This is a genomic window from Parvibaculum sp. (assembly GCF_039973015.1).
In the GTDB taxonomy this organism is placed as follows: Bacteria; Pseudomonadota; Alphaproteobacteria; order Parvibaculales; family Parvibaculaceae; genus Parvibaculum.
In genome coordinates this window covers 280,907-322,500 of sequence record NZ_JBDWLT010000009.1, presented here as the reverse complement: position 1 = coordinate 322,500, position 41,594 = coordinate 280,907, and the positions used below count along the sequence as shown (strand labels likewise).

Annotated in this window: 33 protein-coding genes (1 of these 33 cut by a window edge); 8 read left to right on the top strand and 25 right to left on the bottom strand. The window is 62.8% G+C overall.

All coding sequences use genetic code 11. The annotated features are described in order from the left end of the window. Window positions 1–246 precede the first annotated feature (246 nt). Window positions 247–1,965 carry a peptidoglycan DD-metalloendopeptidase family protein gene (locus ABJO61_RS11175; protein ID WP_348323801.1) on the top strand — a complete coding sequence of 573 codons (1,719 nt, stop codon included), beginning with the start codon at window positions 247–249 and terminating at the stop codon, window positions 1,963–1,965. A 467-nt stretch (window positions 1,966–2,432) separates the two neighbouring features. Continuing rightward, window positions 2,433–4,352, top strand: a complete 1,920-nt coding sequence (locus ABJO61_RS11170; protein WP_348323799.1) for a PQQ-binding-like beta-propeller repeat protein — start codon at window positions 2,433–2,435, stop codon at window positions 4,350–4,352. A 129-nt stretch (window positions 4,353–4,481) separates the two neighbouring features. Here the strand turns inward: ABJO61_RS11170 and ABJO61_RS11165 are convergent, their stop codons facing one another. The 10 genes from ABJO61_RS11165 to clpB all read right to left on the bottom strand — a co-directional run bounded on the left by ABJO61_RS11165 (window position 4,482) and on the right by clpB (window position 19,659). Beyond that, window positions 4,482–5,219, bottom strand: coding sequence for a GntR family transcriptional regulator (locus ABJO61_RS11165; protein WP_348328575.1), 738 nt, complete (start codon window positions 5,217–5,219; stop codon window positions 4,482–4,484). A gap of 192 nt (window positions 5,220–5,411) precedes the next feature. Beyond that, a complete protein-coding gene (locus tag ABJO61_RS11160) occupies window positions 5,412–6,764 on the bottom strand; it encodes a DUF1329 domain-containing protein (RefSeq protein ID WP_348328572.1) in 1,353 nt (450 codons plus the stop codon). Between the two features lie 45 nt (window positions 6,765–6,809). Beyond that, the gene (locus tag ABJO61_RS11155; protein ID WP_348328569.1) at window positions 6,810–8,480 is read right to left on the bottom strand and encodes a DUF1302 domain-containing protein; all 1,671 of its coding nucleotides are present in this window, start codon (window positions 8,478–8,480) and stop codon (window positions 6,810–6,812) included. A 232-nt stretch (window positions 8,481–8,712) separates the two neighbouring features. Continuing rightward, window positions 8,713–9,243, bottom strand: a complete 531-nt coding sequence (locus tag ABJO61_RS11150) for a DUF1254 domain-containing protein (protein ID WP_348328566.1) — start codon at window positions 9,241–9,243, stop codon at window positions 8,713–8,715. Beyond that, entirely contained in the window at window positions 9,240–9,857 is a 618-nt protein-coding gene (locus ABJO61_RS11145; RefSeq protein WP_348328563.1) for a DUF1214 domain-containing protein, read from the bottom strand. The genes ABJO61_RS11150 and ABJO61_RS11145 overlap by 4 nt, the downstream gene beginning before the upstream one ends. A 143-nt stretch (window positions 9,858–10,000) precedes the next feature. Continuing rightward, the gene (locus tag ABJO61_RS11140; RefSeq protein WP_348328560.1) at window positions 10,001–11,911 is read right to left on the bottom strand and encodes an autotransporter domain-containing protein; all 1,911 of its coding nucleotides are present in this window, start codon (window positions 11,909–11,911) and stop codon (window positions 10,001–10,003) included. Between the two features lie 105 nt (window positions 11,912–12,016). Further along, window positions 12,017–12,868 carry an alpha/beta hydrolase gene (locus ABJO61_RS11135; RefSeq protein ID WP_348328557.1) on the bottom strand — a complete coding sequence of 284 codons (852 nt, stop codon included), beginning with the start codon at window positions 12,866–12,868 and terminating at the stop codon, window positions 12,017–12,019. 125 nt (window positions 12,869–12,993) lie between these two features. Next, on the bottom strand, window positions 12,994–13,173 hold the full coding sequence (locus ABJO61_RS11130; RefSeq protein WP_348328554.1) for a hypothetical protein: 180 nt from the start codon (window positions 13,171–13,173) through the stop codon (window positions 12,994–12,996). Window positions 13,174–13,286: 113 nt separating this feature from the next. Next, window positions 13,287–16,775, bottom strand: coding sequence for a DNA methyltransferase (locus ABJO61_RS11125; protein WP_348328551.1), 3,489 nt, complete (start codon window positions 16,773–16,775; stop codon window positions 13,287–13,289). Between the two features lie 235 nt (window positions 16,776–17,010). After that, complete coding sequence (gene clpB / locus ABJO61_RS11120) at window positions 17,011–19,659, bottom strand: ATP-dependent chaperone ClpB (protein WP_348328548.1); 2,649 nt, start codon at window positions 19,657–19,659, stop codon at window positions 17,011–17,013. Window positions 19,660–19,858: 199 nt separating this feature from the next. On the opposite strand from clpB, the gene ABJO61_RS11115 reads away from it, so the two are divergent. After that, on the top strand, window positions 19,859–20,623 hold the full coding sequence (locus ABJO61_RS11115; protein ID WP_348328545.1) for an MOSC domain-containing protein: 765 nt from the start codon (window positions 19,859–19,861) through the stop codon (window positions 20,621–20,623). 25 nt (window positions 20,624–20,648) lie between these two features. On the opposite strand, the gene ABJO61_RS11110 is transcribed toward ABJO61_RS11115, so the two are convergent. From ABJO61_RS11110 to ABJO61_RS11080, 7 genes are all read right to left on the bottom strand, one after another. Next, complete coding sequence (locus tag ABJO61_RS11110; RefSeq protein WP_348328542.1) at window positions 20,649–21,344, bottom strand: DUF4167 domain-containing protein; 696 nt, start codon at window positions 21,342–21,344, stop codon at window positions 20,649–20,651. Window positions 21,345–21,848: 504 nt separating this feature from the next. Further along, on the bottom strand, window positions 21,849–22,700 hold the full coding sequence (gene prmC, locus ABJO61_RS11105; protein ID WP_348328539.1) for a peptide chain release factor N(5)-glutamine methyltransferase: 852 nt from the start codon (window positions 22,698–22,700) through the stop codon (window positions 21,849–21,851). Next, window positions 22,697–23,764, bottom strand: coding sequence for a peptide chain release factor 1 (prfA, locus tag ABJO61_RS11100; protein WP_348328536.1), 1,068 nt, complete (start codon window positions 23,762–23,764; stop codon window positions 22,697–22,699). The genes prmC and prfA overlap by 4 nt, the downstream gene beginning before the upstream one ends. Window positions 23,765–23,840: 76 nt before the next feature. Beyond that, complete coding sequence (ispG, locus tag ABJO61_RS11095; protein WP_348328533.1) at window positions 23,841–24,998, bottom strand: flavodoxin-dependent (E)-4-hydroxy-3-methylbut-2-enyl-diphosphate synthase; 1,158 nt, start codon at window positions 24,996–24,998, stop codon at window positions 23,841–23,843. 146 nt (window positions 24,999–25,144) lie between these two features. Further along, the gene (locus ABJO61_RS11090) at window positions 25,145–26,269 is read right to left on the bottom strand and encodes a RodZ domain-containing protein (protein ID WP_348328530.1); all 1,125 of its coding nucleotides are present in this window, start codon (window positions 26,267–26,269) and stop codon (window positions 25,145–25,147) included. Between the two features lie 288 nt (window positions 26,270–26,557). After that, complete coding sequence (ptsP, locus tag ABJO61_RS11085) at window positions 26,558–28,825, bottom strand: phosphoenolpyruvate--protein phosphotransferase (protein WP_348328527.1); 2,268 nt, start codon at window positions 28,823–28,825, stop codon at window positions 26,558–26,560. A 59-nt stretch (window positions 28,826–28,884) separates the two neighbouring features. Beyond that, on the bottom strand, window positions 28,885–30,144 hold the full coding sequence (locus ABJO61_RS11080) for an aspartate kinase (protein WP_348328524.1): 1,260 nt from the start codon (window positions 30,142–30,144) through the stop codon (window positions 28,885–28,887). A 221-nt stretch (window positions 30,145–30,365) separates the two neighbouring features. Between ABJO61_RS11080 and ubiG the strand changes: the two genes are divergently transcribed. Genes ubiG through ABJO61_RS11065 form a run of 3 tightly spaced genes read left to right on the top strand, consistent with a single transcriptional unit; the run spans window position 30,366 to window position 32,958 of the window. Next, window positions 30,366–31,157, top strand: coding sequence for a bifunctional 2-polyprenyl-6-hydroxyphenol methylase/3-demethylubiquinol 3-O-methyltransferase UbiG (ubiG, locus tag ABJO61_RS11075; protein WP_348328522.1), 792 nt, complete (start codon window positions 30,366–30,368; stop codon window positions 31,155–31,157). A gap of 29 nt (window positions 31,158–31,186) precedes the next feature. Beyond that, the gene (locus tag ABJO61_RS11070) at window positions 31,187–31,564 is read left to right on the top strand and encodes a c-type cytochrome (RefSeq protein ID WP_348328519.1); all 378 of its coding nucleotides are present in this window, start codon (window positions 31,187–31,189) and stop codon (window positions 31,562–31,564) included. Further along, a complete protein-coding gene (locus ABJO61_RS11065) occupies window positions 31,564–32,958 on the top strand; it encodes a D-arabinono-1,4-lactone oxidase (RefSeq protein WP_348328516.1) in 1,395 nt (464 codons plus the stop codon). The genes ABJO61_RS11070 and ABJO61_RS11065 overlap by 1 nt, the downstream gene beginning before the upstream one ends. On the opposite strand, the gene ABJO61_RS11060 is transcribed toward ABJO61_RS11065, so the two are convergent. Genes ABJO61_RS11060 through ABJO61_RS11045 form a run of 4 tightly spaced genes read right to left on the bottom strand, consistent with a single transcriptional unit; the run spans window position 32,955 to window position 35,330 of the window. After that, entirely contained in the window at window positions 32,955–33,398 is a 444-nt protein-coding gene (locus tag ABJO61_RS11060) for a DUF1178 family protein (protein ID WP_348328513.1), read from the bottom strand. The genes ABJO61_RS11065 and ABJO61_RS11060 overlap by 4 nt on opposite strands. After that, window positions 33,395–34,258, bottom strand: coding sequence for a carbon-nitrogen hydrolase family protein (locus ABJO61_RS11055; protein ID WP_348328510.1), 864 nt, complete (start codon window positions 34,256–34,258; stop codon window positions 33,395–33,397). Before ABJO61_RS11055 ends, ABJO61_RS11060 begins: the two co-directional genes overlap by 4 nt. 3 nt (window positions 34,259–34,261) lie before the next feature. Then, entirely contained in the window at window positions 34,262–34,519 is a 258-nt protein-coding gene (gene grxC, locus ABJO61_RS11050; RefSeq protein ID WP_348328507.1) for a glutaredoxin 3, read from the bottom strand. A gap of 31 nt (window positions 34,520–34,550) precedes the next feature. After that, window positions 34,551–35,330 (bottom strand): ComF family protein, encoded by a 780-nt coding sequence (locus tag ABJO61_RS11045; RefSeq protein ID WP_348328504.1) that lies wholly within the window; start codon window positions 35,328–35,330, stop codon window positions 34,551–34,553. Window positions 35,331–35,452: 122 nt separating this feature from the next. On the opposite strand from ABJO61_RS11045, the gene ABJO61_RS11040 reads away from it, so the two are divergent. Then, complete coding sequence (locus ABJO61_RS11040) at window positions 35,453–36,358, top strand: methyltransferase domain-containing protein (RefSeq protein WP_348328501.1); 906 nt, start codon at window positions 35,453–35,455, stop codon at window positions 36,356–36,358. Window positions 36,359–36,360: 2 nt separating this feature from the next. Here the strand turns inward: ABJO61_RS11040 and ABJO61_RS11035 are convergent, their stop codons facing one another. The 4 genes from ABJO61_RS11035 to ABJO61_RS11020 all read right to left on the bottom strand — a co-directional run bounded on the left by ABJO61_RS11035 (window position 36,361) and on the right by ABJO61_RS11020 (window position 39,457). Next, entirely contained in the window at window positions 36,361–36,543 is a 183-nt protein-coding gene (locus ABJO61_RS11035; RefSeq protein ID WP_348328498.1) for a Flp family type IVb pilin, read from the bottom strand. A 21-nt stretch (window positions 36,544–36,564) separates the two neighbouring features. Continuing rightward, window positions 36,565–36,999 (bottom strand): 8-oxo-dGTP diphosphatase MutT, encoded by a 435-nt coding sequence (gene mutT / locus ABJO61_RS11030; RefSeq protein ID WP_348328495.1) that lies wholly within the window; start codon window positions 36,997–36,999, stop codon window positions 36,565–36,567. A gap of 86 nt (window positions 37,000–37,085) precedes the next feature. Then, window positions 37,086–38,534, bottom strand: a complete 1,449-nt coding sequence (argJ, locus tag ABJO61_RS11025) for a bifunctional glutamate N-acetyltransferase/amino-acid acetyltransferase ArgJ (RefSeq protein WP_348328492.1) — start codon at window positions 38,532–38,534, stop codon at window positions 37,086–37,088. Between the two features lie 38 nt (window positions 38,535–38,572). Then, window positions 38,573–39,457 (bottom strand): peptidylprolyl isomerase, encoded by an 885-nt coding sequence (locus ABJO61_RS11020; RefSeq protein ID WP_348328490.1) that lies wholly within the window; start codon window positions 39,455–39,457, stop codon window positions 38,573–38,575. Window positions 39,458–39,734: 277 nt separating this feature from the next. Here ABJO61_RS11020 and secA point away from each other — a divergent pair, with 277 nt between their 5' ends. After that, on the top strand, window positions 39,735–41,594 hold the 5' portion of the coding sequence (gene secA, locus ABJO61_RS11015) for a preprotein translocase subunit SecA (protein ID WP_348328487.1). The gene runs 867 nt beyond the window's last position; the window shows 1,860 of its 2,727 coding nt (coding positions 1–1,860); the start codon lies at window positions 39,735–39,737; its stop codon lies off the right edge, out of view.

Genomic DNA, 41,594 nt, shown 5'->3' with positions numbered 1-41,594 from the left:
AAAGAGGCGTACTAAACCTTCATAACTGGTGAATATACTGGCTTTGGAACAGTCTCCACGTTGACAGGGAAGGTGCCCTCGGGGCATCGTCTTTTCACACTGAATTACAGTTTGTTTCGGCGGTGGGGCAATCCGCCAGTAACGCAGCTAAACGAGACTGATATCTTAGGTTTTTCGGGTAAGTGCCGGAAAAGGTTATCTGGAATCGTGCCGGGGGGCAGCGAGTTGTACGACACGGGGACCCACGTGAAAGACGAAAAGACCAACGGTACCGATAGCGGGGATGCGTCGGGCGCCGAGACCTTCTGGCAGCGCGCGCAGCGCAACGCCCAGCAATCCTTGAAACTCTATTCGTCCGCGAGCCGGCTTGCGCTCGGGCAGTCGCGCTGGATTGCGGCATCTGCCGTACTCGGAACGATGTCGCTCGCGCTGGTCGGCGCCGGCGTTGCCTCTCTTGTTGCGCCTTATGAAGGTGTTGCATCGGCCTCGCTGACGGCGGACCGCGCACCGCGCGTGATCGCCTGGAACGCGAACGGCACACCCGAAAGCGACAGCTCCGCGATGATGGCGGCCGCAATGACCGCGACCCCGGCCGCAACCGGCGAGACGGAAAACAATCCGGCCACTGAAAAGGCGGCGACATTTGCCGCGGCGGATGCGGTCGATGCGAGCGGCGCCACACAAGACCTCCAGACCGCATCGCTCGCCGATCCCGGTCTGTTCGATCCGCTTACGGAAGAGACCCTGGCCGCAGAAGCCGCAAGCATTCCCGCCGCACCGCAGCCCGTCGAGACGACGGTCGAACTCGCAAGCGGCGAAACGCTGATGGAAGTACTGCAGGACGCAGGCGTCGACCGGATCGATGCCTATCATGCGGTTGCCGCCATGACCTCCTATTACAGCCCGCGCAAGCTGCGCGCCGGACAGGCGATCTCCCTCACCTTCATGGAAGCGCCGGACGGCGCCATAGCTGAAGGCGAAAGCGGCACATCTGCGAAATACCTCACCACGCTTGCACTCGAGCCCGACATCGAGCGCACGATCGAAGTGAAGCGCAATGAAGATGGCAGTTTCGACAGCCAGGAAATCAAGCACGAGTTCACGGAAGGCTTCGTTCGCGCCGCCGGCACAATCAACAATTCGCTTTTTCTGGATGGCGAACAGGCAGGCGTACCCGCCCCGATCATCATTGAATTGATCAGGATGTACTCCTACAGCGTCGACTTCCAGCGCGAGATTCAGCCGGGCGACAAGTTCGAAGTCTATTTCAGCCGCAAGTTCAACGAACAGAACCGCCCCGTGAAGGAAGGCGATGTGCTCTATGCCGCGCTTACGGTCGGCGGTAAATCCCACAAGCTCTGGCGCTTCGACCCGAGCAATGATGGCCAGTGGGACTACTTCGATGAAAACGGCCAGAGCATGAAAAAGTTCCTGATGAAAACGCCGATCGACGGCGCGCGCATCAGCTCGACCTACGGCCTGCGCCGCCACCCGATCCTCGGCTACTCGAAAATGCATGCGGGCGTTGACTTCGCCGCGCCGCGCGGCACGCCGGTTTACGCGGCGGGCGACGGCACGATCACACGCGCCAACCGCTTCGGCAGCTTCGGCAACTATGTGTCGATCCGCCATGCGAATGGATACGAAACGGCTTACGCGCATCTGAACGGTTTCGCGCGCGGCATCAAGGCTGGAACGCGTGTGCGTCAGGGTCAGGTCGTCGCCTATGTCGGCACGACGGGACGCTCCACAGGCCCGCACCTGCATTACGAAGTGCACAGGAACGGCAAGAAGATGAACCCGCTCGCACTCAAGGTGCCGACCGGCCGCAAGCTCGAAGGCAAGCAGCTCACCGCTTTCAAGGAACTGCGCGGCACCATGTCGACCCGGATGGCGGAAGCCCCGCTTGCGACGAAGGTGGCCCAGGCGAAGGTCGATACGGGCGGGATCGCGGACGCGAACTGATCCTCCAGCCTGCGCAACAGGAAAGGGCCGGGCCGCTGAAAAGCGCCCGGCCCTTCTGCTTTTCCGCTCCGCCTTTCCGGGGATAAAGCGGCCCTTTCCGGGGCACTGTCATCGAAACGTCATCAAACCGTCACAAACGGATTTCGCACGCAAATGCGCTCCCGCGGAGATACGCCGGAATGCACAGCCGATCGGTCCTCCATCGCCACTTCCCCGGCGCGGCGGTGGCGGCATCCGTCTTGTCCCCGCCCCGGGCATAAACAGGTACCCCATCGGCCGCCCGGCACATCCGGCGCCAAAAAACATATCCCCGGTTTCCGGGCAGCTTGCGGAGGAACGGCCCGGCTGACCACCGGCCGGGACGCGCCCCCTGTCCCTTGCCGCCTCTCTGCCTCTCCTATATTGTATACAATATTGAAAACAAAATGGCGCCGCGGGAAATCTGCGGGCGCGCCAGCGGAGAGAAGATGAAGAACAGAGGAAAGATCGGCCTCGGCCTCGGCCTCGGGGTCATGCTTGTCGCCGCATTGAGCATCCATGCTTACCGAACGACACATATCGTGCCCGTACTCATTGCCAACATGATCATGGGAGAGATACCCGAACCGCGCCAACTGCCGCTGCCGGAGGTGAGCACCTGGACGCCGCACGGCAATCGCCACACCTCCCCCGCGGAGACACGCATGGAGGATGCCGGGACATGGCGGCAAAGGCATGGCGACGGACGCAACTCGGATGAAACAATTCTCGCAGGTGCGCCGACCTTCGGTCCCGCGAAGATCATTGCCCCGGACGAACTCTATTTCACCGCGATTTCCTTCGGCCGCGACAGCACCATCTATGCGAGCCCGAACGCCTCGAAGGACCGGACCTTTCTCGTTGCCTACGATATCGCAACCGGCGCGGAACGCTGGCGCATCGGTGCGAGCGGCCCCCTGCCCGCAGGCGGCGTACCGATCATCCTGCCCGACGGCAGGGGCGGTGAGACGATCTACCAGACCAGTTATGAGGAGGCGATGGCCGTCGCCGCGGACGGACAGATCCTGTGGCGGAGCGCGACAGGCCTTGAGCTCGACGAAAGCGAGGGCAGCGTCGGCCTGATGTGGGGACCGAGCTACAACGAACAACTCGACATCATCATGGGCGTGAGCGGCAAGGGCGAACTCGTGGCCTTCGACAGGAAGACCGGGAAACTGCTGACGGAAACACCGCTTCACGTGCCCGGCGCGCCCTCCCCCGTGCGCGATGTCGACATGCCGCCCCAACTCACACATCAATTGACGGACGGTCTGTCGCGCGCCCTCGGCTATCAGATCGGCGACGACGTGGTGGAGCGCGTGCTTCGCGTCGTGCAGGGCGACGGCATCAACATTGCGAATTATCACTCGATCGACCCGGAAACAGGGCGGCTATGGCTGAGCGCCACCGCACCGGACGACGCAGACGGCGAAACGGACGGACTTTCGGAATATGGCGCCCTCTATGGCATCGACATCGAGCGCGACGGGGCAAGCGGTGCGCTGAGCCTGGCCGTCGGCTGCTCGGCATACTTCAATGGCGGCAGCGCTTCGACCCCCGGCCTGCGCGCCGATGGACAGCGCATCTATATCGCCGATGGCGAGAGGCACCTCATCGCCTATGATGCGGATTGCAAAAAGCTCTGGTCCGCCGAAGCAGGCGCGCAAATCGTCGCTTCGCCGAGCGTCGCCCTCGACAATAACGAGGTCTATGTCATCACCGCCGTCTCGCTGCTGAAATTCGTGGATGAGGGCGGCAGTGCCCGCATTGCCTGGGAAGCGGATTTCGACATGTACGACGCTTCGTTTCCGCTGGCGCAGAAAAATCTGCTGACCGCCGCGATTACGGTGAACGGCATCTATGCGCAGGCCGGTCTCGGCGTCGCGACACGTCCGGCGGCGGAACGGCCGGGCTTCCTGCCTCTGCGGCGCGGCGGCGCGCGGCTCGATCGCGAGACGGGCAAGGTCCTCTGGTATGCGGAGAACACGGGCGATTCCGTGGCGGTAACGGAAGTGGCGCCGAACGGCGCACTCGTCATTCCGCAATCGCCCGTGCGTTCGGTGCTGGCTGGCCTCGCCTTTCACGAAAAGGAAGGAGAACTGACGGGCGGTATCGCGGTCTTCATGCCAGACCGGCCCGCGCTCCTCGCGCGGGACGCGGTATGCGCGGCCGCCCTCATGGAAAGGACGGGCGAAGAAGCAGAAGACCGGGACGCGGCGGAAAGTTTCGAGGCGCAGGCCCGCGCGCTGATGCGGCAAGCCGCGAACGCCATCCCCGCCCATGCGGAGACGCTGAACGCCGCCAGCGGCACGGCCGGGCTCGACGCTCTCTGCGATGCGATGAAGGAAAGCTGGCTGACGGCCGGGTGAGAACAGGCGGCCCAAATTCCTGCCCCATCCTCCCCTCCGGGGGAGGATGGGAAATTCGGGCCCGCGAAGAATTTTTCGGGGAGGGGTAAGGAAGAAAAACGGAAGGAGCCCGGAAAGGAGAAACGCCGCTCAGCTTCCCGAGGCTTCGATGAGCTGTTCCATCGCACTGAGACCGCTCGCATAAATCTCGTCCACCAAGGCCGAAGCCTTGGCCCCATCGCCCTTGGCAATGGCCTCGGCGACGGATTTCCACTTCTTGCCCGCATAGACGCGGCGATCACGGTCCGCGACGATGAGATTGCGCAAGGCCCTGCCGCTTGTCGGCATGCGGTGGACATCGTCGATGATTCGCCTCAGGAAGCCGCTATGCGCGGCATCGCAAATGGCGAAGACGAGGCGGATCGTCGCCAGACGGAAATCCTGCGCACTCATGTCCGGCCCCTTGGCGACGAGATCCTTCGCGAGCTTCACGATCTCGTCGCGCTCAGGCTTCGTCGAATCTTCGGCGGCACGTAAGGCCGCGAGAGAAACAAGCCGGGCGCGAACCTGCGCAATCGCCTTGAATTCGCGCTTGTCATGCCGCGCGACGGCGGCGCCCTTCATGCGCTCGATGACGATGAAGCCACGGGCCTCAAGGCTGTGCAGGACTTCGCGGACCCGGCCGCGTGTAACGCCGAAGCGATCCGCCAGATCCTGCTCCCGCAGACGCTCGCCGGGCGAGAAAACATCCTCCTCGATGAGCTTCACGATCTCGTCGCAAATTTCCTGCACGGAAGGAAGATGATGAGCCGCTTCCTTGTCACCCCCGCGGGCTGCCGTTTTGACAGCCTTGGCCGCAGCGGGTTTCTTCGTCTGGCCTTTTTTCAAGGAAAGCTCTCCGGGTTAAGCGGCCCCCGCTCCGGGGCAAGCGATCCACTCTTTTATTATAGCCAATCCTGTATACGCAATTGAGGCCCGTCCTGTCTCTCACCCGGCGGCAAAAAGGGGGCCCGCTCGAGGGGACGGGCGGGCCCCAAGGTCCATGCGAGGAGGGACTCGCAGGGAGGGAGTCACGAAGCCTTACCGCCGGCCGGCCAGCCGGAGGTAATCGGGCATGAACACCGTCTTGTCGATCCGGCCCTCCTGCCCGGCCAGATAGTCGTAGGGCCGTTCTTCGTTGCGAAGCTGGGCGGCCACATAGCGGTCGGCATTGAGATCGAAATGGAACTGGACCCGGTTGATGCAGGCGGGAAGTTCCCAGATCACGCCGATGGGGCCTTCCTGAACGCGCCAGAGCTCGCCGCGCCCGTCATAGAGTTCGGTGGCGGCGATGATCCAGCTGTCCTCATCGCTGTAGAAGACGCGGCGATTATAAAGATGGCGGAGCCCTGCCCTGAGCGTGCCTTCCGTCTTCCAGACGCGATGCAGCTCGTAGCGCATGACGTCGCGCGCGGGGAAACGCGGCTGCAGGATATGCGCGTAGGAGACCGACTTGTCGTTCAGCTTCCAGTCGTTATAGGCGATATAGAGTTCCTGCTTGCCGTGCAGCGTCCAGTCGTAGCGGTCGAGCTGACCGTTGAACATGTTGGCCTGGTCCGCAACGATCAGCCCGTCGAGTTCGGTGATCGGATTGTCGTAACGGAAGTCCGGCAGACGGCGGACACGGCGCTGACCCGGCATGTAACGCCATGTCTCGCGGTCGCCATTCACGGCCTCGCGGATCAGCATGAGCGAGCCCGCGATCTGGTTCGGACTGAGAATCTCGGTGATCTGTTCGCCGCCGACATTTTCCATCGCCGCGAAGCTGGCGCGTTCGGGATCGTGAAAGCGCGAATAGCTGGTGCGCTCCAGAAGCCCGATGGAGAAGTTGCCGCTGTTCTTTTTCGGAGAGGCCGTGATGAGGCGGCCGGTAGAGCCGACACCCTGATAGCGGATGAGATGATTCCACACGGCCTCGGCGCCGGTCTGCGGCTCCGGGAAGAGGAACCCGCCCTTGCCTGCGAGAAGCTTGCCGTCTTCGTCTATCCTGGCAACGCCGGTATTGGCCTTCGTCGCTTCATAGACGCTACCTGGATAGGCGCAGGAACGGTGCGAAGGATAGACCGGCATTGTGTAGCCGTCATAGCGCTTCAGTATGGCGAGTTGTCCGGCGCTGAGCTTCGCGGCATGTGCATCCGCATTGTTCGCGTCGATGACGAAGAGCGGCTTTTCATCGCCATAAGGATCGGGACGTGAATCGCCGTGCTTCCAGCCCGCAGGCGGCGCGGAAATGCCGCCCGTCCATTCCGGGATCGTGCCCTCCGCATTGCCCATGCGTTCAGCGCCCACGGGCGTGAGATTTGCGCTGGATGCAACGGGTTCCGCATGGACCGGCGACAGCGCCTTGGCCGACACGGCTATGCCGAGCACGGCGATAAGTGCGAGATGTTTCAATTTTTCCTCCCTCGGGAATACCAGCTCACAAAGGCCGGTCCGGGCCTAGAACGAATAACTGACCGAGATATCGACGAAGTCGCGGTCGCTCAGGAGATCGTCGCCGCCTGCGCCGAAATTGTTGGTGTAGGAGATTGCCGCCCGCCAATGATCGAGATAGGCAGCACCGACACCGAGCGTCACGACCTTGCGGTCGTCGATGAGTGTCGCGCCGTTCGGATTGTTGGGTTGCGTGCCGCTGACGTCATGCCGAAAGGCGAGTGTGGGGGTAAGCATGACGGCGGTTCCGAAAGCTTCCGGGTAGGAAAGGCTCGCGGCGAAGCGATAGCCCCAGGCGCGCTCCGTCGGCTTCGTCTTGCTGTCGGGTACGGCATAGGGAACCATCGGATCGAGGTCCGGGTAGACATTGCCGACAAGCTCCGTCGAGAAAGTGCTGTTGAGCGCGCCGAGCGCATCGACGGCATGGCCGATGAAACCGTCGCTTGGGCCGAAGGTGCTGATGCTGGTAAGGGCAGCCTGCCACTTCTCGACCTCGACCACGCCGGATTGCGAATAGGTGCCACCGAGCGGGCCCGTCGCCGCATTGGCACGGGAGAAGGCGACGGTGGAGGCAAAGTCGAGCGGCGCGGGAAAATCCGGCTGATAGGAGACTTCGCCACCGATGGAGGAGCCGAAGAGCTGCGTGTTGAAGCTCGCGCCATAGAGGTCGATGTCCTCGGCATACTCCTCATAGTAACCGACGGGCCGCGTGAAGGGCGGGAACGGAATACGTTGCGAGGTGACGCCAAGGATCGGTGTCTTGGAATGGTAGCGCAGGTAATAGAGACCGAACTCCGCGCTCCAGTCCTCCACGAAGTAGCGCAGCGCCGTGCCCCACTGGCCGGAATTGCGCGGCTCCTTGCTTGTCGTCTTCGGCATGTAGCTCGCGAAAGCGGCATCGCCGATGGCGCCGGGATCGGACCCGAAGAAAAAGCCTTGCGTGCCGTCACCCGTCAAGTCGCCCTGGGAGAAAAAGCTGCCGACGGGATCGAGCTCCGTCTTGTCCCAGGTGAACTGGTAATAGGCCTCGACGCTGAGCCCGCCCGGAAGCAGGCTGGAGATGCGCGCCATGGGCGTCGGCAAGGTGGCGACCTTGAGCTCCGACCCGGCCTGATGAACTTTCGCGACGTCGATGGGGTTGGTCGCGTTGATGCCGCCTTGGGTGAAGAGCGATTCGCCCCAGTTCACAGCCTGGTTGCCGAGGCGGATGTCGGTCGGCACGCCGGCAATGTCGAAGAGCCCGTAGACATAGGCATCGAGCAGTTCGAAGCCACGGCCCGCCCGCTCCCGCGCGGCCGCGTTGAGATCGGTACGGCGTGTGCTGTCGGCATCGTTCAGAACCGCGTCGTAGAAATAATGCACACGAACGAAGGCGCCGAAGTTCCACCATTCGAGATCGAGATCGTGGCTCATGGCGACAGGCGCCGAAACAATATCGCCGCGATCGAAATTCAGATTGCCGTCGTCACGGTTCGTCGCATTCGGATTGCAGCCGCCATTGGTCGTGCCGACGAGACGGCAGTCGCGATTGGCCGCACGCATGATGACGCCCGCGGTGGCGGTGCTGTCGAAACTGCCCGAAACCTCGCCGAACCTGAACTCGGTCGCCTGCGCCCCGCTGGCGGCCACGAAACCTGCCCCCGCGACTGCCGCGAACAATGTTTTCCGGTCGAACATTCTCTCCCCCCTGGACCGCGCCCCCGGCGCGGCCTTACTTGCCCGCCCCGGCGGCGACGCGGGGCGCATGGTCTGTAATCGAGCTTCAGGGATCGCCTTTCGGGGACAGCGCTCACGCCGGCCGTTCCCCCCCATCCGTTCCTCCGGGCCGCCTGTTTTCCTGCCGGAGCGGCTCCTCTCCCTAAATTGTATACAATTTTGTATCCTGTGCAAGCGGAGAAAAGGCCGGACCTCAACCGGGATAGGGCACGCAGAAGGAGCGGCGGCGCGCAGCCTCGATGCCGGAGAACACAGATTCCTGCTCGACTACGCGGCGGACGATCGCCATGCCGCGATCGCTCGGAGCCTCGACCACGCGCGCGCCTTGCGGCAGGCGCGGCGGCACAGAGCCGCCCGGGCCAACGACAATGAGTTCGATCTCGCCGTCCCGCCTGCGGTCGTCCTCGATGAAGTAGTTGTCGGTGTTGGCGGCGAAAAGCGAGAGCGAGGTATAGGGCGCGCTTTTGCGCACACTGAGGCGGACAGGCCCGCGCGCGAGATCGAGCACGCAGGCCGAATAGGCGAGATCCGGGCTGGGACGCACGACGGTACGTGCCTCCGCCGTGGGCGGCGGCGCATCCTTCATGACGTTCGCGCCTCCGTCGCCCGCGATGCGCGCCATGGCGATCCCCATGACGATGTGCGGCACGGCAGCGACAACGGCGACGTGAACGGCAACGGCGGTGGCGAGCGCCGCGGCGCCCATGAGCGCGAGACGGTTCACCGGCATTCCTCCCTTGCGATGGTGGGAAGCGGGGCACCCGTCAGATCGGCGGCGAGAGAAGGCGCCGGATTATAGAAGCGCATCGTCATGTCGAAACGCTCGCCAGGCTTCACGGGGAGCCAGTTGCCCGGTTGCGGCGCGGCCGAGACGCGAAGGACGAAACCGCCATCCGCCTCGCGCGCAACCGTCGTCTTCGAATAGGAGTAGATGCCGGGTTCGTTTGCGATCAGATGGCTGTCCGGCCCGTAAGCCGTGAGGCTCCACCAGCGCGCATCGAGATCCCGGCCCTTGACCAGATAGGTGCAATCGCCGGAGAGCGGCCGGCCCGCACTGTCACGCGCCGCCGTGAAGTAGATCGTCTGTTCGCGCGACAGGGCGAGGAGGCCAAAAAGGGCAACGCGAGCGCGCGTATAGATGTCGGCCTCGGCACTGCCATAGGTGAGGCTGGTTGCCCATGCACCCGCATGAAGTTCGCCGCGCCCGCTCGTGACCAGGAAGAAGGCGCTGGCGAGACCGAGGGCGATGCCGGGAATAACGGCAGCCGCCCATTGCCAGACCCCGAGCCAGGTCCAGAAGGACGCCGCGTGGCGCCCGCCCCGGAGAAAAACGAGCACTGCCCGTTTCCGCACATCCTCGTAACGCCTCATCGTCCGGCAACCCTCACGCAAGTATCGGCAAACCGCCGGAAAGGAACGTCCCGGCAGCGCCGATATAGGCGAGCCGGGACATATTGTCTACAATATTGTATGCGTAAAAATCAGCCGAGCGGGACCGACAGGCTGAGGGTAAAGCCCTCCGTCCGCCAGTCGTCGCGGCCGACGGAATGCGACCAGTCGAGCCCGAGCGCCACGCCGCCATCGAAACGAGCCTCGAACCCCGCGCCGACGCGGCCATAGTTCCGGTCGCCCTCGCCTGTTGTGGCGCTGAAGAAGAGATCGGGCAGCGTGCTCGGCGCGACCGTGACGCAGCGGCTCCGGTCCGCGAATTCGCGGCCCCAGTGCAATCCGGCGGAGGGCAGAAGCTCGACCGCGCCGAAGGTGAAGGACGTTCCGGCCACGACCCCGATTTCGCCAAGCAGCGATTCAGCCGTCTGGTCCTGCGTGATGAGGTTGAAGCCTGCGGGCGCGCCCGTCTCGGTGTAGCCGTCGAGATCGATCCGCGAGCCCTGCAACGAGGCGCGGGGGCGAAGCGTGAAGCGATCCAGCGCCACCTCGTAGCCCAAGGAAAGCGTCGCCGCATATTCATTCGCGGACGTGGAGCCCGCCGCCCGTACCCCCGCAATGCCGGGATTGCGCTTCGTCCAGTAGTTCGCCTTGCCCGCCGACAGCGCGAGATCGACCTGCGGCAGATAAGGAGCCGCGGGCGTCCAGCCCCCGAACGCGGTGAAGAGGACATGATCGGCTTCCGAGGAACTGCCGTCGCGCAGGCTCGCATCGCTCTGGATCATCGTGCCCGCCGCGCCGAAGGACCAGGCCTCGCCCGGAAAGTGGATGCCGAGCGTTTGCGCGCTCGCCTTGCCGTCGACGGCGGGATCGAGGCTCGTCGCCGAACGGTCGAGGAAGTGACGGTCAGCGAAGAAGAAGAGTTCACCCCATCCGCCGATATCCGCAAGATCGAAAGCTGGCAGGCCGCCTTGCGCGGCGCTTGCAAGCCGGATCGCCTTCGCAAGCCGGCGGGCGAAGGAAAGACGTTCCGCGATACTCCCCTGCACGGACTGGAGAGAGAGAAGCCCGGCATCGGCGACCGCCGCCTGCGTCAGGGGCGATTCGGCCAGCGCGTAACCTGCCAGCGCAAATATCTCATGCATGCGGGAGGTCGGATGCACACCATCCCATGAAATGCGCTGCGCTTCTTCCTCCGGCGTACAGGTATTGACCGCCGAAACCCCGCGCCCGGAAATGCAGGGCGTCGAAGCAAGCAAAGGGTCCATGCCGAAATCCTGCGGATTCTGTTCGACATAGGCGGCGAGCGACAGCGTATCGACATAGATGATGTTCACGCCGAGCTGCTGCTTCGCCTCGATATAAGCCTCTTCGAGCGTCGTCTCGATGATGTTTCCCTCGGGCCCGTAGTAATTCATCGTCATGAAGTTGCGCGCGCCCGCATCCGCCATTCGCGTGAGACCGCTGACGATGTTCGCCTTCGTGGTATCGGGGTTCGCCGTCCAGCCGAGGAACGGCGCCTCGATGAAATCATTGCCGCCGACGCTGATGAAATAGAGCGCGTTCGGATCGAGCATGCCGCCATTGCGCGAGAGCATGAAGGTGATCTGCCCGTTCGGATCGTCCCAGTTGCGCTCCGGACGGCGAAGCATCTCGAAGGGGAAGCGGAACGGCTCGAAATTGCTGCCGGAGGTTGCCCCGCCGATCGCGTAATTCTGCGTCTCCGAGGGCGCGATGCCGTAAAGCGAGCCGACCTGCTCGGCCATCACGGGCCCGTTGGAAAAGCGCCCCGCCGGCCGCGAGGGGGAATCGAGCAGGGCCGGGTCGATCTGCCAGATCTCGACGCCGCGCTTCAGATCGACGCTCTGCACGCCATCGTCGGACCAGCTGTCGCCCATGACGACCATGCTGGTGAAACGGCCGGCCTCGGCCGGCCCGGCGAGCCCGGCAGCCGAAAGACAAAGCCCGGCGGCAACCGCCCGGCGCAAATACGCAGACAGGGACATTTTCCTCTCCTCCCGTTCGTGGCGCCGGATGACGGCGCTTCGGAGGCGGAGAATAGGGAAGCCCGGAAAATGAGTCTACAATTTTGTATACAATTTTAGAGGGGGTTATCTCCCAAGGAAGGTGAGGATGGAGGCGTTCGCCCGCTCCGGCATTTCGAGCGGCAGAAAATGCGAGGCGCCGGGCACGATATCGAGCGTGGCATCGGGAATGGCCTGCGCCATCTCCTCGGTATGGAGGCGCTTGATGCTGTCATTTTCACCCGCCATGACGAGGACGGGGGCCTCGATCCGCACGAGATCGAGGGCCGAATAATTCGGCGAGGTCCGCCACATGCGCAAGACCTTGCCCGAGAAGACATCCCAATGCGCCGGATCGGGCGCGACATCGAGATAGAAGGAGCGCGCGGGCGCCAGCACCTCGCCAAGCGCGGAGGCATCTTCCGGCGGCAGCGCGGAAAGCCCGTCAATGCTGTAATTCGCGCCGATGGTGACAAGGCGGCGCACCCGCATGGGATGCTCCATCGCGATGATGAGGCCGATGATGCCGCCATCGCTCCAGCCGACAATATCGGCCCTTGCGATACCGAGCCTGTCCATCAGCGTGACCGTATCGGCCGCCATCCGCTCATAGGTGATGGGCACATCGGCATCGGTCGTGCGGCCATGCCCGCGCGCATCCGGCGCAACGACGAAGCGCGACCCGGCAAGCGCGGAGATCTGATAATGCATGCTCTCGATGAAACCGAGCCCGCCATGCAGCACGAGGACGGGCGGCGCATCCGGGTCGCCATAGGTTTCGTAGTAAAGCTCGATGCCGTTGACGAGGACGCGCTTTCCGCCATTCGCCTCGCCGGAAGTCAGCTTCCATATATAGAAGCCGGGAATGCCCGAGGAACTGGTATTGAGCATCCAGAACCCGGCGGCGCCGAGCACGACCAGAAGCGCCAAACCTGGCAAGATGAATCTCTTCAGTTTCTCCCGCCCGCTATGCGGCATCTCGCTCCCCTCCCCGGCAGCATGAAAAAGTCACGGCACAAAAATCACGGCGCGCAAATCAAGACGCACAAGTGACGGCGCACAAGTCACGGCGTATCGAACTTTCGCAGGAACTCCCACACCGGAATGGCGATTATGCCGCCCAGCATCCCGCCCAGGAAACCCGGAATCTCGGCATTGAAAAGCCAGTTCCACAGATAGCCCGCGAGAATGCTCGCCAGAATAATGGCGGCGAATGTGAGGGCGAGTTTCATCCAGAATCCCATAGCCTGTCTCCTCGGTTGCGCACCCCTCCGGCAAGGGCCGGAAAGACTCAAGCCTAGAGAAGCCGAACGCGATTGGATATGGGTAGCCTTCGCGACAACGCGGCACTTTCGAATTAGCCGCGATCCACAAGGAAGTATTTGCCCGTGTCTTCGCGCACCTGCCCGAGAAGGAAGAGGCTTTCGAGAAGTTCTGTGACACGCTCCTTGCGCTTCTTGCCACCCTTGAAGGCACGGGCGAGTTCGTCCGACGCGACGGGACGCTCGGCCTGCGCGAGAACGGTATGCACGGCCCTGATCTGGTCCGGCAGGCCGGAAGGCCATGCAGGCGCCTTGGCGGCGATGGCGGGCGCGTCGAGCGCGGCTTCGACCTGCGCCTCTTTCGCGAGGCCCTTGCCGAAGCGCGGTATCTGATAGTCGGGACGCAGCCAGCGGACGATGCCCTTCTTCTCTTCCTCGGCGCGCTCTTTATTCAGCGCGACGAGGCGTTCGAGAATTTCCTCGTCGGTGAGATCGCGTGGCCAGCCATAGGCGTCGAAAGCGGCGGCGTCGATCTCGTCATGAATCTGTTTGAGGACGGAGACGAGCCCCTTTTCGTGGATCAGTTTTTCCTTGTCGTTGAGCGGCGCGGCATCCGAGTTCGCCTCCAGCTCGCGCAAACGCTCCAGCACGTTGTACATGCCGGTCATGGTGAGATCGGGATGCTCCGCCTGCCGCTCTTTCCTGAAAGTATCAAGACGTTCGCCAAGCTCGCGCAGATGCGCCTTCTGCTTTTCCGTGAGGTCGGGGAAGGGGAAGGGGTCGAAGCACTGGGTTTTGACGTAAACAGGATCGTTGCCAACACCCAAGCGTCCTCCTGTCGCCAACATCCAATTAACGTGAATTTTGGAAGATAGAACCGCCAATGCATCGGCTACTTCAAGCCCAATGCAAACAAGCTTGTTGTCCGGCAGAACTTTGCTATCAAGAAAAACGAAGAAGCGGTGCTTGGCCGTTTCAGTGGTGGCGATGTAGCGGTCGAGGCCGTGAAGTGTCGGGCGCAAATCACGACGCGGCTCTCCGAATATCCACCAGTTCTTTCGGTAAGTTTCGCGGTTGTTGGTATCGCGTTCGGGTTTGACCCGTTCGACCACCCATTGATACACGGCAGGGAAACGATCCTGAAGGTCACGGTCAGTGAGGTCTAACAAGTCGATTGCCAAGACACCGCGAGGAATGGCTGTCAGGTCGCGCCCGTTTCGATAGGGCCTGATGTGGCGATCAAGGCCATCGACCTTTCCAAGCCCTAGAGACTTCGCCTGCTCGGACGTGACAATGAATCCTGCGCCGTGGAGAGACACGCCTCTGCTTGATAGACCTTCGTTGGCCAACAAGGCGCGTACTGACGCCAGATCGGCCCCGATTTCAAAGTTCGACCAGACCACGCCCCGGTTTTCGGTGAATTCGACCTTAGGTTGATCCGTATCAAGGTCGGATTCCGCGACCGATTTCAGCAGCAGACCTTGCGCGGGGCCGAGGACGCCCACTGTCATGGCGATGCGCACAGCGGCCTTGTCGGCGCTTTTCATCCAGGGATGATCGGGAATGGCGAAGGCGAGCGAGAGTGGTTCCTTCGCATTCATGTGATGCTCGATGACGCGACGCGAGAAGGTCTGCGTGACGGAGTTCGTAGTGATGAGGCCGAAGCGGCGGGTCTTTCCCGCGCGCACCAGCTCCGCCGCGTGATCCCAGAAATGCATGACAAAATCGGCACCGCCCGGGATATGCGGACGCGCGGCCCAGATTGCTTCGGCATAGCCATCGCCCATGTCGGCACGAATGTCCTTGCCGCCAAGGAAGGGCGGATTGCCGACGATGAAATCGGCCTTGGGCCATTCGGCAGGCTTCGGCTTTGAATAGGTGTAGAGCTCGGTGCGCGCCGTTTCGTCCGGCACATCTTCGCCGGTGACGGGATGCTTCTTGTAGGTGATCCCATCCCAGCGCGTGACGGGCTTGCCCGCCTCGTCGCGCACAAGCTCGCGCTTGTCATAGGCGAGGACGGCGTCCTGTTCCCTCACATTCTTGAAGGCGCGGAGAACGGGTTCTGAAATCGCAGCCTGACCGCCCGTCCTGATCTGCCATTTGAGAAAACCGATCCAGATGACGAGATCGGCGATCTGCACGGCGCGGGGATTGATTTCGAGCCCGAGGAACTGGTGCGGGTCCACCGTGTGGCCTGAAAGTTCGAGCAGATATTGCTCCTCGCCGAGATCGACCAGATATTCCAGCACCTCGCCTTCGAGACGCTTCATCAGCTCCATCGAGACATAGAGAAAGTTGCCGGTGCCGCAGGCGGGATCGAGCACACGGGTCTGGCAAAGTTGCTGGTGAAAGGCGCGGACGGATTTGCGCGCCTCGTCCTGCTTGCCTTCGCGCATCAATTGCTCGGCTTCGGCCTGCACGATCTTCCAGTCCGATGTCAGCGGCTCCATGATGGTGGGGACGACAAGACGCTCCACATAGGCGCGCGGCGTATAGTGCGCGCCGAGCTTGTGGCGTTCGCGCGCATTGAGCGCGCGCTCCAGCAGCGTGCCGAAGATGGCGGGCTCGACCTCCTGCCAGTTGCGTCGCGCGGCAACCCATAGCTCGTGAATTTCGTCCGGCTCCAGCTCGATCGCTTCCGGGTTTGCAAAAAGGCCGCCATTAAAGCGTTTCACGACTTCCTGAATGACGCCGGCGAAGCCGCCCGTGTTCATCGCCTTCCAGAGATCTTCAAGCGCGAATTTGAACTTGTCGGGCGTGTCCTTCATGTCGTCGAGCAGCTTGGTGAAAGCGCCCGCAGGAAGAAGCTCTACGTCTTCGGCGAACATGGTGAAAAGGCAGCGCATGAGAAATTCGGCAACCTTGCCCGGCGCGTGTCCGCGCTTCTCGACGGTGCGGGCGACCTTTGCCAGACGCTCGGCAATATCACGCGTGACCTCCGCCGACTTGCGGGCGGGGTCGAGCGACATGGGATCGGTCCAGACGAGACGCAGCCGTTCGCGCACCGCCTCGTCACGCAGATCTTCCAGCATGATGCGGTAGCCGCGCCTGTCCGGAAACTGGGCGTAGTTCTTTCCCTGACGGACAAAATCCGCATAGAGCTCGATGCAATGGCCGACATCGACCACGACGAGGAAGGGTGGCCAGCCATGCTCCTTGGGCAGCGCCTTGGCATAATCTTCCGCCTGGCGGCGGGCAGCAAGAAGCGCCGTGTCCCAGCGGCGTGTGCCGCGCGTGGCGGTGCCCATCTTCATCTGTCCGGCATCTTCCGGCATCAGGGCAAGCTGGTTCGCATCCGGCTTTGCCATGCGCTTGCCGCTCTGCTTCGCCTCGAGAACGAAGCAGTCACGCTTGTAGAGATCGATAAAGCCGGTGGACTGGGAGCCATCCGGGTGCTTGAAGGCGACGGAGCGCTCGAAGACGTAATCGTTGTGCTGATTCGATTCCTGCGCGGGCACGGGCTTCGGAACGCCAAGAAGCTCCGTCAGCTCGGTGAGGAAAAGCTGGTAATTGGCGCGTTCCGCGCCGCCGGATGCACGCCAGCGCTCTATGAACGCCTCAATCCTCTCAGGCTCCCCCGTCACCTTGCCTCGCTCCCCGCCACTTGCCTTGCCTCAGCCATAAAGAAGAGAGCATGGCGGAGGATGGCGCGGGGTCAAGGGAGAAGCGCGCCGAGGGTGCTGCGCTGTCCGGCGGCACGGAAGGCCGGGGCCGGACGCTGGCATGACATATGTAATGAAAAACCCGCTCCGGGGAGCGGGTTTTTGCGTTGTGTACTCGCGCGGCGTTCTCAATGACCGGCGATGATGGCGGCCTGCGTTACTCGCCCTCGTCTTTGACGGCGCCGCCGCTGGCCGAGGGCACCTCGCCCGTATCGGCATCGACCTCGTGGCCGTCGATGATGAGGCCCTCGGCACCGGCCGAAACCTTCACCACCTCGCCATCCGCGATCTTGCCCATGAGCAGAAGTTCGGCGAGCGGGTCCTGCACATTGCGCTGGATGACGCGCTTGAGCGGCCTTGCGCCATAGACCGGGTCGTAGCCCGCATCGGCAAGCCAGGTGCGCGCCGCCTCGTCCAGCTCGATCACGATCTTGCGGTCGGCAAGAAGTTTTTGCAGGCGGCCCATCTGGATATCGACGATCGTATCCATCTGCTCGCGGGTGAGCCGGTGGAAGAGCAGGATCTCGTCCAGACGGTTGAGGAATTCCGGCCGGAAGCGCGAGCGGACCACATCCATGACCTGCGCGCGCACGCCCTCGATATCCTCGCCCGGCTTCTGCTCGGCGAGATAATCGGCACCGAGATTGGACGTCATGATGATGAGCACGTTCTTGAAATCGACCGTGCGCCCCTGCCCGTCCGTCAGGCGCCCGTCGTCGAGCACCTGCAGCAGCACATTGAAGACATCCGGGTGCGCCTTCTCGATCTCGTCGAAAAGGACAACCTGATAGGGCCGGCGGCGGACAGCCTCGGTGAGCGCACCGCCCTCCTCATAGCCGACATAGCCCGGCGGCGCGCCAATCAGCCGCGCGACCGAATGCTTCTCCATATATTCCGACATGTCGAGGCGAACGATGGCCTGATCGTCGTCGAACAGGAATTCGGCAAGCGCCTTGGTCAGCTCCGTTTTGCCGACGCCGGTCGGCCCGAGGAAGAGGAACGAGCCGATGGGCCTGTTCGGATCTTGCAGGCCCGCCCGGGCACGGCGCACGGCGCGCGAGACGGCGGAGACCGCTTCCCCCTGGCCGACGACGCGCGCACCCAGCGCCTTTTCCATGCCGATCAGCTTTTCGCGCTCGCCTTCGAGCATCTTGTCGACGGGAATGCCCGTCCAGCGCGAGACGATCTGCGCGATGTGCTGCTCGGTGACGGCTTCCTCAAGCATGGCGCCACCCTGCTGCTCGTGCTTTTCCGTTTCGGCGAGCTTCTTTTCGAGGCCGGGAATGATGCCATAGGCAAGCTCGGAGGCGCGCTCCAGCTTGCCGCCGCGCTGCGCCTGCACGAGTTCGTTGCGCGCATTGTCGAGCTCTTCCTTGATCTTCTGTGCGGAAGCGAGCTTCGATTTTTCCGCGTCCCACCCGGCGGCGAGATCGGCCGACTTCTTTTCGAGGTCGGCAAGCTCGACCTCGATCTTTTCGAGCCGGTCTTTCGAGGCCTCGTCCTTTTCCTTTTTCAGCGCCTCGCGCTCGATCTTCAGCTGGATGACGCGGCGGTCGATCTCGTCGAGCTCTTCGGGCTTGGAATCGACCTGCATGCGCAGCCGCGACGCCGCCTCGTCCATGAGGTCGATCGCCTTGTCGGGCAGAAAACGGTCGGAGATGTAGCGATCCGACATGGTGGCGGCGGCAACAAGCGCGGCATCGGAAATGCGCACGCCGTGATGCAGCTCGTATTTTTCCTTGAGGCCGCGCAGGATCGAGATCGTGTCTTCCACCGTCGGCTCGTCCACGAAGACGGGCTGGAAGCGCCGCGCCAGCGCCGCGTCCTTCTCGACATATTTGCGGTATTCGTCGAGCGTGGTCGCGCCGACGCAGTGAAGGTCGCCACGCGCAAGCGCAGGCTTCAGCAGGTTCGACGCATCCATCGCGCCATCCGTCTTGCCCGCGCCGACAAGCTGATGCATTTCGTCGATGAAGAGGATGATGCCGCCGTCGGCCGACGAGACTTCCGAGAGAACGGCCTTGAGGCGCTCCTCGAATTCGCCGCGATACTTTGCGCCCGCGATGAGCGCGCCGAGATCAAGCGCCATCAGCGACTTGTCTTTCAGGCTTTCGGGCACATCGCCATTGACGATGCGGAGCGCGAGACCTTCGGTGATCGCGGTCTTGCCGACGCCCGGCTCACCGATGAGCACGGGGTTATTTTTCGTGCGCCGCGACAGCACCTGGATGGTGCGCCGGATTTCCTCGTCGCGGCCGATCACCGGGTCGAGCTTGCCCGCGCGGGCGTCCGCCGTGAGGTCGCGCGCATATTTCTTCAAGGCGTCATAGGCGTCTTCCGCGCTCGCGCTGTCGGCGGTGCGGCCCTTGCGCACGCGCTCGATGGCGGCGTTCAGCGACTGCGCCGTGACGCCCGCGGTCTTGAGGATTTTTTCCGATTCCGTGCCCGGCGTAAGCAGGATGGCAAGCAGCAGGCGCTCGGCCGTGACGTAACTGTCGCCCGCCTTCTTCGCGAGCTGTTCGGCCTGATCGAAAACCTTGGCGACCTCGGGCGCGAGATAAAGCTGCCCCGCGCCGGAACCTTCGACCTTCGGTATTTTGCCAAGCGCCGTCTCGACGCCCTGCAAGGCCTGATCGGGGCGCCCGCCCGCCGCGCGAATGAGACCCGCCGCGAGCCCTTCCTCGTCGTCGAGCAGAACCTTCAGAAGATGTTCAGGTGTAAAACGCTGATGCCCCGAGCGGGCAGCAAGCCCCTGCGCGGACTGGATGAAGCCGCGGCTCCGGTCCGTATATTTTTCCAGATCCATATGTCTTCCCTTTCAAGCACGTATTCAGACAGCCAGCATTGCTGCACCGTCATTCACGCCTTCCTGCCTGGCCCAACCCTCATCGAGGCATTGGCCCTTGGCAGATATTGGTGTTGCCTGATAGTCACACAAGAGGCAATCTCCAGACAGTTTGTCGCAGAAACCTGCCAAATTCATGGCGCGGCGGAACAGGAGTGTCATGGGAGACAGTGCAAGGATCGTCGGCCTCTACCGCTATCCGGTCAAGGGGCTCTCGCCAGAACCGCTGGCACAGGCAAGACTTGAGGCGGGGGGCACGTTCCCCTGGGACCGGGCCTTTGCCATCGAGAACGGCAAACATGATTTCGACCCGGATAACCCGAAGCACTTTCCGAAGATCAAGTTCCTGATGCTGATGCGCGACGAGCGGCTGGCAAAGCTGAAAACCCGCTTCGACGACGCCGCGACGACGCTACACATTGCCGAAGGCGGCGAGGAGAGACTGGCGGCAAACCTGATGAGCGATGAAGGCCGCGAGGCGCTGGAGGATTTCATCTCCTCCTACATGGAAAAGGAACTGAGGGGCACACCCCGCCTGGTCCATGCGCCGGGCTTCTCGCATTCAGACGCGCCGGCAAAACTCGTCTCGCTCATTAATATGGGAAGCGTGCGTGCGCTGGAGGAGAAGATCGGTGCGCATGTCCACCCCTTGCGCTTTCGCGGCAATGTCTATCTGGAAGGGCTCGCCCCCTTCGAGGATCATGACTGGGTGGGCAAGCGGTTCCGCCTTGGCGAGGTGGAGTTCGAGGGCGTCCACAAAACGGAACGCTGCGCGGCGACGAATGTCGACCCGGAAACGGGTGCACGCGACATGGAAATCCCGAAGACGCTGCTCCAGAACTGGAACAATGCCGATCTCGGGCTCTATGCGGTCGTGAAAACGCCGGGCACGATAAGGCCCGGCGATCACATCATTCTCGACTAAGCGCGTTCTCGATCAAACGGCGAAATCAGTCCGCGGCGCCGCTTTCGGCAGGCGCGGTATCGCCCCCTTCGGCCGGAGCGGCATCGCCACCCGAGGCGGCCGTTTCGCTGCGCGGACGGCGGCGGCGGGTATTGCGGCGGCGCGGCGGCACCTCGCCCTCGCCACCGGCTTGTGCGTTTGCTTCGGTGTCGGGCGTACTGGCGGTGTTCTCGCCTTCCTCGCCGGAAGCCGCAGGCGCAGCGGCAACACCTTCGTTACCGCCTTTCGTCCGCCCATTACCGCCATTGGACTGGCCATTATTACGGCGGTTATTTTCCCGGCCGCCCTCATTACCGTTCTGGCCGTTCTGTTCATGCCAGGGCTGGCCCGGATGGCGCGGCTGCGGACCGTCCGGCGCGTAATCCGGCTCGTTCTCCTCGTCGTCCTCATCCGGACGATATCCGAGATTGGTCTGCTGGCGCTGCTGGCCTTCCTGACCCTGCTGCGCCGCAAGGAGCATGCGGTAATAGTGCTCGGCATGCTGATAGTAGTTTTCGGCCGTGACGCGGTCGCCCGCCGAAATCGCATCGCGCGCAAGCTGCTGATATTTCTCGCAGACATGCGCTGCCGTACCGCGAATCTTCACGTCGGGACCGTTGCTGTCGAAGGCGCGGTTTGCCGAATGCTGTGGCTTGCGTCCGCGCCCGCGAGAGCGCTTGGAGTTGTTCTGCCCCTGCCTCATATCGTCTGATTTCTCGCTACTGGTTCAACTCAGGGTCTTGGTCTGGACATTGTCATGTCCGGCGTCATGTACCGGATATCGTCCCGCTTCCGATTTTCCGCGAGTGCATGGGGTTGTCTCCAGGCACTTCCTCGTGCGGGCGGTAAGCGTCGCCGCACCGGCATCGCGAAGAACGTCATACGTCTCGCGAGGCGGGCTTCCCCAGCACATATCTGACGTCCTTCAAAGGATGCGGTCAGGTCTGATGCTAAGAAGTTCTGGCCTGTATCGCGCTGCCCAGCCCCGGCGCGACGATACGTAAAAAGGCCTCAGTTAATGCGGGCCGCCTTCAGCGCCTTCAAAACCCTATCCGACCGGCAGTACCTGCCTCGGATTATCGCCCCTGTTTTTCGGAGGACGGGGTTCGAGGAGCGAGGCTTTACTGCCCGGCTCGTTTTCCCTGTCAGGAAAGTAGCGTCCCGAACCCGAGATTCCAACCGTTTTCTGCCCGGAAAAACCGGAAATTCAAGCGCGTGGCATGTACGCAACGAGGGCGCGCGGCACACCGCCAAGGTCCGAAACCACCCGTAACACACCAAATCCCGCCGCTTCGAAGATCTCCGTGACTTCCGCTTCCTGCCCCGCGCCAAGCTCAATCACCGCATGACCGCCATGCGTCAAATGGTCCGGCAGAAGGCGCGCAAGGGCACGATAGGCATCGAGCCCGTCCGCGCCGCCATCGAGCGCAAGCATCGGATCGTGCAAGCGCACTTCTTCATCAAGGCCCTCGATATCGCCATGACGGATATAGGGCGGATTTGAAATCACGAGATCGAAACGCCCTTCGACCGCCGCCGTCCATTCGCTCTCGATGAACGCTGCCCGCGCATCGAGACCGAGCGCGGCGGCATTCGACGCAGCGACGGCGAGCGCCCCTTCCGAAAGATCGGCGCCGATGCCAGATGCACCAGGGCATTCATGAAGCAGCGCAAGAAGGAGACAGCCCGTACCCGTACCGAGGTCGAGGAGACGTGGAGCCGGAACCTCCTTCAAAAGATCGAGCGCCGTCTCGATCAGCGTTTCGCTGTCGGGGCGCGGATCGAGCGTCTCCGCCGTGACGGTAAAGGTGAGGCCCCAGAACTCGCGCGAACCAAGTATGCGCGAAACAGGTTCGCGCGCGAGGCGGCGACGCTCCCATTCGCCGAGACGTTCCTCTTCGGCCTTGGTGAGCAACGTACCGGGCTCGCGAATCATTTCGATATCGCTCGCGCCTGTCACCGCCTGCACGAGAATGCGGGCGTCGAGATCGGGCGTCGCGAGCCCTGCCTGTTTCAGCCGATGGCCCAGAAGGCGCATGGCATGATCGCGGGTCGTCACGCCTCTTCTTCCATCGCCGCGAGGCGGGCCGCCTGATCCTCGGAGATGAGGGCGGCGATCAATTCGCCAAGCGCATCGCCTTCGAGAATTTCGGTGAGCTTGTGGAGCGTCAGATTGATGCGGTGATCGGTGACGCGGCTCTGGGGAAAGTTGTAGGTGCGGATACGCTCCGAACGGTCGCCTGAACCGACCTGCCCCTTGCGATTGGCGGCACGCTCCCTGTCCACGCGCTCGCGCTCGGCGTCGAAAAGTTTCGCACGCAGGATCTGCATCGCGCGGGCCTTGTTCTTGTGCTGCGACTTCTCGTCCTGCTGCGAGACGACGATGCCGCTTGGCAGATGTGTGATGCGGACCGCGCTTTCGGTCTTGTTGACATGCTGACCGCCCGCACCTGACGCCCGAAAGACATCGATACGGAGATCCTTGTCATCGATTTCGACATCGACTTCTTCGGGTTCGGGCAACACCGCGACCGTCGCCGCCGATGTATGGATGCGCCCGCCGCCTTCCGTTGCCGGCACACGCTGCACACGATGCACCCCGGATTCGAATTTGAGCTTGGCATAGACGCCCGCACCCGAAATCCCAGCGATGATTTCCTTATAGCCGCCGACTTCACCCTGCGAGGCCGCAATCAGCTCGACCTTCCAGCCCTGCCCCGCCGCATAGCGCTCATACATGCGGAAAAGATCGCCCGCGAAAAGCGCCGCCTCGTCGCCGCCCGTGCCTGCGCGCACTTCGAGGATGACGTTTCGCTCATCCGCCGCATCCTTGGGCAGCAGCATGATCTCGACGTCATGTTCGAGTTCCGGCAAAACCTCGTTCAGCCGCCCGATCTCCTCATGCGCCATCTCCGCCATGTCTTTCACGCGAAGAAGCTGTTCGGCATCGGCATATTCGCGCCGCGCGGCAATGAGCTTGCCGATCGCCTCGGCGACGGGGCTGAGCTCCGCATATTCCTTCGAGAGCAGCACGAAACGCTCGCGCGAAATATCGGCGTTCATTTCAGACTGAACGGCCTCGAAACGGGCAATGACGCTTTGCAGTTTTTCTTCGGGGATCATCTGGCTCGGGCTCTCGGAAAATAACGAAACGCTGACGGGCGGAATTTCGATCCGCCTGGAAAATCAGACAGCCTCGCTAATCTCCGGCAAGCGCACGCGGCTGCGCGGCTTGTTCGGCGGCCTGCTTTTCTTCGGCGCGCGCCTTCTCGATCTCGACGGCCTTCGCCTCGACGAGTTCGACGAGATGATCGACGATATTCTCGTTCTTGATCTTGTGGTCGCTGAGGCCCGCGAGATAGACCATGCCAGCGCCCGCGCCGCCGCCGGTGAAACCGATATCGGTCTGCTCGGCTTCGCCCGGCCCGTTGACCACGCAGCCAATGACCGAAAGCGTCATGGGCGTTGCGATATGCGCGAGGCGTTCTTCCAGCAGCTTCACCGTACCGATGACATCGAACCCCTGCCGCGCGCAAGACGGGCAGGAAATGATCGTGACGCCGCGATGACGCAGATTGAGCGATTTGAGAAGTTCGAAGCCGACCTTCACCTCTTCCACCGGATCGGCGGAAAGGGAAACGCGGATCGTGTCGCCGATACCGCCCCAGAGCAGCATGCCAAGACCGACGGACGACTTGATGGTCCCCGACATGAGGCCGCCCGCCTCGGTGACACCGATATGGAGCGGGCAGTCGATGGCGTCGGCAAGCTGCTGATAGGCAGCGACGGTGAGGAAGGCGTCGGAGGCCTTCACGCTGATCTTGAATTCGTGGAAATCGTGATCCTGAAGGATGCGCGCGTGATCGAGCGCGCTCTCCACCATCGCCTCCGGGCAGGGCTCGCCATATTTTTCAAGGAGGTCGCGTTCGAGCGAACCGGCATTGACGCCAATGCGCATGGAACAGCCATGATCCTTCGCCGCCTGCACAACCTCGCGCACACGCGCTTCCGAACCGATATTGCCGGGATTGATCCGCAGACAGGCGGCGCCCGCCTCCGCCGCCTCGATGGCGCGCTTGTAGTGAAAATGGATGTCCGCGACGATGGGGATCGTCGTTTCGCGCACGATCTCGTGCAGCGCGGCGGTCGATGCGGCATCCGGGCAGGACACGCGCACGATGTCACAGCCCGCCTCCTCGATGCGGCGGATCTGCTCGATGGTCGCCTTCGCATCCGAGGTGAGCGTGTTCGTCATCGTCTGGACGGAAATCGGCGCATCGCCCCCTACGGCCACTGACCCCACATGGATCTGCCGGCTCGGTCTGCGGATGATGTCGCGCCAGGGTCTGATGCTCATTGTCTTAAGCTGGTTGTCTCACGCCGGATTTCAAACACCGAACCGGCGGCCAATCCTGAAATGGCAAGCCGGATGCGGCCTCTTCCCGAGGCTGCATGATCGCGCTTTCTCATAGCAGAAATATGGCAGGGCCGCGAATACGGGGCCTATTCGACCGCGACGGGCGCCTCGGCCGCGGAAAGCCCGGCCTCCGCATCCATCGCCATGTCCGGTTTCGGCATGGCGGCCAGCAAATCCTGCACTTCAAGCGATTTGCCCGTCAGCACCAGCGTGGGCGGACCGGCAAGACCGAGCGAGGTGCCGTCCACCATGAGCTCGAAGGCACTGGCGTCGCGCGCGACGAGGATGACCCCCGGCTCGCGCGGTGCACGGTAGCTGTCGCCTGCGTTAAGGGTCTGTTCGATGAGCACCTTGCCCGTGCCGTCCTCGACGCGAATCCAGGCGCCATCGCGGCGGGCGCGCACGACGACGCGGCCATCGACATTCTCCGCTCCATAGGGCGTACCCTCGGGCAGCGGCGGCAGAATTTCGGGCGCAGCTTCCTCAAGAGCCGCGACTTCAATTTCTTCTGCCTCGGCGGCGGCTTCTTCGGCAACGCTGGCAAGGGGCGCGGGCTCGTAAACAGTCTGCGGCGTCAGCGCATTGCGCTCCGCCTCGGTGAGCGCGATGCCGGGGCCCCGCACCACCGGAACGGACCCGGCGCGCGGTTCGGACGCCGAAGCGCTGTCACCCCGTGCGGACACAGGCCCCGCAGCGACCGGCAACGCGGCTTCCGGCGCAGCGACGCGGGCCGCCATCATTTCATCGGTCGATTTGGTCAGCAGCCAGCCGCCATAGGCGCCCGCCGCAACAACAAGCGCGACGATCAGGGCCGTGCCCTTGGGCAGGCGGCGCTCCTCGGCCGTATCGGGAAAATGGGGATCGGCGGCATCCGCCTCGGCGCTGTCGAGCTCGGCCTTGTAGCGCTCGACGACGTGACGGCTGTCGAGGCCGAGATATTCCGCATAGGAACGAACGAAACCAATGGCATAGGCGCGCGCGGGAAGCGCATCGAAGCGGCTTTCCTCCAGCGCTTCGAGAAGGTCGCGGCGGATGCAAAGTGCTTGCGCGATGGTGCGAATATCCTCGCTGCGGCGCAAACGGGCCGCGCGCAGATCCGCACCGACCGACTCCGCCTCGACCGGCACCTCATTGGTGATGTCGCGAAGATGCAGCCGGCGTCGCGGTTCCGACCTGTCGTCTCCAGTCGGCAGCATGGTAACTTTGTTCATATCTCCGGGCTCTTCCCGAGCTGAGCCATCTCAATCCGCATAGCTGACGCTATTCGCCCCACGAATTGCCATGGACGTTTCAAAACGCGACAACCGCACCCCACGAACGGCTTTCGCAAGCGCCCAAACGTATTGAGAACTGAGAATAGACCAAAACTGTTGAGAAACTGCAACCGGAGTTTGGTCCAACTCCACCCACGCCCTCAGTTTTTTGGATTTCGGTAAGATTTCCATTCCCAAAACGGGGCTGTGGATAAGCAGCCGGACCTGCCCGCCGCCCGGCGAAGCTCAGACGACGATGCCGTTTTCCTCGGCATATCGGGAGAGGTGCTCGCGAACGCTGCGCTCGGGCAGGCCGTAGAGCCCTTCCATAAAGGCCTCCAGCTTCGCGGCATCGAGGGAGCGAACCATCATCTTGACCGGGCCTATGGCGGCAGGCGACATGGAAATCCGCCTCAACCCGAGGCCGACCAGCGCCATCGCCTCCAGCGGCTTGCCCGACATCTCGCCGCAGAGCGTGAGCGGCGTCTTGTGCTCGCGGCACTTCGAGACGATGTGGCGGAGGAAGCTCAGCACTGCCGGGCTCAGAAGATCGTAGCGCGTGGCGACGCGCGGATTGCCGCGATCGCTTGCGAAGAGGAACTGCATGAGGTCGTTCGACCCGATGGACACGAAATCGACCATCGGCAGGAGCGTATCGAGCTGCCAGGCGAGCGAAGGCACCTCGAGCATGGTGCCGACCTCAAGCAAGGCGGGCTTTTCCTTGCCGAACTTGTCGAGCCGCGCCATTTCCTTGTCGACCAGCGCGCGGGCCCGCTTGTATTCGGCGACTTCCGCGATCATCGGGAACATGATCCGCAGCGACTTGCCCGCCGCCGCCGTCAAAAGAGCGCGCACCTGATGGCGCAGCAGCGCCGGACGGTCGAGGCTGATACGGATGGCGCGCCAGCCCAGCGCGGGGTTCTCTTCCTTGATGGAGGCGAGGTTCATATAGGGCAGCATCTTGTCGCCGCCGATATCGAGCGTACGGAAGACGGCGTGCCGATCCCCCGCAGCATCGAGCACAGCACGATAGAGCTCGATCTGATCGCGCAGGCTCGGCAGCGTGGAGGCGATCATGAATTGCAGCTCGGTGCGGAAAAGGCCGATGCCCTCCGCGCCCGATTCTTCCAGATGCGGCAGATCGACCTGCAGCCCTGCATTCACATAGAGGTCGACCTTCTCGCCGTCGCGCGTGATCCCCGGCTCGTCCCGGATCTCCTTGTATTGTTCCTGCTTGCGGGCACGGAACCGCGCCTTCTCCGAATAGGAGGAAATAACTTCCTGCGAGGGACGGAGATAGACCTCACCCGTGTCGCCATCGACAATGATGGCGTCGCCCGGCTCCACATGCTCGATGATATCCTCGGCGCGGCCCACGGTGGCGATACCGAAAGCCCGCGCAACGATGGAGACATGCGCATTGGGCGCGCCTTCCTCCAGCACGAGGCCGCGCAGTCGCTCCTTGTCGTAATCGAGGAGTTCGGCGGGCCCCATGTTGCGCGCGATGATGATGGCATCGCTTGGCAGATTCGCCGAGAGCGAGGCGAGCGTAACGCCGGTGAGCTGACGCAGGAGCCGGTTCGCAAGATCGTCGAAATCATGCAGCCGGTCGCGGATATAAGGGTCCGCCGCGCGCTGCAATCGCGCTCTCGTGTCGTTCTGCACGCGCTCGACGGCAGCTTCCGCCGTGAGGCCGGTGTCCACCGCTTCGAGCATGCGCTGAAGCCAGCCGCGATCATTGGCGAACATGCGATAGGCCTGAAGCACCTCGCGGTGTTCGCCCGCATGGGAGAGGTCTTCCGTCTCCAGCATGTCGTCGATGGAGCCCCGGAGCGCATAAACCGCCTGTTCGAGCCGCTTCAGTTCAAGTTCGGTGTCCTCTGCAATGAGCTTCGTCACATGGACGCGCGGTTCGTGCAGCACGGCATGACCGAGCGCGATGCCCTCGGCAAAGGAAGACCCGACGATGTGGAAGGGGCGCTCATGCGAAAGATCGGGCTCGTTGGGCTCGGCCCCTATGAGATCCGCGGCCGCGACGACTTCGGCCAGCACCATAGCAACCGTCTGGAGCGCCTCGACTTCTTCTTCGGTGTAGTGCCGCTTGGTACGGTTCTGCACGACGAGAACGCCGACGACCTTGCCCGATCTCAGGATCGGCACACCCATCAGCGACTTGTAGATTTCTTCGCCCGTTTCAGGCCGGTAGGCAAAGCCTGGATGGGACTGCGCATCGGCGAGGTTCAATGGGCGTGCATGGGCCGCGATATCGCCGACAAGGCCCTCGCCGACGCGCAGGCGCGTGGCATGAACGGCGGATGGCTTCAGACCTTCGGTGGCAAAAAGTTCGAGTTCTCGCGCGCCATTGACGAGATAGGCCGAGCACACCTCCGCCACCATGTTGGAAGCGATCAGCACGACAATCTTGTCGAGGCGCTTCTGCGCGCTCTCCGGCTCCGCCATGACCTCGCGCAGCCGACGGAGCAGAATGCGCGGACCACCGACGGAGCCCGCCATCAGCTGACGTCCTGTTTGTTGCGGAGATGGGTGCGCTGGAGGTTCAAGAGCGCCCTCGCTTACTCGGCGTCCAGGCCATAGGCCGTGTGCAGCGCGCGCACGGCAAGCTCGGTATAGTCGGCAGCGATCAGCACACTGACCTTGATCTCGGATGTGGTGATCGCAAGGATGTTGATGCCCTTTTCAGCCAGCGTCTGGAACATGGTCTGGGCGACACCCGCATGGCTGCGCATGCCGATACCGATAACGGAAACCTTCACGACATTCGTGTCGGTCTTGACCTCGTTGCAGCCGATCTCGGCCTGCGCCTTGCGGATCACATCCTCGGCGCGGGTAAGCTCCGCCTGCGGCACGGTGAAGGTCATGTCCGTGCTTTTGCCATCATCCGACACGTTCTGGATGATCATGTCGACATTGATGGAGTTGTCCGCGAGCGGACCGAAGATGCGCGCGGCGACGCCGGGCTTGTCCTCGACCTTCACAAGCGTCACCTTCGCCTCGTCCTTGGAATAGGCGATGCCGCTCACGACCTGCTGTTCCACGATTTCATCCTCGTCGCAAACTAGAGTACCGGGGCCATTACCGCCCGCGCCATAGGCACTGTGCGGGGCGTCGGGCGCAGCGAAGCTCGAGCGGACCTGCAGGCGCACCCGATGAACCATGGCGAGTTCGACGGAACGGGTCTGGAGAACCTTGGCGCCGAGAGACGCCATTTCCAGCATCTCTTCGTAGCTGATCTTATCAAGCTTTCGGGCCTTCGCAACGATGCGGGGGTCCGTCGTATAGACGCCGTCGACATCGGTATAGATATCGCAAATATCCGCCTTGATCGCGGCGGCGACAGCGACCGCGCTGGTGTCGGAACCGCCGCGGCCGAGCGTTGTGATTCTGTTGTCCGGCCCGAGACCCTGGAACCCCGCGATCACGGCGACCTGACCCTGGCCGAGCCGGTTGACGAGTTCGCCGCCGTCAATGTCGAGAATGCGGGCCGCGCCATGCGCACCGTCGGTGCGGATCGGAATTTGCCAGCCAAGCCAGGAGCGCGCGGGAATGCCGATGCGCTGCAACTCGATGGAGAGGAGCGAGATCGTGATCTGCTCGCCGCTCGCAACGATAGTGTCGTATTCGCGCGCATCATGCAGCGGCGCGGTTTCACGCGCCCACTGAACGAGCTGGTTCGTGGTGCCCGCCATAGCGGAAACAACGACCGCGACCTCGTGACCCGCATCGACCTCGCGCTTCACATGTAGCGCAACATTGCGGATGCGCTCGATGTCAGCCACCGAGGTTCCGCCAAATTTCATGACCAGTCTGGCCATTGCTTCTTCCACTATCCTCATCGGCGGCCAGAAAAGGCCGTAAAATCCGGCGCGCTGGACCTTACAGGGCCAGACCTTTTATATGGCGCCCTATATCATGACCTCGTGAAAGGTGGACCCGCGCCGCCGCGCGCGGCCATACATACAGGCCCCCGGGCAGAGCCGCAACCGGCGGTTGTTACCGCCTAGAACCCTTGTTAACGCTGGGAAAAGCGCACATAATGGCCGGCATTAAGACGAATGAAGGACTGTCCGGGACGGCGGCGGCGGCTGGGATCGCCTCCAGCATCGACCCGGAGGAAGTCGCCCGCTTCTCGGCCATGGCCGCGGAATGGTGGGATCCGCAGGGCAAATTTCGCCCCCTCCACAAGTTCAACCCCGTCCGCCTCGCCTATATCCGCGAGCGCGCCATCGCCCATTTCGGGCTCGATGCGAAATCCGTGCGGCCCTTCGAGGGGCTGCGCTTCCTCGATATCGGCTGCGGCGGCGGATTGCTCTCAGAGCCCATGGCGCGCCTCGGCGCTTCAATGGTGAGCGCGGATGCTTCGGAGAAGAATATCGCGACGGCGAGCGTCCATGCCGCCGAACAGGGGCTCGATATCGACTATCGCTGCACCACGGCGGAAGCGCTGGCCGAAGCTGGCGAGACATTCGACGTCATCCTCAACATGGAAGTGATCGAGCATGTCGCCGACCCGATGCGCTTCCTCGCTGATTGCGCGACCATGCTGAAGCCGGGCGGGCTCATGTTCATCGCAACGCTGAACCGCACCTTCAAGGCCCATGCGCTCGCCATCGTCGGCGCGGAATATGTGCTCGGCTGGCTGCCGCGCGGGACCCATGACTGGAAGAAATTCATCACGACAAACGAAATGGAAGCGGGCATCGCTCAGGCCGGGCTCAGCCTCAAGGAGCTGACCGGCGTAAGCTATAATCCACTCGCCGACAAATGGTCGCTTGGCCGCGATACGGATGTGAACTACATGGCGCTGGCCGAAAGGCCTGCAAAATAAGAAGAAGGCAAGCCAGGAAGAGGGGGGAGATGAAGAACTGGATGGGGATTTGCGTGGGTGCGCTCACGCTGATGCTGCTCGCGGGGTGCGACGGAAAGCCGGATGCCATGCAACCTGTGGTGCTGAACCCGGAACGCACCGAACTCTACGCCGCAAGTTGCAAGACCTGCCACGAAGACCCGGTGACGGGCGCACCGCAGACACATGACACGACGGCATGGGAACCCCGTCTCGCCAAGGGCGAAGACAAGCTCCTCGACAATATCGTGAACGGCTTCAACGGCATGCCGCCGCTCGGCCAATGCATCGAATGCACCGCCGAGGATTTCCTCACGCTGACGCATTTCATGGCGGCCCCTTCCATCGCGAGCCTGCAAGAAGAAAACGAAGAAAAGGAATCGCAGTAATGCTGTCGCGCCGCCGCCTTCTGCAATATGCCGCATCCGCCTCCGCCCTTGCCGCAACCGGCGCGATACCCGCCGCGATCAGCGACGCCTTTGCCGCGGAGGAAGGCGCAAAGCGCGTCATCCCGTGGAAGAACTGGTCAGGCGCACAAAGCTGCACGCCCGCACTGCGCGTGGCCCCTTCGGGCGAAGCGGAACTGGCGGAAATCGTGAGCAAGGGCGCAACGCCCATCCGCGCCGTGGGCGCAGGGCACTCCTTCTCCGGGCTGGTGCCGACGGAAGGAACGCTACTCTCGCTCGACCGCATGAGCGGTCTGGTCAGTACAGACAAGGCAGGCGGCAAGGCAACCTTCAAGGCAGGCACGAGGCTCGGCGCGACGGGCTCACTCCTCGCCGAGAACGGCCTTGCCCTCGACAACATGCCCGACATCAACAAGCAGACCATTGCGGGCGCGATCTCGACCGCAACGCATGGCACCGGCTCCGGCATCGGCTCGCTCTCGACCTTTATCGACGGCATGCGGCTGATGACGGCCTCGGGCGAGGCAGTCGATATCGATGCGACGAAAAACCCGGAGCTTTTCCAGGCCGCGCGCGTGTCGCTCGGCGCGCTTGGCATCGTCACGGAAACGACGCTCAAAGCGCGCCCGCTTTACAAGCTGAAGAAGCGTACCTGGACGGCACCTGTCGAGGAAATGCTGGAGCAGGCGCCCGAACTCTGGTCGAAGCACCGGAATTTCGAGTTCTACTACATTCCCTATTCGGGCATGACCATCGGCATCATCAACGACCTGACGGACGAGCCCGAAACGCCAGAGCCCGTGAACGAGGACGATGACGGGTTGCGCCAGTTGCAGCAATTGCAGGACTGGCTCGGCTGGTCGCCCGCCACCCGGCGCTGGGTGATCCAGAAGATCCTTGGCGGCATGGAACCGGAGACCCGCGTCGACTATTCGCACAAGACGCTGTCGACGGAGCGCAATGTGCGCTTCAATGAGATGGAATATCACCTGCCGCGCGAAGCCGGGACCGAGGCACTGCGCGAAGTGATCGAAACCATCGAGATGAACGATGTGGAAGTCTTCTTTCCGATCGAGTTCCGCACCGTCGCGCCGGACGACATCTGGCTGAGCCCCTTCTACAAGCGCGAGAGCTGCTCGATTGCCGTTCACCGCTATCACGAAGAGGACTACACGCCCTATTTCAGCCTGATCGAGCCGATCTTCCGCAAACATGAGGGACGCCCGCACTGGGGCAAGCTCAACACACTGAAGGCGGCAGACTTCGCGAGCCTTTACCCGAAGTGGCAGGATTTTCTGGAGGTGCGCGAAGGTCTCGACCCGGAGGGACGGTTCCTCAATCCCTATCTGAGGGATGTGTTCGGCGTGGAAGCCTAGTTCGCGCTGCGGCGGGGCGTGACCGGAAGCGGCGCGACCTCGACGCCCTCCTCGATCAGTTCGACCGCCTCTTCGGGCGTCGCCTCACCGTAAATATCGCGATGCTCCGTCTCGCCATAGTGAATGCGGCGCGCTTCCTCCGCGAAGGCGTCACCCACATAGTCGCAATTTTCTTCGACGTGCTTCTTGAGGGCGAGCATCATCTTGCTCATCTTCTGCGCAAGTTCCGCGGGCGTCGATGCAGCTACTTCGCTCGCCGTGCTCTTCTTTCCGATGCTTTTTCCGATTCTGGGAGCCATCAGCGCCTTGCGCACCTTCGGGCTGCCGCAATGCGGGCACAGTACATCGCCCGCCGCAACCTGCGCCTCGAATCCGTCGGAAGACGGAAACCACCCGTCAAACTCATGGTCCTTCTGGCAGAGAAGCGCGTAGCGGATCATGACACGCGCCTCGTCTTTTCGCCTTCCGGGAGAACGAAGCCACGGTCATGCCCGAGACTTGGCACCTTGCGCCGCGCGGATGCAATGCGTCCGGTGTCGATTTCCGCAAGGATGACGCCCGGCTCGTCATGCGCGGCCTCGGCAATCACCTCGCCCCAGGGTGCGATGACGAGGCTATGCCCATAGGTCTCACGGCCGCATTCATGTTTGCCGCCCTGCGCGGGGGCAAAAACAAAACATCCTGTCTCGATGGCGCGCGCCTTCAGCAGCGTGTGCCAATGCGCCTCGCCGGTCTGTTTCGTGAAGGCCGCCGGTACGCTGAGAAAGTCCGCGCCCGCTTGCGCCAGCGTACGATAGAGATGGGGAAAGCGGACATCGTAGCAGACGGTGAGCCCGATGCGGCCCCAGGGAAGCTTCGCGATGATCGCTTCGCGGCCCGGCTCGTAATTCTTGCTCTCCCGGTAGCTCTCGCCGCCTTCAAGATCGACATCGAACATGTGGATCTTGTCGTAGCGCGCGGCAACCTCGCCCTCCGGTGAAATCAGGAAGGAGCGGTTCGCAACCTTGGTGGCGGAGAGCTTGATCGGCAACGAGCCCGCAAGAAGCCATATGTCCTTTTCCACCGCAAGCGCACGGAAGGCGGCCAGCGCCTCGTCGTCCTTTTCCTCGCGCACGCTGGCGAATAGATCGCCCGTCTTCGTGACAAGGAGAGAGGTCATCTCCGGCGTCATCACAAGCGCAGCGCCTTTCTCTGCCGCCTCCGAAATGAGCGCTGCCGCCGCGGCGACATTTTCCGCAACGTCGCAGGAACTGCGCATCTGCACGCAGGCGGCCAGAAAGGATTGCGGGGCTTCGCTCATGGCTCAGGCAGCAAGAAGGGAATCGAGCTTGCCAGCCCGCTCGAGCGCATAAAGATCGTCGCAGCCGCCCACATGGGTCTCGCCGACGAAAATCTGCGGCACCGTGTAGCCGCCATCGGCGCGACGGGTCATTTCCTGCCGCTTGTCGGCATCCATGCCGACATCGATCTCGGTAAAGGAAACGCCCTTCTTCTCCAGCAGGCTTTTTGCCCGGTGGCAGTAGGGGCAAAGCATGGTCGTGTAGATTGTTACATCCGCCATGGGCGGTACTCCGTCAAAAATGGATCACATATCATATAGAGGCGCCGCCCGCAGGGACAACCCGGGCAAGACAAAGCACGGAAACCTCCGCCGCGCCCGCCTTCAGGAGAGCGCGCGAACAGGCCTCGACCGTCGCCCCTGTGGTCATGACATCGTCCACAAGAACAACCTTGCGCTGCCTGATCTGCTCCTCCCGTCCCGGACGAACGGCAAAGGCACGGGCGACGTTGCGGCGGCGCTGATCGCCGGTCAGCCCGACCTGGGGCCGCGTCGCCCTTGTGCGCATCAAGAGCGCCGGCTCATGGGCAATGCCGGCGAGATCCGCAATGACGCGCGAAAGTTCCGCCGACTGATTGAAGCGGCGCGAGAAAAGCCGCTGCCGGTGAAGAGGCACCGGCACAACGAGATCAGCATCGGCGAGAATGTCCGCGCCCGCCCGCATCAGCCAGCGCGCGAAGGCAGGCGCCGCCTCCATCCGGTCGGAATATTTGAAGCGGTGAACGAGACGCGCACTCGCATCGCTGTAGCGCATGACGGCTCGAGCACGTGCATAGGGCGGCGGATGTGCAAGGGCAACGGCGCTCACCGCCCCCTCCCCCGCCTCATAGGGAAAAGGGAGGCCCGTCACCGCGCACCAGGGCCGTTCGATGAAATCCACCTCGGACCAGCAGCGCCCGCAAAGCGCACCATGTATCTCGATCCCACGGCCGCAGGAAAGACAGAGAGGCGGCAGGATCGCATCGGCAAGACCGGCAAGACCCGCCCTCGCCCGCGCCGTCCACTCCCATCTCCATGCCCCGAAAGCCGCCATCTGCTCCTCATGCCCTGCCCTTCACGAGACTAGCACGGGAGAAGGCGGCCTTGCGGCCAGAGCGCGCCGCACCCAATATGCGCGCCATGCCAGAAACAGATCCCAGAGAGCCCGGCCCCGGAATGCACGTCTTCGACCGCACCACACTGCGCCGCCGCCGCGACCGCGCCGCGGAGAACTTTCCCCTCCACGACTTCCTGGTGCGCCGGGCGGGAGAGGACATCGTGGAACGGATAGCGGGCGTGAATCGCAGCTTCGAGGTGGCCGCCGACCTCGGCGCCCACCGGGGCGCGCTGCGGCAGGCGATGACCGACGCGGCGTTGCAGGACGGCAAGATCGGCACCCTGATTTCAGCCGACCTCTCCAGCGAGATGCTGCGCCACACCACCGGGCCAAAAATCGTGGCGGATGAGGAGACGCTTCCCTTCGCCGACCGCAGCCTCAACCTCGTGACCAGCATTCTCTCGCTCCACTGGGTGAACGACTTGCCGGGCACACTGATCCAGGCCCGCCGGGCGCTGAAATCCGACGGGCTTTTCATTGCCGCGCTTTTCGGCGGGGAAACACTGACGGAGTTGAGGCAATCGCTCGGCGAGGCTGAAATTGAATGCGAGGGCGGTCTATCGCCCCGCATATCGCCCTTCGCGGATTTGCGCGACATGGGCAGCCTCATGCAGCGCGCGGGCTTCGCACTGCCCGTCGCCGATACGGACCGGGTGACGGTGCGTTATGCCGATCCGCTGAGGCTGATGGCGGAGTTGCGCGGCATGGGCGAAACGAATGCGCTTTCCGAGCGGCGGCGAACACCGCTGCGGCGCGCGACCCTGATGCGGGCCGCGGAAATCTACCGGGAAAAATTCGGATTGCCGGACGGGCGTGTGCCCGCGACCTTCGACATCGTCATCGTGACGGGATGGGCACCGCATGAAAGCCAGCAGAAGCCGCTGACACCTGGCAGCGCCGAAGCGCGCCTTGCCGATGCGCTCGGAACGGTGGAACGGCCGGCGGGAGACAAGGCCGGAAGCTGAAATCAGCTCAGTGCTTCGGCAACCTTCTCGAAAAAGGTCGTGCGCAAGGTTTCGCCGAGAGTAGAAATGGCAGCAATGACGAGCATCGACAGCGCCGCCAGAATGAGACCGTATTCAATCGCCGTGGCGCCGCCTTCATCCGCGCAGAAGGCTCGCCAGAAATCCAGATACTTCACCTTCGTCACCCCCTCATCGTCCGCGCCGCCTCAAAGCAGGTCGCGTATTGCCGCCACCAGCGGCTCGTCCGCAGGCGGCATCGGATACTCCCGGAGCCGTGCCGGAGGTACCCATGTCAGCGCCTGCCCTTCGAGAGCCCGGACCTGACCTTCCCAGCGCCGGCAGACATAAAGCGGCATCAGGAGGTGAAAGCCCTCATATTCGTGGCTCGCGAAGGTCAGCGGCGCAAGACAGGCCTTCGCGACGTCGATATCGAGCTCTTCCTTCAGCTCCCGGATAAGACAGGCCTCGGGCACTTCGCCCGGCTCCACCTTGCCGCCCGGAAACTCCCAGAGGCCCGCCATCGGCTTGCCCTCGGGACGGCGGGCGAGAAGAACCCGCCCATCCGCATCGACAAGCACACAGGCCGCGACGAGCACGAGCCGTTTGGGCTCAGCCGTCTTGCCTTCGCACTCGTCTCCCATGTTGAAGTCTCCGGGTTAAGGCGGGGTGGAGGCCGCAGCCTGTTGCCGCGCCTTGTGCGATCCTGGTTAAAAAAGAGGAAACTCGATCAACTGCGATAATCCGCATTGATGCGGATGTAGTCGTAGGTGAGGTCGCAGGTCCAGACCGTGGCGGAGGACTTGCCGACGCCGACATCGACAGCGATGTCGATATCCGTACCCTTCATGTGCCGCGCGACCGGCGTCTCGTCATAGCCGGGAACGGCCATGCCGTTCTTCGCGACATCGATGCCGCCGATACGGATGGTGAGCTTGTCGCGATCCGCCGCCTCGCCCGACTTGCCGACCGCCATGACCACACGGCCCCAATTCGCGTCCTCGCCCGCAATCGCGGTCTTCACGAGGGGCGAATTCGCGATGGCCATGCCGATGCGCCGGGCGGCCTGATGGCTCTGTGCACCTGAAACCGCGATGCGGACGAACTTCGTCGCCCCCTCGCCGTCCTTCACCACCTGATGCGCGAGGTCGAGCATGATGTCGTCCAGCGCGGCGCGGAACTCGCGGAGACGGGGATCGCCTGCCCGCGCGATGCGCGGCTCATCCTTCATGGCCTCACCTGTCGCAAAAACGAGGACCGTGTCGGAGGTCGAGGTGTCGCTATCGACCGTAATGGCGTTGAAGCTGTCGCGCACGCCAAGCAGAAGCAGCGTTTGCAGGATCTTCGCGGGAATTGCCGCATCCGTGAAAATGAAGACGAGCATGGTTGCAAGGTCCGGCGCAATCATGCCGGAGCCCTTGGCAATGCCGTTGATCGTGACCTCGGCGTCACCGATCTTCACCTTGCGCGTCGCAAGCTTGGGATAGGTGTCGGTCGTCATGATGGCGCGGGCGGCATCGTCCCATTTATCGGCCGCGGCAGCACCAAGCGCGGCATCGATGCCCTTCACCACGGGTTCCGGGTCCATCGGCTGACCGATGACGCCGGTGGAGGCGATGAAGACATCCTTCTGGCGGCATCCCCCCGCATGTGCGGCGGCAGACGCCGTCGCCTTGACGGTCGCGACACCTGCCTTGCCGGTGAAGGCGTTGGAATTGCCCGAATTGACGACAAGCATTCGGCCCTCGCCGCCCTCCGCGAGGCTCGATTTGCACCATTCGACAGGGGCGGAAGCCGTTTTGGATGTCGTAAAGACACCGGCAACCTGCGTACCCTCGGCCATCTCCACGACAAGAAGGTCCGTGCGGCCCTTGTATTTGATGCCCGCCGCCGCCGTGCCGAGCAGAACGCCTTCGACGGGTGGCAGCTTCGCATAGGTTTTTGGCGCGAGCGGAGAGACCTTGGGCGCGGCCTTCTTCTTGACCGGCTTCTTCGCGGCCTTGCGAGCGGGCTTTTCCACCACCTTCGGCTTCGCCTTGGCGACAGCCTTCGGCTTCACGGTCTTGCGCTGGGCGCGAGTCTGCTTCGCCTTGCTATGGGGCTTCGCCTTGCCGCTCGTCTTGCGCTTCGGCTTGACCGAGATCTTGGTGCCCGTCCGCGCCGTCTTCTTCGTCACCATCCGCCGCTCCGCCCGCTAGCTGTCCTGCGCCCGGCGCATCATTCTTCGACCGGCGGCGCAAGCTGCGGACGTCCGGACGAAGGCGCGGCCGATTCGACGCCGATAATCTCGATCTTCGCACCGGAGCGCAATTTCTCCATGAGCTTTTGCCCCTCCTCGCGTGCGATTTTCCTCACGATATCGTCATGCGCTTCCTCAAGCGTCGGCTTGGGCAAATCGCGGAACTCGACAAGCTGGATGACGTGCCAGCCGAACTGCGTCTGGACCGGGCCGGAAATCTCGCCCGGCTTCATGGTAAAGGCTGCGTCGGCGAATTCCGGCACCATCTCCTCCTTGCGGAAGAAGCCGAGATCGCCATCATCGGAGGAACCGGGGTCGCGCGAATATTCCTTCGCCGCCGCCTCGAAGCTCTTGCCGCCCTCGATCTCGGAAACAACTTTCTTCGCCTCGTCCTCGCGTTCGAGCAGGATATGGCGGGCATGCGCCTCCTTCTCGGCAGGGGCGGAGGCGATGTTCTTTTCATAAGCGGCCTCGATCGCCTCGTCGCTCACCTTGTCCTGCATAAGCTGGACCCAATAGACGTCGCGCAGCGCCTTCTCGTTAAAATAATCCTGACGGCGCTTGACCGCCGGATCGTCATCCACATGCTTTTCCTTTGCCTCGAGCGCGACAACGCGCCGGTCGATCAGCATACCAAGGAGATACTGGAAGCGGACCTGCGGTTCGACCTGGGCCAGCGCTGCCCCCATCTCCTCATCCGCCATGGCAAGATCCGAATAGCGGATCGGTGTGCCATCGACCGTCGCGACCACCTCGTCGGACACCTCTTCTTCCTGCTGTGCGAGCGCGGGCCCTGAAGCGAGAGCAGCCAGAAAAACAGCCGCAATGGCGGCCGGAGAAGCGAAACGACGAAAAACGGACATGGAACGGGCCTTCCTTAGCGGGTAAGCAGCCTCTTCGGGCTCATGGATGCAGGGAAACGGTCAAAACGGGCCAAATTTGGGCCGACCATAATGGGCCGGGCCCCTCGGTCACACAAGCGCTACACCTCTCACCCGTCAGACACCTGCCAGACCCATGCCGAAAGCAAATTGCAGCGGATCGCAGCCTTCCGCCGGAATCGCCAAGCGTCCGCGTTCGATTGACAAGGCTGAGGCGCGCCCTTACATCGGGAGCGCACCGCAAGAGGAATTTGACCTGATGGCAAGCTTGGGCGCCTTCGCCAAGCGTCTTTTCGGCTCCTCCAATGACCGGAAGATCAAGGCTTACAAAGCCCGTGTCGAAGCGATCAACGCGCTCGAAACGGATATGGCTGCCCTGAGCGACGATGCTCTGAAGGCCAGGACCGCCGAATTCCGCGCACGGCTGGCGGATGGCGCGACCCTCGACGAAATTCTGCCTGAAGCCTTCGCTACCGTGCGGGAAGCGGCGAAACGTACGCTGGGCCAGCGCCATTACGATGTGCAGCTCATAGGTGGCATGGTGCTTCATGACGGCAATATCGCCGAAATGAAGACCGGCGAAGGCAAGACCCTCGTTTCGACCCTTGCCGCCTATCTGAACGCGCTACCCGCCAAGGGCGTCCACATTGTTACCGTGAACGACTATCTGGCCAAGCGCGACGCCGAATGGATGGGCGAAGTTCACCGCTTCCTCGGCCTTGAAGTCGGCGTGATCCTTCACGGACTCAACGACGACCAGCGCCGCGAAGCCTATGCCGCCGACATTACCTACGGCACGAACAACGAATACGGATTCGACTATCTCCGCGACAACATGAAGTACCAGCTGACCTCTATGGTGCAGCGCGGCCATGCCTTCGCGATCGTCGATGAAGTGGACTCGATCCTGATCGATGAGGCGCGTACGCCTCTCATCATTTCAGGTCCGCTGGACGACAAGTCGGACCTCTATCTCTCCATCGACGAAGTGATTCCGCTGATCGGCGAGGATGATTACGAGTTCGACGAGAAGCAACGCACCGTCAACCTCACTGAGGACGGCAACGAACGCATCGAGGGCATCCTCAAGGAGCAGGGCATCCTGGAGGAAGGCAGCCTTTACGATATCGAGAACATCTCCATCGTTCACCATGTGAACAACGCGCTGCGCGCGCACAAGATGTTCCAGAAGGACAAGGACTACATCGTCAAGGCGGGCAAGGTCGTCATCATCGACGAGTTCACCGGCCGCATGATGGAGGGCCGCCGTTATTCCGACGGGCTGCACCAGGCGCTCGAAGCGAAAGAGCGTGTGCAGATCCAGCCGGAAAACCAGACGCTCGCCTCAATCACCTTTCAGAACTACTTCCGCATGTACGACAAGCTGTCGGGCATGACGGGTACCGCCCTGACGGAAGCAAACGAGTTCGGCGATATTTACGGCCTCGAAGTGCTGGAAATCCCGACCAACAAGCCGATTGCCCGTGCGGACGAAGACGACGAGGTCTATCGCACGGCTCTCGAAAAATACGAGGCGATGATCGTCGAGATCGAGGACTGCGCGACGCGCGGCCAACCCGTCCTTGTGGGTACGACCTCTATCGAGAAATCGGAGACGCTGTCCGAGCTTTTGAAGAAGAAGAAGGTCAAGCACAAGGTTCTGAACGCGCGCTACCACGAACAGGAAGCGCATATCGTGGCGCAGGCGGGTGTGCCCGGCGCAATCACCATCGCGACGAACATGGCCGGCCGCGGCACCGACATTCAGCTCGGCGGCAATGTCGACATGCGTCTCGCCGACGAGACGGCCGGCATCGAGGATGAAGCCGAATTCGCCCGCAAGACGGAAGAAGTAAAGGCCGATATCGAGGCAAAGAAGCGCCAGGCTCTCGAAGCCGGCGGTCTTTATGTCATCGGCACCGAACGCCACGAAAGCCGCCGCATCGACAACCAGCTCCGTGGGCGTTCCGGCCGTCAGGGCGACCCCGGCCGCTCCAAGTTCTACCTGTCGCTCGAAGACGACCTGATGCGCATCTTCGGCACGGACCGCATGGACGGCATGCTGCAGAAGCTCGGCCTCCAGGAAGGCGAAGCCATCGTCCACCCCTGGATTAACAAG

Bases quoted from the DNA above. Each gene is read 5' to 3' on its own strand.
- ABJO61_RS11170 (WP_348323799.1), top strand. From the start codon at position 2,433: ATGAAGAACAGAGGAAAGATCGGCCTCGGCCTCGGCCTCGGGGTCATG.
- ABJO61_RS11155 (WP_348328569.1), bottom strand. From the start codon at position 8,480: ATGTTCGACCGGAAAACATTGTTCGCGGCAGTCGCGGGGGCAGGTTTC.
- ABJO61_RS11140 (WP_348328560.1), bottom strand. From the start codon at position 11,911: ATGTCCCTGTCTGCGTATTTGCGCCGGGCGGTTGCCGCCGGGCTTTGT.
- ABJO61_RS11130 (WP_348328554.1), bottom strand. From the start codon at position 13,173: ATGGGATTCTGGATGAAACTCGCCCTCACATTCGCCGCCATTATTCTG.
- clpB (WP_348328548.1), bottom strand. From the start codon at position 19,659: ATGGATCTGGAAAAATATACGGACCGGAGCCGCGGCTTCATCCAGTCC.
- ABJO61_RS11115 (WP_348328545.1), top strand. From the start codon at position 19,859: ATGGGAGACAGTGCAAGGATCGTCGGCCTCTACCGCTATCCGGTCAAG.
- ABJO61_RS11110 (WP_348328542.1), bottom strand. From the start codon at position 21,344: ATGAGGCAGGGGCAGAACAACTCCAAGCGCTCTCGCGGGCGCGGACGC.
- prfA (WP_348328536.1), bottom strand. From the start codon at position 23,764: ATGATCCCCGAAGAAAAACTGCAAAGCGTCATTGCCCGTTTCGAGGCC.
- ispG (WP_348328533.1), bottom strand. From the start codon at position 24,998: ATGAGCATCAGACCCTGGCGCGACATCATCCGCAGACCGAGCCGGCAG.
- ABJO61_RS11090 (WP_348328530.1), bottom strand. From the start codon at position 26,269: ATGAACAAAGTTACCATGCTGCCGACTGGAGACGACAGGTCGGAACCG.
- ptsP (WP_348328527.1), bottom strand. From the start codon at position 28,825: ATGGCGGGCTCCGTCGGTGGTCCGCGCATTCTGCTCCGTCGGCTGCGC.
- ABJO61_RS11080 (WP_348328524.1), bottom strand. From the start codon at position 30,144: ATGGCCAGACTGGTCATGAAATTTGGCGGAACCTCGGTGGCTGACATC.
- ubiG (WP_348328522.1), top strand. From the start codon at position 30,366: ATGGCCGGCATTAAGACGAATGAAGGACTGTCCGGGACGGCGGCGGCG.
- ABJO61_RS11070 (WP_348328519.1), top strand. From the start codon at position 31,187: ATGAAGAACTGGATGGGGATTTGCGTGGGTGCGCTCACGCTGATGCTG.
- ABJO61_RS11065 (WP_348328516.1), top strand. From the start codon at position 31,564: ATGCTGTCGCGCCGCCGCCTTCTGCAATATGCCGCATCCGCCTCCGCC.
- ABJO61_RS11060 (WP_348328513.1), bottom strand. From the start codon at position 33,398: ATGATCCGCTACGCGCTTCTCTGCCAGAAGGACCATGAGTTTGACGGG.
- ABJO61_RS11055 (WP_348328510.1), bottom strand. From the start codon at position 34,258: ATGAGCGAAGCCCCGCAATCCTTTCTGGCCGCCTGCGTGCAGATGCGC.
- grxC (WP_348328507.1), bottom strand. From the start codon at position 34,519: ATGGCGGATGTAACAATCTACACGACCATGCTTTGCCCCTACTGCCAC.
- ABJO61_RS11045 (WP_348328504.1), bottom strand. From the start codon at position 35,330: ATGGCGGCTTTCGGGGCATGGAGATGGGAGTGGACGGCGCGGGCGAGG.
- ABJO61_RS11040 (WP_348328501.1), top strand. From the start codon at position 35,453: ATGCACGTCTTCGACCGCACCACACTGCGCCGCCGCCGCGACCGCGCC.
- mutT (WP_348328495.1), bottom strand. From the start codon at position 36,999: ATGGGAGACGAGTGCGAAGGCAAGACGGCTGAGCCCAAACGGCTCGTG.
- argJ (WP_348328492.1), bottom strand. From the start codon at position 38,534: ATGGTGACGAAGAAGACGGCGCGGACGGGCACCAAGATCTCGGTCAAG.
- ABJO61_RS11020 (WP_348328490.1), bottom strand. From the start codon at position 39,457: ATGTCCGTTTTTCGTCGTTTCGCTTCTCCGGCCGCCATTGCGGCTGTT.